Origin of the sequence: Moorena sp. SIO3I8, from assembly GCF_010692325.1 — a bacterium.
Classification (GTDB): domain Bacteria; phylum Cyanobacteriota; class Cyanobacteriia; order Cyanobacteriales; family Coleofasciculaceae; genus Moorena.
Window position 1 is genome coordinate 1 of sequence record NZ_JAAHHW010000023.1, and the last position, 57671, is coordinate 57671.

At 42.8% G+C, this 57671-nt stretch carries 50 protein-coding genes (1 of these 50 running past the window's edge); 25 read left to right on the forward strand and 25 right to left on the reverse strand.

The features are described 5' to 3' along the window. Positions 1-203 (forward strand): hypothetical protein (locus F6K51_RS11545; RefSeq protein ID WP_293020434.1); only part of this gene is annotated, 203 nt, incomplete at its 5' end. A gap of 59 nt (positions 204-262) precedes the next feature. Here the strand turns inward: F6K51_RS11545 and F6K51_RS11550 are convergent. From F6K51_RS11550 to F6K51_RS11560, 3 genes are all read right to left on the reverse strand, one after another. Continuing rightward, positions 263-1027: an FkbM family methyltransferase gene (locus F6K51_RS11550; protein ID WP_293020435.1), complete on the reverse strand. Its 765-nt coding sequence runs from the start codon at positions 1025-1027 to the stop codon at positions 263-265. Between the two features lie 27 nt (positions 1028-1054). Beyond that, complete coding sequence (locus tag F6K51_RS11555; RefSeq protein ID WP_293020436.1) at positions 1055-2026, reverse strand: glycosyltransferase; 972 nt, start codon at positions 2024-2026, stop codon at positions 1055-1057. A gap of 665 nt (positions 2027-2691) precedes the next feature. Beyond that, positions 2692-4380 (reverse strand): capsule biosynthesis protein, encoded by a 1689-nt coding sequence (locus F6K51_RS11560; protein WP_293020437.1) that lies wholly within the window; start codon positions 4378-4380, stop codon positions 2692-2694. Between the two features lie 288 nt (positions 4381-4668). On the opposite strand from F6K51_RS11560, the gene F6K51_RS11565 reads away from it, so the two are divergent. The 6 genes from F6K51_RS11565 (at position 4669) to F6K51_RS11590 (ending at position 13477) form a co-directional block, all read left to right on the forward strand. After that, entirely contained in the window at positions 4669-5475 is an 807-nt protein-coding gene (locus F6K51_RS11565) for an ABC transporter permease (protein ID WP_293020438.1), read from the forward strand. Then, complete coding sequence (locus F6K51_RS11570; RefSeq protein WP_293020439.1) at positions 5476-6225, forward strand: ABC transporter ATP-binding protein; 750 nt, start codon at positions 5476-5478, stop codon at positions 6223-6225. It abuts the gene before it with no gap. Between the two features lie 152 nt (positions 6226-6377). Further along, positions 6378-7349 (forward strand): glycosyltransferase, encoded by a 972-nt coding sequence (locus F6K51_RS11575; RefSeq protein WP_293020440.1) that lies wholly within the window; start codon positions 6378-6380, stop codon positions 7347-7349. A gap of 123 nt (positions 7350-7472) precedes the next feature. Continuing rightward, positions 7473-10811, forward strand: a complete 3339-nt coding sequence (locus F6K51_RS11580; RefSeq protein ID WP_293020441.1) for a glycosyltransferase — start codon at positions 7473-7475, stop codon at positions 10809-10811. 150 nt (positions 10812-10961) lie between these two features. After that, positions 10962-12374: a methyltransferase domain-containing protein gene (locus F6K51_RS11585; protein WP_293020442.1), complete on the forward strand. Its 1413-nt coding sequence runs from the start codon at positions 10962-10964 to the stop codon at positions 12372-12374. A 41-nt stretch (positions 12375-12415) separates the two neighbouring features. Then, a complete protein-coding gene (locus F6K51_RS11590) occupies positions 12416-13477 on the forward strand; it encodes a class I SAM-dependent methyltransferase (RefSeq protein WP_293020443.1) in 1062 nt (353 codons plus the stop codon). Between the two features lie 278 nt (positions 13478-13755). Here F6K51_RS11590 and F6K51_RS11595 read toward each other — a convergent pair whose 3' ends face one another. The 8 genes from F6K51_RS11595 to F6K51_RS11630 form a co-directional block, all read right to left on the reverse strand. After that, complete coding sequence (locus F6K51_RS11595) at positions 13756-14523, reverse strand: hypothetical protein (RefSeq protein ID WP_293020444.1); 768 nt, start codon at positions 14521-14523, stop codon at positions 13756-13758. A 241-nt stretch (positions 14524-14764) separates the two neighbouring features. Beyond that, positions 14765-15019 (reverse strand): glycosyltransferase, encoded by a 255-nt coding sequence (locus F6K51_RS11600; RefSeq protein ID WP_365939947.1) that lies wholly within the window; start codon positions 15017-15019, stop codon positions 14765-14767. Between the two features lie 49 nt (positions 15020-15068). After that, a complete protein-coding gene (locus F6K51_RS11605) occupies positions 15069-15968 on the reverse strand; it encodes a hypothetical protein (protein ID WP_293020445.1) in 900 nt (299 codons plus the stop codon). A gap of 95 nt (positions 15969-16063) precedes the next feature. Continuing rightward, positions 16064-17320, reverse strand: a complete 1257-nt coding sequence (locus F6K51_RS11610; protein ID WP_293020446.1) for a glycosyltransferase family 1 protein — start codon at positions 17318-17320, stop codon at positions 16064-16066. A gap of 73 nt (positions 17321-17393) precedes the next feature. After that, positions 17394-17942 carry a hypothetical protein gene (locus F6K51_RS11615; protein ID WP_293020447.1) on the reverse strand — a complete coding sequence of 183 codons (549 nt, stop codon included), beginning with the start codon at positions 17940-17942 and terminating at the stop codon, positions 17394-17396. A gap of 149 nt (positions 17943-18091) precedes the next feature. After that, positions 18092-19141: an FkbM family methyltransferase gene (locus tag F6K51_RS11620; RefSeq protein ID WP_293020448.1), complete on the reverse strand. Its 1050-nt coding sequence runs from the start codon at positions 19139-19141 to the stop codon at positions 18092-18094. 20 nt (positions 19142-19161) lie between these two features. Further along, positions 19162-19857, reverse strand: coding sequence for a class I SAM-dependent methyltransferase (locus tag F6K51_RS11625; protein ID WP_293020449.1), 696 nt, complete (start codon positions 19855-19857; stop codon positions 19162-19164). A gap of 19 nt (positions 19858-19876) precedes the next feature. Further along, positions 19877-20020 (reverse strand): hypothetical protein, encoded by a 144-nt coding sequence (locus F6K51_RS11630; protein WP_293020450.1) that lies wholly within the window; start codon positions 20018-20020, stop codon positions 19877-19879. A gap of 11 nt (positions 20021-20031) precedes the next feature. Between F6K51_RS11630 and F6K51_RS38400 the strand changes: the two genes are divergently transcribed. From F6K51_RS38400 to F6K51_RS11650, 4 genes are all read left to right on the forward strand, one after another. Then, positions 20032-20352: a DUF2862 domain-containing protein gene (locus F6K51_RS38400; RefSeq protein ID WP_364303448.1), complete on the forward strand. Its 321-nt coding sequence runs from the start codon at positions 20032-20034 to the stop codon at positions 20350-20352. A 42-nt stretch (positions 20353-20394) separates the two neighbouring features. Continuing rightward, entirely contained in the window at positions 20395-21495 is a 1101-nt protein-coding gene (locus F6K51_RS11640; RefSeq protein ID WP_293020451.1) for an ArsA family ATPase, read from the forward strand. A gap of 9 nt (positions 21496-21504) precedes the next feature. Then, positions 21505-22476: a chlorophyll synthase ChlG gene (gene chlG / locus F6K51_RS11645; RefSeq protein WP_293020452.1), complete on the forward strand. Its 972-nt coding sequence runs from the start codon at positions 21505-21507 to the stop codon at positions 22474-22476. A gap of 196 nt (positions 22477-22672) precedes the next feature. Further along, positions 22673-24130, forward strand: coding sequence for a zinc ribbon domain-containing protein (locus tag F6K51_RS11650; protein ID WP_293020453.1), 1458 nt, complete (start codon positions 22673-22675; stop codon positions 24128-24130). A 314-nt stretch (positions 24131-24444) separates the two neighbouring features. On the opposite strand, the gene F6K51_RS11655 is transcribed toward F6K51_RS11650, so the two are convergent. The 3 genes from F6K51_RS11655 to F6K51_RS11665 all read right to left on the reverse strand — a co-directional run bounded on the left by F6K51_RS11655 (position 24445) and on the right by F6K51_RS11665 (position 29278). Beyond that, the gene (locus F6K51_RS11655; RefSeq protein ID WP_293020454.1) at positions 24445-25338 is read right to left on the reverse strand and encodes an SPFH domain-containing protein; all 894 of its coding nucleotides are present in this window, start codon (positions 25336-25338) and stop codon (positions 24445-24447) included. 102 nt (positions 25339-25440) lie between these two features. After that, positions 25441-26622 carry a hormogonium polysaccharide biosynthesis glycosyltransferase HpsP gene (gene hpsP / locus F6K51_RS11660; RefSeq protein ID WP_293020455.1) on the reverse strand — a complete coding sequence of 394 codons (1182 nt, stop codon included), beginning with the start codon at positions 26620-26622 and terminating at the stop codon, positions 25441-25443. A gap of 472 nt (positions 26623-27094) precedes the next feature. After that, positions 27095-29278 carry an ATP-binding domain-containing protein gene (locus F6K51_RS11665; protein ID WP_293020456.1) on the reverse strand — a complete coding sequence of 728 codons (2184 nt, stop codon included), beginning with the start codon at positions 29276-29278 and terminating at the stop codon, positions 27095-27097. A gap of 550 nt (positions 29279-29828) precedes the next feature. Between F6K51_RS11665 and F6K51_RS11670 the strand changes: the two genes are divergently transcribed. The 5 genes from F6K51_RS11670 (at position 29829) to F6K51_RS11690 (ending at position 36718) form a co-directional block, all read left to right on the forward strand. Then, positions 29829-30371 carry a cysteine hydrolase family protein gene (locus tag F6K51_RS11670; protein WP_293020457.1) on the forward strand — a complete coding sequence of 181 codons (543 nt, stop codon included), beginning with the start codon at positions 29829-29831 and terminating at the stop codon, positions 30369-30371. 267 nt (positions 30372-30638) lie between these two features. Further along, the gene (locus tag F6K51_RS11675) at positions 30639-30923 is read left to right on the forward strand and encodes a hypothetical protein (RefSeq protein ID WP_293020458.1); all 285 of its coding nucleotides are present in this window, start codon (positions 30639-30641) and stop codon (positions 30921-30923) included. Between the two features lie 255 nt (positions 30924-31178). Beyond that, the gene (locus F6K51_RS11680; RefSeq protein WP_293020459.1) at positions 31179-31508 is read left to right on the forward strand and encodes a CU044_2847 family protein; all 330 of its coding nucleotides are present in this window, start codon (positions 31179-31181) and stop codon (positions 31506-31508) included. Positions 31509-31521: 13 nt separating this feature from the next. Further along, a complete protein-coding gene (locus F6K51_RS11685; RefSeq protein ID WP_293020460.1) occupies positions 31522-35565 on the forward strand; it encodes a trypsin-like peptidase domain-containing protein in 4044 nt (1347 codons plus the stop codon). Between the two features lie 538 nt (positions 35566-36103). Further along, positions 36104-36718 (forward strand): hypothetical protein, encoded by a 615-nt coding sequence (locus F6K51_RS11690; RefSeq protein WP_293020461.1) that lies wholly within the window; start codon positions 36104-36106, stop codon positions 36716-36718. A 231-nt stretch (positions 36719-36949) separates the two neighbouring features. On the opposite strand, the gene F6K51_RS11695 is transcribed toward F6K51_RS11690, so the two are convergent. Beyond that, positions 36950-38734, reverse strand: coding sequence for a VWA domain-containing protein (locus tag F6K51_RS11695; protein ID WP_293020462.1), 1785 nt, complete (start codon positions 38732-38734; stop codon positions 36950-36952). An 874-nt stretch (positions 38735-39608) separates the two neighbouring features. Between F6K51_RS11695 and F6K51_RS11700 the strand changes: the two genes are divergently transcribed. Together F6K51_RS11700 and F6K51_RS11705 are read left to right on the forward strand one after the other, a co-directional pair. Continuing rightward, positions 39609-40559 (forward strand): DMT family transporter, encoded by a 951-nt coding sequence (locus tag F6K51_RS11700; protein WP_293020463.1) that lies wholly within the window; start codon positions 39609-39611, stop codon positions 40557-40559. 217 nt (positions 40560-40776) lie between these two features. Further along, positions 40777-40989 (forward strand): hypothetical protein, encoded by a 213-nt coding sequence (locus F6K51_RS11705; RefSeq protein WP_293020464.1) that lies wholly within the window; start codon positions 40777-40779, stop codon positions 40987-40989. On the opposite strand, the gene F6K51_RS11710 is transcribed toward F6K51_RS11705, so the two are convergent. The 5 genes from F6K51_RS11710 to F6K51_RS11730 form a co-directional block, all read right to left on the reverse strand. Further along, positions 40937-43096, reverse strand: a complete 2160-nt coding sequence (locus F6K51_RS11710; protein ID WP_293020465.1) for a serine/threonine-protein kinase — start codon at positions 43094-43096, stop codon at positions 40937-40939. The genes F6K51_RS11705 and F6K51_RS11710 overlap by 53 nt on opposite strands. Positions 43097-43297: 201 nt before the next feature. Beyond that, a complete protein-coding gene (locus F6K51_RS11715; RefSeq protein WP_293020467.1) occupies positions 43298-43462 on the reverse strand; it encodes a hypothetical protein in 165 nt (54 codons plus the stop codon). Between the two features lie 639 nt (positions 43463-44101). Beyond that, on the reverse strand, positions 44102-46201 hold the full coding sequence (locus F6K51_RS11720) for an NACHT domain-containing protein (protein ID WP_293020469.1): 2100 nt from the start codon (positions 46199-46201) through the stop codon (positions 44102-44104). A gap of 22 nt (positions 46202-46223) precedes the next feature. Then, positions 46224-46619 carry a hypothetical protein gene (locus F6K51_RS11725; RefSeq protein ID WP_293020471.1) on the reverse strand — a complete coding sequence of 132 codons (396 nt, stop codon included), beginning with the start codon at positions 46617-46619 and terminating at the stop codon, positions 46224-46226. 145 nt (positions 46620-46764) lie between these two features. Continuing rightward, the gene (locus tag F6K51_RS11730; protein ID WP_293020473.1) at positions 46765-46914 is read right to left on the reverse strand and encodes a hypothetical protein; all 150 of its coding nucleotides are present in this window, start codon (positions 46912-46914) and stop codon (positions 46765-46767) included. Between the two features lie 107 nt (positions 46915-47021). On the opposite strand from F6K51_RS11730, the gene F6K51_RS11735 reads away from it, so the two are divergent. After that, positions 47022-47453 carry an alcohol dehydrogenase catalytic domain-containing protein gene (locus F6K51_RS11735; RefSeq protein WP_293020475.1) on the forward strand — a complete coding sequence of 144 codons (432 nt, stop codon included), beginning with the start codon at positions 47022-47024 and terminating at the stop codon, positions 47451-47453. Positions 47454-47880: 427 nt separating this feature from the next. Further along, positions 47881-48453 carry a CAP family protein gene (locus F6K51_RS11740; protein ID WP_293020477.1) on the forward strand — a complete coding sequence of 191 codons (573 nt, stop codon included), beginning with the start codon at positions 47881-47883 and terminating at the stop codon, positions 48451-48453. 89 nt (positions 48454-48542) lie between these two features. On the opposite strand, the gene F6K51_RS11745 is transcribed toward F6K51_RS11740, so the two are convergent. The 4 genes from F6K51_RS11745 to F6K51_RS11760 form a co-directional block, all read right to left on the reverse strand. Next, the gene (locus F6K51_RS11745) at positions 48543-48920 is read right to left on the reverse strand and encodes a hypothetical protein (protein WP_293020479.1); all 378 of its coding nucleotides are present in this window, start codon (positions 48918-48920) and stop codon (positions 48543-48545) included. Between the two features lie 200 nt (positions 48921-49120). Then, positions 49121-49492 (reverse strand): hypothetical protein, encoded by a 372-nt coding sequence (locus F6K51_RS11750; RefSeq protein WP_293020481.1) that lies wholly within the window; start codon positions 49490-49492, stop codon positions 49121-49123. Between the two features lie 110 nt (positions 49493-49602). Beyond that, positions 49603-49752, reverse strand: a complete 150-nt coding sequence (locus tag F6K51_RS11755) for a hypothetical protein (protein ID WP_293020483.1) — start codon at positions 49750-49752, stop codon at positions 49603-49605. A gap of 47 nt (positions 49753-49799) precedes the next feature. Beyond that, entirely contained in the window at positions 49800-50213 is a 414-nt protein-coding gene (locus tag F6K51_RS11760; RefSeq protein WP_293020485.1) for a hypothetical protein, read from the reverse strand. Between the two features lie 557 nt (positions 50214-50770). On the opposite strand from F6K51_RS11760, the gene F6K51_RS11765 reads away from it, so the two are divergent. The 5 genes from F6K51_RS11765 (at position 50771) to F6K51_RS11785 (ending at position 55377) form a co-directional block, all read left to right on the forward strand. Continuing rightward, entirely contained in the window at positions 50771-50926 is a 156-nt protein-coding gene (locus F6K51_RS11765) for a hypothetical protein (protein WP_293020487.1), read from the forward strand. A gap of 57 nt (positions 50927-50983) precedes the next feature. Then, positions 50984-51889 carry an acylneuraminate cytidylyltransferase family protein gene (locus tag F6K51_RS11770; protein WP_293020489.1) on the forward strand — a complete coding sequence of 302 codons (906 nt, stop codon included), beginning with the start codon at positions 50984-50986 and terminating at the stop codon, positions 51887-51889. Between the two features lie 255 nt (positions 51890-52144). After that, positions 52145-52267 (forward strand): hypothetical protein, encoded by a 123-nt coding sequence (locus F6K51_RS11775; RefSeq protein ID WP_293020491.1) that lies wholly within the window; start codon positions 52145-52147, stop codon positions 52265-52267. A 24-nt stretch (positions 52268-52291) separates the two neighbouring features. After that, positions 52292-54217, forward strand: coding sequence for a transketolase C-terminal domain-containing protein (locus F6K51_RS11780; RefSeq protein ID WP_293020493.1), 1926 nt, complete (start codon positions 52292-52294; stop codon positions 54215-54217). A gap of 476 nt (positions 54218-54693) precedes the next feature. Beyond that, complete coding sequence (locus F6K51_RS11785) at positions 54694-55377, forward strand: HAD hydrolase-like protein (RefSeq protein WP_293020495.1); 684 nt, start codon at positions 54694-54696, stop codon at positions 55375-55377. A gap of 122 nt (positions 55378-55499) precedes the next feature. Here the strand turns inward: F6K51_RS11785 and F6K51_RS11790 are convergent, their stop codons facing one another. Further along, positions 55500-57671, reverse strand: the 3' portion of a protein-coding gene (locus tag F6K51_RS11790) for an RNA degradosome polyphosphate kinase (protein WP_293020497.1). 54 nt of this gene lie beyond the right edge of the window; the window shows 2172 of its 2226 coding nt (coding positions 55-2226); its start codon lies beyond the right edge, outside the window — the gene reads right to left on this strand; it ends in the stop codon at positions 55500-55502.

A 57671-nucleotide genomic window follows, 5' to 3' on the forward strand; every position in this document is an offset into this window, starting at 1 on the left:
TTAGGTACCAACAACAACAGAAAGTTTCATGGTTCCTTCACTCCTCACCTTCACTCTTAAAAATTAACGTAAGCATTCAGCTATCAGCATTCAGCGGTCAGTGGTCAGTGGTCAGCAGTCAGTTGTGGCACAGGCTTCCAGCCTGTGACTTAACTCAGATTAAACCAATGCTTACCTGTTTTATTAAAAAGCATCTCAAGTAGCACCATCTGTAGCGCATAAGCTGATAGCTGATAGCTGATAACTGATAGCTTAAACAACCCTAACGGACATACAAACAATGGCAGAATAATGGCTGTCCAGACTTGATAGAATTAATTTGATTTTTAATTCCCGCAAATCTGTAACCCAACTCTACCAAACAGTCATGTACCTCTTCAAACAATGGTTGTTCCTTATACAGAGGAACAAATGACATTTCTACCAGAACACATCGCCCTAGGGAAAATAGCTTTTTTCCTCCCTTAATCACTTTATCTTCAACCCCTTGGACATCAATTTTTATAAAAACATCTCTCTCCAATTGATCAGACTCTAATTCTGACTGTAATAGGTCATCCAGGGGGCAAACCTTTACTTTAATTTCACTTTCTCCTGATGTCTGTGGAAATTCCTTCTTACATAGTTCGCTTATGCGTAACATCGAAGAAGCTGGCCCGTATGAATTCTCATAAAAGAACTCTTCTCCTTCATAATCCGACAAAGCCACATTAAAAATTTTTAGATTAGGAATCTTAGCCGCTTTTCCTTCTAAGTCTGATAGATAAGATGGCAATGGTTCAAATACATAGGTCTGTTTAGCATTGAAGTAACAGGCTAAAAATTCTGCAAAATCGCCATTATTTGAGCCAATATCAATCACCGTCTTAATCGAATAATTTTCACGAACCCATCGCCATAGCTCCCTGCCTGGGTCCGGACTCGCTTCCACAATTTGTTTGTAGTCTGAAAGCCTTAGCAACTTTAAATTCATGGACGCTAACAGACGATTTACCAACCGACTAATTTCCTGTTTCACCGAAGCCATTTATTTATTTATTTACTCCTCGACAACTTAATAAACTAAGTTCATAAACTGGTCTGCTGTTCTAGTTTTGTCCTCATAGAACCTAGTTACTCGTCTCCGGAGATCCCGCTTATATCGATGATAATAAATTCCTTCCCATCGCTGCAAGTAAGCCTCTCGGTCATGGTCTAAAACAGCATTGTTAGTCTGGCGAACCGCTTCATTGCGATCATAATAATGTTCAACATAAGCCCCTGGACAATCTACAATCTCATAATTAAGCTCCCACATCTTTAAACAGAGATCCCCATCAGCTTTATAAAAGATATATCGCTCTTCATCCGCCCAGTCAACTGCTGCTAGCGCTTCTTTTAAGTACATACCATGATTAACAAACAGCTTGCCACCAAGGGTATGTTGTACATAGTATTCTTGATCCTCTGGCCAATTCCGAAAATAGAAAGCTACTCCCCCTATTTTGATGCCAGCTTTTTCCACCTCTTCAAACTTATCCAGCCCTAAATTAACCGCATTTGGTAATAGCAGACAATCATCACTGATCATCAAAATATATTTCCCTTTAGCTGATTTAAAGCCAAGATTCATAAAATACCCCCAACTGCGGCGCTTGAGTGGCTTTCCTTGGAATTCCCCTCGGTTATGTTGGATGATAGTAATAATATCTTTCTGCTGAATTAGCCATTCTAAAGAACCATCCGTTGACCCCCCGTCAATCACAATGATTTCATAGGGAACGCGAATCTGATTATCTCGAACACTTTGAATCGCTTTTTCCAGTAAAGGTCTACGGTTATAACTCCCTATCACCACCGAGACCATGCACGTTTTGTCAGAGCTAATTACCGGTTTAGCTAAAGACTTTAATATCTTCAAACGACTCAATTGTCCTGGATTAGCTAGTCCTGGATTAGCTAGTTGGGTAGGAGACTGAGTCAATGAGCCGTGATAAAACTTTTTGACTTGACGAAAAGGCTTAGCCAGAATTTTGATATAGTTCATAAGGCACTCCTGAACACACCTGTATGGAGCCATCACCAAGCTATTGAGCTTAACCTGATTTGGCCGTTATAGTGTCACCCTCGGGGATAATGATATCAAACTATCCCATTTTTTATGTTATAATAGTAAATCCCTATGGATAGATAAATCTAAAAATTTTTAGATTATCAAAGGGAGCAGGAAGCAGTGCGTAGGGTGCGTTAGGGGCGCGCCTTGCCATCATATTCAACGTCGTAGCCAGTAGCCCCGTAACGCACCACCAAAAGGCTCGCCCTGATTTTCCGCCTCTTCGCGCCTGGTTGGGATAGTCCGTCCGGAAATTGATCACGGGCAAGATGCCCGTTCCACCCCTGATGCCGGATATTGATCACGGGCAAGATGCCCGTTCCACAGATGGCGGAAATTGATCACGGGCAAGATGCCCGTTCCACCCCTGATGCCGGAAATTGATCACGGGCAAGATGCCCGTTCCACAGATGGCGGAAATTGATCACGGGCAAGATGCCCGTTCCACCCCTGATGCCGGAAATTGATCACGGGCAAGATGCCCGTTCCACCCCTGATGCCGGAAATTGATCACGGGCAAGATGCCCGTTCCACCCCTGATGCCGGAAATTGATCACGGGCAAGATGCCCGTTCCACGCCTGATGCCGGTTCCACCAATCTAGACGCGATCAATTCCCAACCGTTCCGCTGGATAGATAAAAGGAGAACCAGACAAGATTCCATCACAGATAATATCCAAACCTGGATCTGCACCAGGAAGTAATTGCTCTAGGCTAGTAATATTCAGCTTCACGTAAGGATTTTCAGATATGGGTTCGGTAAATTGTAGGGGAATCATCCGTCTGAAAAAGAAATGGTAGGCGTACATCCTGGCTCGTTTAAGGGCATTGGCATCCAACCGTTCACCAAGGGGTAGCTGATCCAAGCACTGGAAATACTCCTCTGCGGTAGAGGGATCCATAGTAATTCCCTTATCTCGGATCCAAGCTTCACCACCAACGATCACCGGAATGCCTACACTGGTCAACTCTACTCCAGTTTTTGTCCCATAAATAATCACCGAATCGCACTGCTCCATCGCTGCGTAGGTACTCACAGGACTTTCTGGAGGAATGATGAAAATATTTTTAGGCAATTGAGACCAGACCTTCTTGATTTCTGGCAACAAAGGTTGGCGAGAAGGCAACGTTCCCCGAATCTCTGCCGGATGAATCCGAATCAGCAGTTGTAAGTCAGGACGTTTAGCAAAATACTCAATCGTTTGGAGTACCCACGTTAGCATATTGGGGAAAGCTAAGCCACGATAGTGCAACTGGGCATCCCACATTACATTAGTGAGCATCCCAATCACTGGCTGGTTCAGGTCAAGCCCCATCTCCTCAGCATTTCGGCTAAATTCTTCATCAGGTTTTTCATGAAACCAAATCCAATCCCGAGTGCCCTGCCATCGACTTTTCAAATACTGTAGGATGTCATCTGTCATTGCCTCAGTCCAAGGCATGGTTTCCCAGCCATGGAGAGGCTCACTGAGCATAGTGTGATGATAAGTGTCTCCGTGGCTAAAAATAAAGCAACGCTTACGATAGGCAATAGCCCAGTTAACCACCCGCACTTGGCGTGAGCGACACACCTCACCAATGATGCCATGAGGTAAGTAGATGCCATGATTGAAGCAAGCAGCCTTAAAATTATACTTAGACAGTAGCTTACTGATAGCATACGCAGTCAGCAAAGCCCCTTCAAAATATCGACGCACCACGATTTCACTCTTGGGTTCGTTATCTAGATTCCCACTGGTAAAATAGCGCAACGCCCCAGCATAGGCATGTTCACCTATATTCCAGTTGCCCAGGCAATAGTTTTCAATCTCTGATAGCCGCACATGGGCTGCAATTTGTTTGGCTTCTTGCCTATCAAGCCCAGTGAGCAGTTCACTAAAGACATGGTTCGTCAAATGCAACGGTTGATAAAGATAACCACCGGTTGCGAAACAGTTTTGGCACTTGATCGTTTCTAAATCATAGTTTTCAATCCTTTCTTGAGGTGTATCCAGTTTTTGAAGATTGAGGCAGGCAGGCAGAGAATGGTCACACAGGAGAGTATGAACCTCTGCTCCTCTGAGGGTAAGGGCTACTGCTAGTAGACTTTCTGGTAGTGACAGTGGCGCTAATCCCCCTACGGTAGTTGCCATTAGCACCTGAGGTCCCTGGTGAGACCGTTGCTTGGCTTCTCTCCAGAGGGAGGGGTTAGTTTCGATAACAGGTCGCCAATCTAACAAGTTACTTTGCCCTAGTTGCCAAGAAAGTAAGGGACTTGGCTCTAGTTCGTCAGCACTAGTCAGAGACATATAATCAAGTCAGATACTTACTTCTCAAGGGATTATACCAAGTTCCTACTCGACAAATTTCCCTAAACTATGATAAGAATATACACACCGAAACAGAACGGGTGCGCTCCGGAAGCGAACGCGCCGTAACCAAAAGTGCGGGGTGGGAACACGACAGGGCGAATTTCTTCGCAGTATATGTTATGGTTCTAAAAATGCGCATCTAAGAACCAGTGGGGAGGCTAACTTGAATCCCTATATATATATTCGGTTCTATATCTTCGGTTCTATATCTTCGGTGTATAAATTATGACCTTATCCCTCAAGGCTAACACCGCACGGTGGCAATTCCAGCGCTATTGGGAGTTGCTGTATATATTAACAGAGCGAAATCTGAAGGGACGTTATCGAGGATCGCTTCTGGGAGTATATTGGTCTTTGTTAAATCCTTTGATTATGACAGGACTATATACAGCAATTTTCGGTGCTACCTTTGCCTCCTATTATGACAACTCAACCATTAACTATATTCTGGCTGCTTTTACTGGGTTGCTTGTGACTAACTTTTTCTCCGCTTCAACCAACCAAGCATTAGTCAGTGTAGTTGGCAATGGTGCCCTGTTGAATAAAGTTCGTTTACCAATAAGTGTCTTTCCGGTTTCAACCATTGCTGCTAATGTGTTTCAGTTAGCTGTTGGCAGCTTTCCTCTCCTAGCTATTGTCACGTTGCTTACTTCAAAAAGTGTAGTCAATTTGCTAGCGTTGAGTCTTCCGTTAATCGCCTTAATTTTGGTTAGTATCGGCATCGGGTTTCTCGTCAGTGTTCTCTATGTTTTCTTTAGGGATTTACCTTATTTCTATGAATTAGTATGCTTTGTGATCTGGATTAGCTCTCCAGTATTTTATCCAGCAGCAATTGTCCCAGAGGCGGTTAGACCCTTTTTGTTTTTAAATCCTTTATTGCCGATTATTGAAAGCATTCGACAGATTTCTTTGTCAGGAGGTTTGCCAAATGTAGGGTTAATTGGACACTCATGCCTAAGTGCCATAGTAATTGTATCCTTAGGCTGGACTTGCTTTCGAGTTTGGCAGCCTCACTTCATGGATTTGTTATAGATGACAGAAGAAGTTATTAGACTCGATCGGGTTTCATTGTGGCGAAGAACCCAAGAAGAGTTTTCCTATGACCTCAAAAAAACTATAATATCATTTTTGGAGGGAAAATACCGCAAACCTTCCAGGAATTTAGTCCTTGATGATATTGATCTAGCAGTAAAACCTGGGGAAAAAATCGGCATCATTGGACCGAATGGTTCAGGGAAATCAACCCTACTTAAAGTTATCTGTGGCATATTAAAGCCGACAGGGGGTCAGGTATGGATAAGAGGTGAAATCGCTCCGATGATTGAACTAGGAGCTGGATTCGATCCCGAACTTTCCGTAGTGGATAACATCAAACTCTATGGGGTGATGCTAGGTTTCTCTAAACAAGAGATGAAACAGAGAACCCCATCGATTTTGGAGTTTGCTGAGCTACAAGACTACAAGTTAATGCCAGTGAAGGGATTATCCTCAGGGATGTCAGCGCGGCTAGGCTTTGCCATTGCCACTGATGTACAGCCAGATATTTTAATTTTAGATGAAGTCTTATCCGTAGGGGATCAAAGTTTTAGAATTAAATGCCAGCGACGCATGGAAAGATTTTGGGAGGCTCATGCCACTGTTTTAGTGGTCTCCCATGATTTATCCTTTGTGCGCCATTACTGCAAGCGGGTGATTTGGTTAGACAAAGGCAGGATAAAGTTAGCGGGAGAGAGCAATGAGGTAGTCGATTGTTACTTGAATAGTGTTACCGAAGTGGTTTAACCTTAAAAAAAGTTAAAAGTTTTAAACAAACGTTAAAAGCTTAAGGTAAATGAAAGATGGTAATCTGAGCAGTTGGAATATAGTTAAACCCTATAGTTAAACCTGTAAAACCAGTATTATCACCCTGATAGTGATAATTCCGAGGAGGACGTGTGAGGATTTCAATTATAACTGTATGTAAAAATGCTGAGCGATTTATAGAGCGAGCGATCAAGAGTGTCGTCTCTCAGACCTATGAGGATATAGAGTACATTATTATTGATGGCAACTCCCAAGACAAAACTAAGGAGATTGCTCATAAATATAGTGATCAGATTAGCCGATTTATTAGCGAACCTGATGGCGGTATCTATGAAGCAATGAATAAGGGAGTTAGGTACTCGTCTGGTGAGTTTATTGCTTTTATTAATTCAGATGACTATTATCTTGATAAAAAGGTCATCCAAGATACCGTTAACTTCCTGTTGGCAAATCCCTCCTGTGATTTTTTGTATGGAGACCTAGAGGTTAGAGAGCAATCTGGGTCTACCATTTTAGTGAAACCTCCCTTGCCTGAAGACGTAGCTGATGAACTGATCTGTGGATGTTTGCCTCACCAAGCCAGCTTCTCCAGAGCTAACTTGTTTTTCTCTAAAATAGGGCTTTTCAATGAACGCTACAAAATATCATCGGATTATGAATGGTTTCTGAGGCTAATCCAGAATGAGACTGTGAAATTGTGTTACTATCCTCGGACAATCGCATCCTATTATGCAGGGGGACTTTCTAGTCAGTTAAGAAAATCTCTACCTGAAGCCCATAGTATTCAGAACCAATGCCCAATGTATAAAGATTCCTACTGGTTGAACAGAAGAATCCTAAAATATCAGGAATTCATCATTAACCTCAGAGAATGGCTTCAAAACGCCGAAAACGGTAGAAATACACTAAATTTCAACTATAAAGCCCTTGAAAACAAATATCAAGCCATTGAAACGGAATACCATGCCCTGAAGCTTGAATTAGAGCAAGCCCGGGCGAAAATTGCTCAGATTGCCAAAATTGCTGAGATGGAAAGCGGAATAAATCAGAATGGAAAAAGTGGTAATATCAAACTCAACTTGAAAAATTTGGAACAAGTCTGATTAGGATAGTACCTTAGACTAACAGATTAGACTAACAGGTTAGAAAGACTAACAGGTTAGAGGTTATCTCTTGCCAAAGTTATTGCCAAGTTTTTTTCAGGTTTGTGTGAGGAGCTGTGTCATATGCCAAGTAATAGGTCAAAATCAGAACTAGATTATGTGATTGCTCCTGAGATTAAAGACGATGATTTTTATAAAGCGATTCAGAGGATAGCTCGGGAAGAAGATATCAAGACGGTTCTAGAAATCAGGTCTTCATCCGGTGCGGGAAGCACCGAAGCGTTTGTGAAGGGACTCCGGGAAAACCCGTCTAATCCAGTGTTATTCTGTATGGAGGTTTCACAACCTCGTTTTGCTGAGTTAAAGGAACGCTATCGGCAGGACTCTTTTGTCAAGTGCTACAATATTTCATCAATTTCCCTAGAGCAGTTTCCTAGGGAATATGAGGTTAGGAAATTTTATCATTCCCATCGTAGCCCTCTAAATAATTACCCTCTTGAACAAGTCTTAGGTTTGCTTCGTCAAGATATCGATTATGTTAGGGAAATGGGAACCTCTGGAGATGGGATTGAAACGATTAAGCAAGAAAACCAGATCGAGGATTTTGATCTAGTCTTAATCGACGGCTCCAAGTTCACGGCTCAGGTTGAATTGGATCAGGTTTACGGATCAAAATTTATCCTACTTGATAATATTTGTACCTACAAAAATTATAGTAATCACCATCGGTTATTAAGAGATAAAAACTATAAACTGATTGAGCAAAATGCTTCTGTGCGCAATGGTTACTCCATTTTTGCTAAAGCGGATAGCCCTCATTCAGCTGAAAAGTCAGGTGAAGCCTCAACCCCTCTTCCAATCAATTTTTTTACGATTGTTATCAATGGTGAACCCTTCATTCGCTATCATATTGACGTCTTTAGTAAACTGCCATTCCGATGGCATTGGCACATTATTGAAGGTGTAGCGAAATTGAAGCATGATACTGCCTGGAGTTTAGCTACGGGTGGGTATGTCAGTGATGAAATTCACCATAATGGTCGTAGTATTGATGGCACCACAGAGTATCTCGACCAACTGATGGAACGCTACCCTGACCAGATCACCGTCTATCGCAAACCTGATGGGGTTTTCTGGGAGGGCAAGCGAGAAATGGTGAATGCTCCCCTTGAGAATATCCAACAAGAGTGTCTGTTGTGGCAGGTAGATGTGGATGAGTTGTGGACAACTGAGCAAATCTGTAAAGCCCGACAGATGTTCATCGACCAACCTGACAAGACGGCTGCTTTCTTCTGGTGTTGGTATTTCGTTGGAAAAAATTTAATTGTTAGCAGTCGCAATTGCTATACACAAAACCCCAAACAGGAATGGTTGCGTGTGTGGAGGTTTCAACCGGGAGCTGTCTGGGCAACCCACGAACCCCCAAGGCTAGTCCAACCGTCGTCAACTAATCAGTCAAATCAGTCAGCTAATCATGGGCAAGATGTAGCAAGCATCAATCCATTCCTACATCGAGAAACCGAAGCACAGGGACTGGTCTTTCAACATTTTGCTTATGTAACACCGGAACAATTGCAGTTTAAGGAGAGCTACTACGGCTACCAGAATGCTCTGGCCGAGTGGCAGGGACTACAGCAGCAGTCTGAATTTCCGGTTTTTCTGCGTCAACATTTATCTTGGGTTGAAGATGAAACCCTGGTTGAACCGGCGGATATCTGTGGTATAGTGCCGATTGCTCAGAAGGAGCCTGACGGCGAAAAATGGCAGTTTTTGCAACTGGAAGAATTTCAGCAACAAACTATGAAGATTGAAATACCATTCCCCCAAATTGTGGTTGATGGGGTATTTTTCCAATTTTTTCCTAACTCTGGGATTTCCCAAGTCTGGAAGTCTTTGCTAGAGGAATGGGCAACTAATGGCTTTGCTGACCATGTGATTGTTTTAGACCGGGCTGGAACGGCTCCGAGGATTCCTGGAATTCGCTATCGCCCTATTCGAGCTTACGATTACAACAAAACGGGAGCAGATGCTGACTTGTTGCAGGAAATCTGTGATGAAAAGGGGGCTGATCTATTCATTTCCAGCTACTATACCGCACCCCTATCTACTCCTTCTGTATTTATGGCTTATGACATGATTCCAGAGGTGATTGGTGCCAATCTTAACGAAGCAGGTTGGAAAGAAAAGCATTACGGTATCTTACACGCTTCACGTTATATTACGATCTCTGAAAATACGGCTCGAGATCTGATTAAGTTTTTCCCCCATATTTCCCCGTCCAAGGTAACGGTAGCTCACTGTGGGGTCAAAAAGGTTTTTTCCCCGGCAAGCGATGATGATATCAATGAGTTTAAGACTAAATTCAAGGTGACCAAACCTTACTTACTCTTAGTAGGAGAAAGAACTGGTGTTAATGGCTATAAAAACGCTATCTTTCTGTTCAGAGCATTATCTAAGCTGGTGGATAAGGAAGAGTTTGGGGTAATTTGTGTCGGTGGTAGACCTGAGTTAGAACCTGAGCTAGCTGCCCTGGCAGAAGGGATAACAACGATGGTTCTGCCCCTGAGTGATGAAGAATTAAAAGTAGCGTATTCTGGTGCGATCGCTCTGGTTGTCCCCTCTCTGTACGAAGGGTTCGGATTACCAGTTACCGAAGCAATGGTTTGTGGTTGCCCTGTAATTACCTGTCGTCACTCCTCTCTTCCTGAAGCAGCTGGGGAAGCAGCATTGTATGTGGATCAATCTAATGTTTACGAGCTGATTGATGCGCTCTACAAAGTTCAAAACCCAGAGGTTCGTAACCCGTTGATTGCTGATGGGTTTGAACACGCGAAGAAATTTTCCTGGTCAAAGATGGCCGATACCGTGGTAGAGGTTCTGGTCGAAACTGCCAAGACCATCAAAAATGATGGTACTGGTCTAGGTTCCACCCTTTGGGGAGAATTCAGGAAGTTACAGGCTCAAATCCAAGAACAGCTACCCCCAAGTCCGTCCCCAATTCAAGTTCAGCCAACTCAGCTTCCGTCAGGAGATCTCGAACAGCAATTGATGTACGCAGAGGCTCAACTTCAACAAAAACAGCGGGCACTTCAAGAAGCGGGGTCAACTCTAGCGGCAATGGAGTCCAGTAAATTCTGGAAACTGCGGGTAGGCTGGTTTCGACTAAAACCTCTGTTAGTTCCAGTAGTTAGTCTAATTTTAGGGATCAACTTACTACTGCTATCTACCGCTATGTATGCTGATAGGACTCTAGTAAAACTAACCTCATTCGTTTCTCCTGTCCAAGGAAATCTATTCTTTTCTCTTGGCGGTAGTTTGTTGTCCATTGCACTAATGTTAGGTATGGTGGGCTATCTTGGCTATATGAAGCCTCAGGTTCTCCGCAGGGTCAGAATTGTCATGGGTAGTGGGGGATTAGGGTTGATAGGTTTGACGGTACTACAGAATATTAACCTGTTGTAGATAACTGCCTAGTTTTCCAAGTCTTAATTCTTAAGACCCTTTATTTTTATTCCCTCTCTGGGGACTTAATTAAAAAAAGGCTTTTCAATCCGGACTTGTGATCAGACGTAAGTTCGAGCTAATTTATCAACACCTCCCTACAACAACAAGATGACACAAACGTTAAGACATATCTGTTGGTGTGGAAATACTGAGCTAACTGAATTTTCCCCCGACTACTTGGCGTGCTCTCAATGTGGCACTCTAGTGTCAAAAACTGGTTTGAGGGCTGAGCAGCTCCGTATAAAGGATGATAACCATGACTTCTACGGTAAAGAGTACTGGTTGTCTTATCAGACCGAGCATTATGGTTTTCCTGATATTCGTCAACGAGCCCGTCAAGACTTACCAGAGCGATGCCTCTACTGGCTGCGTACTCTGATGGCTTATAAACTACCGCCAGCCAAAGTGCTTGAGTTAGGTTGTGCTCATGGTGGCTTTGTGGCAATGATGGGCTGGGCAGGTTTTGAGGCTATGGGTCTGGAGCTTAGCCCTTGGGTTGTGGAATTTGCCCAACAGACATTCAATATGCCCATTTTGTCAGGACCGCTCGAGGATCAGCAGCTAGAACCAGAATCTTTTGATGCTATCGTACTCTACGATGTCATGGAGCATCTACCTGATCCAGTGGCTACCATCAGCCATGGGGCATCTCTTCTCAAGGAAGATGGTATTTTCATTGTCCAGATGCCAAATTATGAAGAGGGTAAAACCTATTCAGAGATGGTTGCTCAAAAGGATCATTTTTTAAAGCTAATGCAACCTATTGAGCATATCCATCTTTTGAGTCGGCGAGGGGCTTCGCAATTCTTTAAGAACCTCGGTTTTGAGTTTCTGCAATTTGAACAACAGTTGTTCGACTATGATATGTTTTTCGTAGCTAGTCGGCAGCCTTTTGTTCCCTATACTGATGAGCAAATTAGTTACTATCTGCTCAAGAGTCAATCTGGGCGAATGGTTCAGGCATTACTGGACAAATCCTCTGACTTTAATAAACTCAAATTTCAGTATCAAAACATCCAAGTTCAGTATCAAACTATCGAGACTAGGCGTGCTGAACTTCTGAAGATTATTGAGCAACAGGGTCAAGAGATAGCTTCCTTGCGCTCTCAGGTCAGTGCAACTGTCACAGACCTCCAGCAGACTAAATCACAATTAATCCAAGCCCACTCAGACCTTCAACATACTCAGTCACAATTAAATCAATCAAACTTAGACCTTCAAGATACTCAGTCACAATTAAATCAATCAAACTCAGAAAATGAACAAAATCAATCACAATTAACCCAAATACACTCAGAACTTCAGCATACTCAATCACAATTGGCACAGTCACAGGAAAAAATTCAGCATTTTCAGCAAAATCAATTACAGCAGATTCAGAACCAACTGAACGAAGCTAAGGCTAAGTTGAAGGTAATTAATGTAGAAATTGCGGCCATGAAGACCAGTAAGTTTTGGAAATTGCGATCGCTCTGGTTCAAATTTAAAGGGTTTGTCGGTTTACCTACAGATAACGAATAAAATTTTCAATAATTAACGTCAGCTAAAATAGGAGTTTAATCATGGTTGATCAGCTGCTTGAGCAAGTTGTCAGTGCTAAGGAATCATTCAACAGTTATGAGACGGTAAAAGAAGCTGTTGAAACCATTGATGGTTTCCTAGTTCCTGGCCAAGAAGAGTTCTTATTCAATAAAGTGAAGTCCCTCCCTGAGGATGCTCTTATTGTTGAAGTTGGCTCTTATAAAGGAAGGTCTACGGCAGCTATGGCGTTTGCCTGTGTAGGGACTAATCGCAAGATCTACTGTATTGATCCATGGATAGGGCAATGTCAGGACATACCAGAAAAGAGTGTCTTTGAGGTCTGGAAAGAAAACCTTGATAAATACCAACTGACTCCTTATATCAAATCTTTTCAGGGATATTCTTTAGAAATTCTGAAGCGTTGGGGTGAATTAACTGGAGAAAAGACGATTGACTTTGTTTTTATTGATGGTTCTCATGAATACTTAGATGTGCTGACGGATTTTGGGTTATTATTACCCCTGATGAAAGTTGGAGGATGGATGGCTTTTCATGATGTTGTTGAAACTTGGCCTGGATCCAACTATCTATGGCATGATATTGTCAAATTTCGTCTTACAGACCACGAGTACTCAACGACCCTTGCCTGTGGTCGAGTTAAAACGACTCAAGAACTCTCCAAGGAGTTACAAGAACTTCATGAGTTGCGGACATTGCTAGTTCAATCACAACAGCTTCAAGATAGCGGAATCCTAGAATTGCAAGAAACTCAAACTAAACTTCAACAAACTCAAGAGCAATTACAACAAACTCAAAAGCAATTGCAACAAACTCAAGAGCAATTACAACACGCCAACGCCAAAGTAGAGCTAGGTCAAACTAAACTTCAACAAACTCAAGAGCAATTACAAAATGCCAAAGTACAGCTAGTTCAATCACAACAGCTTCAAGAGAGTAAAATTATAGAACTGCAACAAATTCAAGACGAATTACACCACACCAAACTAGAAGTTGCGGCCATGAAGACAAGTAAGTTTTGGAAAATGCGATCGCTCTGGTTCAAATTTAAAGGGTTTGTCGGTCTCCCTACAGATAACGAATAAAATTTTCGGCGTTGCTTAATGATGGTATAATTTTAATCTCTGTGACCCCCAATCTTGTTGGTCACGGGAGCAGGGGGATTTAAGCAGCAAGAGACTAATGCTTTCAATAACTCATCCTTGAGTTCAGCAACGCCAAATTTTCAAAGATCAACCTTAGGAAAAAACGGAACCTGGTGAAACTATTGACAGTGCAAAGGTTATAAGCCAATGAACTGTCAAAACTGCCAAAGTAATAAGCTTCTAAAATCCTGCTAACAGACCAGGGTCAAGTTTTCGGTCTACTGAATCTGTTTACGAGGAAAACTAACAATTTTTTGATAGTCTAAAGGGTTAAAAAAACGCTCAGGAGTAAAGGGAGGAGAAAAGGCATCATTGACTAAATCTTCACGCACATAAAATCCATTGGCAGAATATAATCCACAACCTACTAACACCATCCCCTTACGGCGAGCTAGCTTCTCGAAAGCTACAAGAGAAGCTCCATAAGCAGTAGACTTACCATCCCAGCGATAATTAGGGTCATAGGGCATGATCCATTCTTGAGGTGGTGCATAGGCAGGATTATGCTCTAAACAAACCACTCTAGGTTGTATAACCGAAATAGCCTCATAAACGTAATAGTCATTACTATCAATATCCACTGAAAGAAAATCAATTTCTCCAGTAATACCACCCCTTTCAATTAAATCATTAATATTTTCGGCGTTAACTACCGCTTCGATAAATTTTAAGCGACCTTCCCCGATGGCATCTTTCTGATTGGCTGGAATAGCTTGTGCATAGTCTGGATAGGATTCTAGCCACAATCCTGTCCATCCCTTTTCTAAAAGATAACGACTATTGTTTTCTTCTCCTGTTTCTGCTCCAAACTCCACAAAAACCTGGGATTTTACACCAATTCTATTAAAAATTTCCTCTATAATGCCGTCTTCATCCGATTGAGAATATATCTTAAATCCAAAATGCTCTAACCTTCGTGGATCATCCCCTGCTTGAATCTTGCGGTCTTGTTGAATTTGTTCTATAACTGAATCCTGTTTATTCATGACTGTATTACCTTAAAACCCAACCAAATTTTTGGTCACTAGTTATCATTGGTTGTATTATACATTAAATGTACCTCACATCAATCTAAATACTACCGTGTTCGGGGTTTGATTAGCAACTGATACTGCTGGCAAACTTATAGCGGTGTCCAGGATTCATGACCTAATTGAGCGATAACCATCCAAAGTCAGTTGAGCAGTCTTTTGCCATGTGAAAAGCTTAGCACGTTGCCGTCCTTTCTCAATCTATAGATGCCCAGAGTTCTGGCTCTTCTACAACTATTTCCATAGTGTTAACTAGTCCATCCACAGAATCTGGCTCAAATAAACTAGCTGCATCTCCTACCAATTCAGACAAGGAAGAGGTTAAGCGGAAGATAACTGGACATTGGCATTCCATTGGCTCTAGGGTGGGCAAACCAAATCCCTCATAGCGGCTGGTATAAATTAGGGCTTGGGCGTTACGATATAGGGTTTTGAGTAATGAATTGAGCAGTCAGAGTTTTAGTTTTTCTATGGAATTACATGCTCAAAAGTGCTTGGATTCAATTATCTTTTTCCAGTATTTGCTTTAAGAATTGCTTTATTTTTCTCCTTACACCCCCCCCGAGTCTCCGGATTATCTTAAAGGGATGAGAGTTGCTTCCCTTATCCAGTAGACTTTCTAGGAAACTTATCGCCCCCGCATATCTACGAGGAAAACTAACAATTTTTTGATAGTCTAAAGGATTAAAAAAGCGCTCAGGAGTAAAGGGAGGAGAAAAGGCATCATTGACTAAATCTTCACGCACATAAAATCCATTGGCAGAATATAATCCACAACCTACTAACACCATCCCCTTACTGCGAGCTAGCTTCTCTAAAGCTACAAGAGAAGCTCCATAAGCACTAGAATTACAATCCCAGCGAAAATTAGGGTCATAGGGCATGATCCATTCTTGAGGCGGTGGATAGGAATGATTATGCTCTAAACAAACAACTCTAGGTTGTATAACCGAAATAGCCTCATAAACGTAATAGTCATTACTATCAATATCCACTGAAAGAAAATCAATTTCTCCAGTAATACCAGCACTTTCAATTAAATCATTAATATTTTCGGCGTTAACTACCGCTTCGATAAATTTTAAGCGACCTTCCCCGATGGCATCTTGATAATTTTCTCTAATAGTTTTTGCATAGTCTGGCAAGGATTCTATCCACAATCCTGTCCATCCCTTTTCTAAAAGATAATGACTATTGTTTTCTCGTCCTGTTTCTGCTCCAAACTCCACAAAAACCTTTGATTTTATCCCAATTCTATTAAAGATTTCTTCTATAATACCGTCTTCATCCGATTGAGAGTGTACCTTAAACCCAAAATGCTCTAACCTTCGTGGATCATCTCCTGCTCGAATCTTTCGGTCTTGTTTAATTTGTTCTATAACTGAATCCTGTTTATTCATGACTGATTACCTCACACCGATCCAAATATTACCGTCTTCGGGGTTTGATTAGCAACTAATACTGCTGACAAACTTATAGCGGTGTCCAGAATTCATCAGCTAATTGAGCGATAGCCATCCAAAGTCCGTTGAGCAGTCTTTTGCCACGTGAAAAGCTTAGCACGTTGCCGTCCTTTCTCAATCATAGATGCCCGGTGTTCTGAGTCTTCTACAACTATCTCCATAGCGTGAACTAGTCCATCCACAGAATCTGGCTCAAATAAACTAGCTGCATCTCCTACCACCTCAGGCAAGGAAGAGGTTAAGCAGCAGATAACTGGACATTGGCATTCCATTGCCTCTAGGGGCGGTAAACCAAATCCTTCATAGCGGCTGGTATAAATTAGGGCTTGGGCGTTACGGTATAGGGTTTTGAGTAGGGTATCATCACCCCTAAGATAGATGAAATTTTGCCGCATATTATGCTCTTCCATAACCTTGAATTCTGATTCCAAAAAATCACAGGAACCCCCAAAACAGACTAATTTGAAATTATCCCGTAATTTAGCACTAGCAGCAAACGCTTTGAGGACTATTTCAAAATTTTTATATTTTGAACGAGTTCCCACATACAGGAAGTAAGGCTGACTACGGCAATCCTTTGGTAATTCACATTCGTTAGCGTCTTTAATTCGACTTGCCCAATAGGTGACTTTAGTTTTTTCCGGATTAACTCCCAATAATTCTACTAAATCGTTTCGGCTATTTTCGGAAGCTACAAAAATTAAATCCGCTTGTTCAACTAGCTGCTGCTTATTTTTAATTAATGACTGAAACTTAGCTTGCCCTGATAAAAATTTTTCCGGAATCATATCATGGATTGTTATTACAAGTTTCTTCGGGTTAACAATCTCGATTAAGTCAGCATCATAGTAGGTAGGATGATAGATATCATACTGTCTACCCAATCTACGGACAAACCATTGAAAGGATAGTTTATTGATAGTGTCATTAATGGAATTAATCTTCGTAAAGTGCAATTTTGGCATCACCCAATATCTGGTGAGTTGAGCGCGATAGTCTGAAATATCATACCCATTGCTCTTGATACCACGATGCCAATGAATTGAGCACTCAGAGTTTGGCGATAACTCTCGCATTAACTCAATAAAAATTCGGGATATACCACCAAATTTCTGGATGGCAAACATTTGATGGTCGTAGAGAATATCCATGGTGAGTTTTGAGTTGTAAACAGTTCCGTAGGGTGCGTTAGGGACGGGCTCACCCTCATTTTCAGCTCCTAGCCAGGGTTGGCACAGCCCGTCCCGTAACGCACCGCTAGTATTGGAACAGCCCGTCCCGTAACGCACCACCGGGTATATATACTAATCCTTGTCTTGATGCACCCGTAAATCAAGGACACGTTTTCTAATTTCCAGAGTTTTATTGTTGAATACGTTCAAACATTACATTGTAAGCATGCTTCCCGTTGGGGTATCTCAGCCTTCCTGTTGCTATTTTAGCATTTTGACATTCCCCCTTACCCTCTAATTTTGTGCCTGAAACATCATTCCAATCTAAAACAAATTGATCGTCTTTATTATAGTTGATTTGAAATCTTACAGGGTTGGGAAACTTATGAGGATAGTTACCACTTGTTACTGATATTTTTTCTAGGTTCTTGTTTCCAGAATATGGATGATCAAGAAGATACACTATACCTGTTACCAATGTATCGTTATTTCTTTCTATTATCTCTAGATTTTCGACTTCTCCCAACTCTAAATGTTTAAGGTCTGTACGATTATATTTTGCTTCAATTCTTGGATTATCGTTGAATAACGATTTGCAATGCCCTTTTGGACAAGTTTGGTTAATAATTGGAATCAAGCATCTGATTTCTGATGTAAAAAGACCGACGACAATACCAACAGCGGCAAGAATCAAGCCTATTGCAGTAGTTGTTTTTTCCCAATTCCATTGATTTAGCATAATTTTATTGAATGTACCTCATAATTATAGTATATAATATATTTCCAGTTTACTAATAATCATCTCTGAAATCAAATAAAAAAGATAGATCACAGTAACCTATTGCCTTTTGCCTTTTGCCTTTTGCCTCTTGGCCTTTGGAAGTATGTTCACAACCGATATCCAAACGCTATATCAGGTTCTTTGAGTTGATTACTATCTTCCTGTGTCTGTAAATTATGATAGACTTTACTCAATTGATGTTCACGCTCTGAGCCAGAAACCATTAGGAATAAATTAGCGCTTGTCGCACTCCCTAACGTTAGTGCTGCTTCTGGAGTTGGTATAGATTTTAGTACTCTTGGGTTAGAATCTACGATCCAGCCCCGGAGGTTTTGATTGTAAAGATTCACAAGAGAGGACATCAATGCTTCCCGTCGCTGCTCATTTAGATTCTTGGCACTCACTTCCATCATGATCACTAGATTTGGTGAGCGCTGAATGGTTTCCATAGCACCATTTAATACCGCAAATTCGTATCCTTCTACATCAATCTTGATAGCATCTATTTGGGATAATCCCAACTCTGGAAGTATGGAGTCTAGACTACGCACTGGAATTCTGAGCTTTTCACGCAAGACAGACCGCTTAGTATCATCCATACCACTAAATGCGGATTCCTGGGTAATATAAAAGTCTGTTTCTCCATCTTCAGCACCGATGCATAGGTCATGGCAAGAAACTAACTGTTGTAAGTGGTTAACTTCTACATTCTGTTGTAAAAGCTGGTAGGCATCTGGGTTAGGTTCAAAGGCATGAACACAACCGCTGGGAGTTAATTTTGTAGCTGATGATACGGCGTAGTAACCAAAGTTTGCTCCTACATCTAGCACAATGGAATTGGCATCCAGCAGACCTAAAAAGAGTTGGGCATCAAAGTATTCTTGGTAATGGCCATAGAAAAAGTCACACCCTAGTCGATCCCCGACATCAACATGGAATGTCAAGCCTGATGGCAAGTTCACTGCTTGGATATCCCGGACCCCTGCTGGATGGAGTTTTTCTCGAAGCGATCGCAAAAACAAGGTGTAGGGTACCGCCAAGTTGGGAAAATCCATCGCCTGAGGCAGAAAATGATGGAATACCTGAAGATAAATCTCCATCTTCTCCAACTCATTTATGGACTCATGGCTAGGTAAATGCTCTTCCTGACTATCCATTAATTCGTAAACTCGTCTAGTTATTGTTTAGCAAAATTATACTTTGGTGTGACAATCTCGGGTGAGGGAACTAAATCACTGACTTGTAAGTCTACTGTAGATGCTAAAAATATTCGGCGTCTTTGGTGCTTGGTCTCCGTTTCCCAGAAATCTTCATGGTCTACATAACCCTGATAGTCGTATAGATATGGAAATCCTGAAACTTGGAGCATTTTCAGCAAGCAGCTTCGGCTAGGAATCATGGCATGGTAGGTTAAGCCCTGGGTTTCATTTTTGCCTTCTTCAACTAGATAGGTAACTGGTTCATTTAAGGGGACATTCATACTTTCAATAAATAACACTTTTTTGGTTAATAACTGCAAATTACGAATGACTTTGAATGGATTTTCTGTATGATAGATCAAGCCGAAGCAAAATACTAAGTCTGCTCCAGCAAATTGAGACATCTGTGGGGTAGATTCAACATCAACCTGATAAAACTTAGCTTCAGTTACCCGTTTACTAGCCTCTTCAACAAGTTCTTGTCTCCCCTCTAAACCAATTACATTTACTCCCCAATTCACCAGCTTTTCAGAAAACCAACCGGGACCACATCCGATGTCAATGCAAGTGGTAAAACTTAATCCTTGATTGATTCTAAGCTGATTGAGAATGTTTTCCGCTACAGCCCAGCGGGCTTGATTAATCGCAATATAGTAAGGTTCATCAAATAACATGGTTATAATTTCGATAAAATTATTGATAACAAACTTGTATAGCAAAGGGAGTAGGGAGTAGGGAGTAGGGAGTAGGGAGTAGTGAACAGAGGCAAGAGGCAGCTACCTCTACCCCCCTCAGACTACCCGCGCAGACTTCCGACACTTCCGACACTTCCGACACTTCCTTAGATTATGGGTATTCAACCGGACTTGATATCAGTCCCAGGGGCAACAGTGGAACTTATGACAGTTTTCCCTGATGCGATCGCGACAGATTCCGGTAAACTGAGGGGTGGTTTATCGTATGATCTAGTAGCAATGAAAATTGGGCAAAAAGTAAAAGTGTTTCGTCTAAGAGACCGGGTAGGCAACAACATCGCAAATAAACTGGGACAAATAGGCACGATCACAGATTATAAAATGACCGATGGCAGTGGAGTGGGCGTAACGGTGAAATTTGAGGACAACAGCTCTACCTGGTTCTTTGAGGATGAATTGAAAATCGTAGACTAGATTTTAATAAACGCGATCGCACCGAGGCACGAGACTTGCACTATGGCACGGATTCTAACATTTCTGGGTAAAGGCGGCACAGGTCGCACTACTGTGGCAATTGCTGCCGCTAAGCAGCTGTCGAGCCTCGGTCAACGAGTGCTACTGGTAGGACAAGACCCAAGTCCTAGCTTTGGACTGCTACTGGGGCTATCCCCAACGTCTGACCCGGTGGAAATAAGTCCTAACCTCCGGGTAGTACAGCTAATGACTACAGTACTACTGGAACGCAGCTGGGAAGATGTCAAAAAGCTAGAGGAGCAATATTTGCGATCGCCTACCCTAAAAAATGTCTATGGTCAAGAACTGGGCATTTTACCGGGGATGGATCATGCTTTAGCCCTCAACGCCCTTCGGGAGTACTACCAAAGCGGTCAGTATGACGCGATCATCTACGATGGCACCTGCTCTCAAGCTACCCTGAGAATGTTGGGAATGCCAGAAATTATCAGTTGGTATAGTCGTAGATTTCGCCAAGTCATGGCAGATTCTGACCTGGGCAAAGCCATTTCCCCCTTTATCCAACCAGTCACTAGCGCCATTCTAAATGTGTCATGGACGAGTGAGGACTTTGCTGGTGAATCAACGAATCAGGCCAACAATATGTTGGAGGATGGAAAAAATGCGATCGCAGATCCCAATCGGGTTGCATCCTATCTGGTCACTACCGATGACCCCGTAGCCATTGCCACAGCCAAGTATCTGTGGGGTAGTGCCCAACAAGTGGGTGTTACTGTCGGTGGTGTGGTGGTAAACCAAACCCCGGTAACCCCAGCAATAGAATCGGAATTTGCCCCTCTAGTCGTTAATACTCTTCCCACTTCCCCACCAGGGGAAGATTGGCAATCCCTGATCGATGCCCTGCCAGATTTTAAACAGGCATCCCAGGCACCCAGACCTATGACTATCGACATTCCTGGTCGCAACGTTCGTTTATTCTTACCAGGTTTTAACAAAAAGCAGGTGAAACTGACCCAATACGGTCCAGAAGTCACCGTTGAAGCGGGGGATCAACGGCATAATATCCTGCTTCCCCCACAACTTAGTGGTCAATCCGTCAAAGGGGCTAAGTTTCAAGATGGCTATTTGATAATTTCATTCTAGGTAGTTGCTATGGCTGAAGAAAATCTAACTGAACAAAGTGCCAAAACCCGTCAGCTACTGGGTATGAAAGGCGCAGCTCCTGGTGAAAGCAACCTATGGAAGATTCGCCTGCAGTTGATGAAGCCAATTACCTGGATACCCCTGATGTGGGGGGTAGTGTGTGGTGCTGCTTCCTCCGGTGGCTACAGTTGGACACTCGAAGACCTTCTGATGGCAGCCGCCTGTATGTTGCTTTCTGGTCCGTTGATGGCAGGGTATACCCAAACCCTGAATGATTTCTATGACCGCGAAATCGACGCCATTAATGAACCTTACCGTCCTATCCCATCAGGAGCCATCTCTATCCCCCAGGTGATCACCCAGATTGTGGTGCTACTCCTAGCAGGTATCGCTCTTAGCTACGGACTCGATGTTTGGGCTGGTCATGAATTTCCGACACTCACCTGTCTTACCCTAGGCGGTGCCTTTCTAGCCTATATCTATTCTGCCCCACCCCTGAAACTGAAAAAAAATGGTTGGCTGGGAAACTATGCTCTCGGTGCCAGCTATATCGCCCTTCCTTGGTGGGCAGGTCATGGCTTATTTGGTCATCTTAACCTGACTATTATGATTCTGACCCTGTTCTACTCCCTGGCAGGGTTAGGTATTGCAGTAGTCAATGATTTCAAGAGTGTGGAAGGCGATCGCGAATTGGGCTTAAAATCCCTACCGGTCATGTTTGGTGTTACCACAGCAGCTTGGATTTGTGTGGTGATGATTGATGTATTTCAAGCAGGGATTGCTGGTTATTTAATCAGCATTCATCAGAACCTCTACGCTGCTATCCTGATCCTATTAATCATCCCCCAAATCACCTTCCAGGATATGTACTTTCTCCGTGACCCCCTGAAAAATGATGTCAAATACCAGGCTAGTGCGCAACCGTTTTTGGTACTAGGGATGCTAGTTGCTGGTTTGGCTTTGGGTCATGGAGCCATTTAAAATAGGGAACAGGGAATAGAGAATAGGGAATAGGGAAAAAATCCTGTGTACCTCAGGTGCGACCCGTGGCGAATTTAATTCGCCTCGCAATTAAACCCTTAAAAATAGGGATAAATCGGTATTTAATACCACAAAATGGATATTGACATTTCCTTAGCGCTAGAGTATAATATAAGTGTAGAACCCAGCTCTAACGATGCCAAGAAAAGAAGGAGTAACAAAAAGGATATCGACTCAAGTCGTCCCTGTGGCAGGGATGACAAAGTCGGTTGAACTTGAATTGCTGCAGGTAATGAAAAAGCTGGGTATCGTCAGGGCTGAGTCCTACAACAAGCTGGGAAGTATTAACCATTGGGGACTAGATTGGAAAAAGGCGTACCCAGAAGTAAGGAGTTTTAGGACTCCCGAATCCCTGGGACTACCTTCAAAACTAATGGAATGGACGGTCAGTGATGTAGCGAAAGCAATCACAGCCCAACAAGCAGCTTGCACTGAGGCAGTTGTCAAAAGGATTTACAAAAGGTTCTCTGGTACATACAACCAAAAGAGAAGAAAAGAGCTTTGTAGACAGCTCAAAACTTTAGCTTTCCTAGAAAATCCTCTACTACACAGGTTCGTCAGGAAGGAATACCAACGTGGGCATTCTTGGGTTAAGAACCAAATAGTCTATCAACAGGGAGGTTATACCTGTAAGCAACTTTCTCGCAACACTTATCAGTTAGAGTTAGCTGGGTTGAGAAGAGGAAAAAGGAACAAGGTAATCGTTAGATCTAACCGAAAACTGAAAGGACAGATTCGGTTGATACATAATCACGTTTTGCAAAGATTTGAGATTCATTTTCTAGTAGACCATGGAACCGTAGAAATACCATCGGAACTCAAGAGTGTAGGAGTAGACAAGGGATACACCGAAGCTTTCTATGATTCGGATGGTCACGCACATGGGAAGGGACTGGGGAAAGAAACTACCAAGAAACAGAAACGAATATGTGCCAAGAATCGCAAGAGAGGGAAACTATGGGCACTTCATAGAAAGCTAGAGGAACTCAATCCATCTAGATCTGCTCGAATACTGAAGAATAATCTTGGTAGAAAGGCGGAAAATAAGCGATATAGGCAAGACCAATCGGAACTTAAAGCCATTATAGGAGCCGCTTCTAAGTCTCTTTTCAATGGTGAATCGTTGAAAGTTTTTGCGGAAGATTTAACACAACCAATAAAAAATAAACGCCAGTCCAAAACCATGTCCCGCAAACTGAATAGTTGGATGAAGGGGGAAATGCGGGACTCCTTACAGAAGTGGGCTAATTGGACTGGGTCAGTTGTCACAGAAGTCCAGCCTAGTTACACGTCGCAAATTGACTCCGTGACCGGAACCCTGTTGGGGGTGCGGAGCGGAGACAGTTTTACCAGATTCAATGGGGTCGTGTTGCAGGCTGACCACAATGCTGCATTGAACATCCTTGCTCGGGGTACGGACTTCGAAATTACTCGGTATATGAACAAGACCGAGGTTCAGGCAGTATTGTTGCGTCGTACCGCGCGTTACTTGAAAGGGATGGGACTTAGTTTGCTTGATGCAGTTGAGCTTGGCTGGCTTGATTGTAAACATAGCAAAACTAAGGCTTTCAAGCAACTCCTCCCCGGGATGTGAGGAACGCCTAGAAAGATGGGTGGGAGGTTCAACTCCAATTACTGCGCTTACCACCCCTTACTCAGGCAACAATACATTGCACCTTGACCGTTTAATCCGGGTTTATCCTGTTTTATTACGGTTTAAGAGTATCCCAGCTGATATAGCAGTCGCCAGGGCAGTTAGGAAATGACAAAAGTCTCAAACCTAAGTAAGCGCAAGAGTTTGACTCTCTTGGTGCGCATTCTGATGGTGATTTTTAATCACCAGGGTCGCACCGCTTCTGACTTCTGACTTCTGACTTCTGCTATAGCTGATCGCTGATTGCTGATAGCTTAGAGTTTAAGACTACCAGTATTGACCACAGGTTGTATATTTTGCTCAGCAGTCAAAACCACTAGCAAATTGTTAATCATTGCTGCTTTTGTTTCCTCGTCTAGCTCAATAATTTGGTGATCGTTCAGCCGCTTGATGGACATTTCCACCATGCTCAAGGCACCTTCGATAATTTCTTGACGAGCTGCTATAATAGCTTGAGCTTGCTGACGCCGTAGCATGACTTGGGCAATTTCTGGAGCGTAGGCTAAATAGGAAATACGACTATCAATCACCTCGACACCTGACACCTCCAAGCGAGCCTGTAATTCTTCCTTGAGAGCTGCTGCAATCTCTTCGGGGCTGCCTCTTAGTGACGCTAGGTTTTCTTGATTAGTATCGTAGGGATAGCGACTGGCTAAACCACGGATAGCGGTCTCACTTTGGATGGCAACAAAATCTACATAGGAATTGACGTCAAATGTGGCTTTGGCTGAGTCTACAACTCGCCAGACAACTACCGCAGCAATCTCAATGGGGTTCCCTTTCGCGTCATTTACCTTCAGCTTCTCACTGTTGAAATTACGCACTCGTAGAGAAACCAGTTGCTTGGAGGCGAAAGGGTTAACCCACCAAAAGCCAGAGGTACGGACACTACCAACGTAGCTGCCTAAAAACACTAGCACTCGGGCTTGGTTAGGCTGCACAGTCAGAAAGCCTTTTACGGCAACCAAGGCTACGATCACTAGACCAATACCAAATAAGTTGTTGGTATAGAGAAATAAGTCGTTGATATTGGAAAACCCGACTAGACCTTTACCTAACCACACACCAAAACTAGCGATCGCAATAATCCCTACCAGAGCAGCAAAACCATTAATTTTAAAGGTAGGAATTTCCTGAATACGTTCCATTTGCATGTATCGTTTGTGTATTGCTCTTTGTTGTTTTAGTTAATTGGCTGATAAGTCTATTTTGCTTGGTTTATCGGGGGTTTGACAGTACCCTTGCGGGTACTAATGACTAATTTGACCGTAAACCTGAATCATTTGTTGTGCGATCGCATTCCAACTATAGTGCTTTAAAGCATACTCCTGAGCCTTGACTCCCCGCAGTTGGCATTCCTCTTTATTTTGCAGGGCTTCCCGTAACTGTCTAGTCAAAGCCTGAACCTCACAAGCACTCACCCATCCTGCTTCAGCATCTTTGACGTTTTCCCAAATATGGACTTGGTCAGAAATCACCACTGCTGTCCCAGCCACCATCGCTTCCGCTACCGCAATCCCAAAGTTTTCGTAGTAAGATGGCAGGACAAATACGTCCGCATCCTTTAACAATGCTGCTTTCAAGTCACCAGTCACGAAACCAGTAATGGTAGTATTTGATGATAGAGTTGAAGCCTTGATCTGGTCTATGATAGTATTTTCATAATTAGGGTCTTGAGGATTAGTTCCCGCCAAGACAAAGTGAAATTGGAGTCCCTCGTTTAATAGCTTTTCTAGAGCTGGAATAAGTAAATCCAATCCCTTTTTTGGGTCAATACGAGACATAAACAACACTAAGGGTTGGTCATGGGGAATCTTCAATTCAGTACGTGCTCTCCCCTGTTGTTGCTGGAGTTGTGGCTGGATTGGCGGCGTTACTCCTAAGGGAATCACGATATCAGGGGATGCTGTCCCAAAACGTTCCGAAATCTTAGCTTCCTGTTGACTGGTAAAGTGTATACCAGCTGCTCCAGCTAAATTCGGTTTCTCCCACAGTGCGGCATAGATGCGCTTTAGCTGTTGTTTCTTCCGCAAATCTGCTGGATCAAGGGTACCTAAGGGACGCAATAGGTAGGGTAATCCCTGTTTTCGGGCGATGGTAGCCGCTGCTGTACTGACTGGGGAAAATAAGGCATGGATATGGGCAAGGTCAAATTCTGAGGCGTGTTGCCATAGCCAGCGTAATAAGCCCAGGGAAAATTTATAGCGGCGAAAGGGAGAGCAACGGAAGTATCTGATCTGATAACCATCCTGTTCTACTGGTTGATCCAGGGGTACATCCAAAGGGGGTTGACCAGCATCCCCATTAGAGTTAGTAGTTAGTACTGTAATTTCTACCCCTTGAGATGCCAGAGCCTGAGATAGTCCCTTTACCATTTGACTCGGACCACCATATACCAGGGAAATCGACGGGACGATTTGTAAAATTCGCATGGGATATTTCTTAATAGCAAGTTGGGTCAAAGATAGCACTATTCCTAATCAACCTTAGGAGCAATCACGAGCTTACGCCATCATTGAGCAACCTTTAGGTAAGCATTCAGCCGTCAGCTAAAAGCTCACGCTACTTGAGGTGCCGTCAGCCTTGTGGCACAGGCTTTGGCCACGCTACGCGAATGGCCACGCTGTGCGAACGACGCGCTTGAGGTAACTCAGCATTATTCCAATGCTTACTTGTTGTCTTGATGCAATAGCGAGTGGGGGAAACCACGGCAGTCGCTCATGGGGGGAACCCCCAAGACCGCGCTGCCTTCCCAAGACCGTAATGGTGCGCTTTCCGTAGGCGAATTAAATTCGCCACGGGTCGCACCTCTGCATCGCTTATTCCAAAGCTGGTAGCTGATAGCTGATAGCTGATAGCTTAAGGATTCCTGTTCCCTATTCGGAAGTTCAACAGTTGTGACGGTTAACCTTCTTCAAGGTCACCAATATCCCGCTTCAGAGGTCGCTTGTAGGTAAAGGTGAAGGTATCGCCACTCTCAATGACCTGGCGGATTTCGCTATACATGGAATAGTCACCCACTCCACTGACACTTGCCCAGCCCCGCGCCCTAGTTAATGCCACAAATAGCTGGTTACGCAAACTGACATCACTCTCTTTCCTGGCAACATTATCAACACCGACCACATACACCATATCCGCTTCATTACCCTTTGCACGGGGCACACGAGATATGGTTACTCCACCATCTTTCCAGAAGCGATCGCGATCAACGTGGGGCCATTGAGGCTTTAGTTCATTCAACTCCAATGCCGTGGGAATATAAATATCAATGTCTTGCTCCATCAAAACAACAGCGACATGATTTTCTAATTCAATTGCTTCGGAAGTGGACCCTAAAGCTAGCACTAAGATTTCTTTACTGGCTTTAAGGTCATCATCAACCAGATTATGCATAATCTTATCTGCCAAAGCACTCATTTCTTCCTGACGAGAGCCATAGGTTTCAAAGTCTAATACTGGTGCGCTCCACAATTCAGGAACGGGATTGGGGGAGTTTTCTTTTGGACGATGGATGGTGATTTGTTGACCGGGAATAAAGTTACCTTTGACTTCATAACCAATTTTTTCCCAATCTTCCTTTCTGGTAATTCCAGTTAGCATGCCCTCAGGACGTAGCAACCCCATTCCGAGCCCATGAGCAGCGGTGAGAATTGAGCCAGGAGTGCGGTAACAGCGCCGCATAACTTCAGATTTTTTAATACCACCGGGGTATTGTGGTCCTTGTGACAAAAGTCGGCTGAGATTTTCACCTAACAGTTCTTTTGTGGTAGGGATTTTTAAGGTGTCTAGGCTTTGAGCTTCGTCATAAGCCCAGATTAAGCGCCGTTGTTCTGGCTGTTCTGGGTTAACGGGTCGTAAGGCTTGATAAGCTAGCCAATAAATTGCTTGTTTGCCCTGGAATTTTAAATAATCTTCAGTAACTAAGTCTTGTCCTTCATCAATTAAAATAGCATCAAAGCAGGGTTCAATGTTGATTTCTTCCGATAGCCGTTTACAAAGTTCTGCTAAACCACGATTGGGCTGTCTTTCCCGAGTATCCCGAGCGGATTTGGGTCTAGCCCCATTTAACTGGCAAATTGTGCTGTATAAACCAGGCTGATCCTTAGCACCCCAAGCATGAAGCACTCGCAGTTTGTGGTTAGTCTTGTGGTCATACTGGATATAGCCATTGCTGAAACGACGCAGCCATCGATCCACTAACCCAATCATTAAGTCGTAGAGGGTGCGACTAAAAAACACTAACCCAATCGTCCAGTCTGGGTGCTTCAAGTGCATATGAGCAGCTTTTTGGCATAGCAGCACTGTTTTTCCTGACCCCGCAATCCCCCGCAGCCGCTGAAACCCAGGAGGGATTTCTTTACCAATGTGTTCCTGCTGCATATCTAATTCGTAGAGTTGTTGGGTGTAAGCGGCTACAACATTAGCGCGCGTTTTGCCTTCGGTAGAGACTAGGCTACGCAGAGGTTTACGGAAAATAGGTGCTCCGCTGATCACGGCTAAAAGTAACTTCCACTGCTGATCATCTATGTCTTCTCCTGGTATCACTGATTCACTTTCTTGAATACACTCTAGGAAGCCAACTTTACCGAGTTGGTCTTGGAAGATAATGGGAGGACAGTCTGGCAGTTGGTCAAAACCGTGGTGTTGCCATTGTTCTTGAGTAATTAGAGGAAGAGCAATCATCGCCCTTCCGGTAACTTTGCGCCAAATAGCAGGTTCGCGATCGCAAAAGGCAAGTATTGCTTTTAACTGATGTTCAGCTTGTTGGTAGGGATGTGCTTCAGTGGTGGAACAGTTTTGGAGTTGCCACTGATCACCATCAATAGTAATGATTTGATCAATGGTGATAGATTGGATTTCAATTACTACTAGACCAAGGTCTTGATCAGTAATTAAAATATCAGGCTCTTTAGAGATTTCCCCTACTTTAGAAAAAATAGGATAGCGCCAGTAGCCAATACAATTGCGTTCTGAAAAAGCACTGCGAGTGGCATCCCACACTCTTTGTTTTCCTGTTTCTTCACTTTCTGTGATCGGTTCAGTGGTAATAAATTTGCGACCCTGATCTGTATCGATAACCGACATTTGGGCTAATTTCCTCTGGTAAGATTTACATCGCTTTTAAGGTGAGGTACACAATTTTAGGGAATAGGGAGTAGGGAGTAGGGAGTAGGGAGTAGGGAATCGGGAATCGGGAATCGGGAATCGGGATAAAATCCTGTGTACCTCATAAGTATGGTAAACGGTAGATTAAATCCGTATTGCTATAGCGCGTTACCATCTCCCCACATCTCCCATACCTCCCACACTTCCCTGTCTTTCCCTACTCCCAGCTCGGAAGCTCCCTCAAACCCAAGAGGAAAGTACTTCACCTAATTGAGAACTGCTATACTGCTTTATACAGTCCTAACCGTAGAGTTCCCAAATTGTCAGCTATGGAATACAGGGTGCAGGGAATTCCAATGAAACGAAAAATAAAAGGTTTAGCCAATCATACAGGATGATAAAAATTTCCAGACCAAAAATAACTTATAAATTCTGTTCGAGAGTTGTAGTACTTAGTCCTATGCTACTACCGGCGGAATGTGGGTTATAATATAAAGGGCTTGAGTAAAAACAGGGGCGGAGAATAGCAATGAAGACAGCTCTGATACTAGTAGATATTCAGAAGGACTACTTTCCTGGTGGTTCTATGGAACTAGTGGGGATGAATTTAGCTAGTCAAAATTATCAACATTTACTAGAGCATTTTCGGTCAAACAAGTTGCCAACGTTTCACATACAGCACTTTTTTGAAGCTGATTCTAATGCAGGCTTCTTTATCCGAGGTACTGAAGGAGTTGAAATCCATGAGAGTATTAAACCCCTTCCTGGTGAAACTGTAATCCCGAAAAATTATCCCAATAGCTTTCGGGAAACTACGTTGCTGGATCAACTCAAACAAGCTGAGATTGAACAGCTAGTTATTTGCGGTGCCATGAGTCACATGTGTATTGATGCTACCACTCGCGCTGCTGCTGATTTGGGTTTTAAGTGTAAGGTAGTTCATGATGCCTGTGCGACTAGAGATCTGGTTTTTGGGAATCAGACTATTATCGCTAAAGACGTACATGGGGCATTTATGAATGCTTTGGGTTTTGCGTATGCTGATGTGATTAGTTTATCGGATTTTTCGTAGGGATTGATCCGAGATAACAACCAGTGCGATTCGTTATTCAAGAATGATAACAATAAGATGAATTGTTTACAGCAAATTTCGCCCCCCTAGCCCCCCAACTTTGGGGGGAAATTGAGTTAAAGTCCCCCAGAATTGGGGGATTTAGGGGGCTTGCCGCTCTCGGTAGTGAGGTCAATTCATCTGAAAACGGCTGTAATCACAAAACATCTTATTCTTATCAAGCCCAATTACTTAAAGAATTAAATCTTATCATTGATTGTTTGACTGATGACCCTAACCCTTAAACTACCACCAGAATTGGAGCAATATCTCTTGCAGGAAGCCAAGCAGCAAGGGATATCCCTCGAAGCTATAACATTACAAGTTTTGGAAAACTCTATTCTGGTAAGGCAAAAGCAAGCTGAAGCGGTTAATCTGCTTCAGTCCTGGATTGATGATGAGGATATTCAAGAGCAGCAAGAAACAGGTCAGTACTTGATCCATGCATTGGATCAGGATCGACTCTCTGAGCGTCAGTTATTCCCAATCGAGATGAAAGGTGTAAGTTGGTGAGGGCAGTCATAGTGTTAGATGCAGGACCGGTCGGTCTGATCACCAATCCCTACTCCCACCTGCCAAGCTCCCTCAAACCCAACACGAAAGTACTTCACCCAATTGAGAACTGCTATACTGCTTTATACCGTTATAAACGGTAGAGTTCCCCAATTGTCAGCTATGGAATACAGGGTGCAGGCAATTCCAGAGAACCATAGATTACTTTTAACCCTTTGAGTCACATCCAGAAACCCCAGCTAGTAGAGGTAAACGGTGAAACCCTTAATTAAATTTCCCCTTGATGGCGACGAATCCATTCTCGTAGAAGTAGAGGAGTTACCAGCAACGGATGTAGATGATGATCTGGTTGCTAACTACCCTGGTCAACAAGTAATTGTTCAAGCTCAAACCTCCTTTGCTGATGCGATGGACAAAATTAAGCCTATCGCTACTAATATTATTCGCAAAGTCCGCGAGCTAAAGGATTCCCCGGATGAAGTGGAGGTAAAATTTGGGGTAAAGATGACCTCTGAAATGGGTGTTGTGATTGCCTCTGCCAGTGTGGAAGGTAACTATGAAATTACCCTGAAGTGGAAAAAGTGAGATGTAGTGGTAGATGACTGTCCAACTCAGAGCTGCGATCGCACGAATTCGTAAAGCTAACGGGAGAGTAGTTGGTGCAGGTTTTCTGGTGTCCGATCAGCATATTCTGACCTGCGCTCATGTGGTTAATGCAGCATTATCGAGACAACCAAGTGTTCCAGATCAGCCCAATCAGGAAATTGATCTAGATTTTCCCCTAGTTGCATCCGGAAACATTCTTAGGGGGAGGGTTGTTCGCTGGATACCAGTTCAACGAAGTTCTGATATTTTACCGAAAACTGGAGCAGACATCGCCTTAGTAGAATTGGAAAGCACTCTGCCAGAAGGCACCCAACCGGTAAGACTGGTTAAAGCAGAGAACCTATGGAAACATCCTTTTCGAGTCTTTGGTTTTCCAGAAGGGCAAGCGGTTGGTGTCTCGACTTATGGCATCATCAGCAATCCCCAAGCTAATGGTCGAGTACAGATAGATGTACACGGGACTTATCCCATAGAGTCAGGATTCAGTGGTTCTCCGGTATGGGATGAGCAGTTAGATGGGGTGGCTGGCATGACTGTAGCGATTGATCCTAAACGACCACAGGTTAGGGCTGCGTTTATTATTCCCACCACTCAGTTGATCAATGCTTGTCCAGAGTTGGAAGAGCAAGCTATTCCTCCTTGTCCCTATCGAGGTTTGTTTCCCTTCCGAGAGCAGGATGCTAAATTTTTCTTTGGACGGGAGCAGTTTACCCAACAGTTAGTTAAAGCGGTACATAAACAGTCCCTAGTGGCGGTGATTGGAGCTTCTGGAAGTGGTAAATCTTCGGTGGTGTTTGCTGGTTTAATTCCTCAGTTACGTTCAGAAGAAGGTTGGTTGATTGAGGGATTTCGTCCAGGGGATCGCCCGTTGCGCAATTTGACAAAGACGTTAGTTGATCTGCGAAAAATCGAGACCATAGATCCACTGGATCAAATTGATCAGATGGTTGAAAAGTTTCAGGAGGGAAAGAGAAAGTTACGGGATGTGATAGAAGACATTCTGGAAAGGAACAACCGCACTCGCCTGTTACTAATAGCAGACCAGTTTGAAGAACTTTATACTCTTTGTAAAGATAAATCAGAACGCCAGATATTTCTAGATCTATTCCTAGAAGCAGTCAATCAGATAGAGAATTTCACCCTGGTTATTACCTTACGGGCTGACTTTTGCGGATATGCCCTTTCTTACCGTCCTTTTGCTGATGCTTTACAGGATGCTGACCGCAAACTTGGGCCAATGAACCGAGAAGAATTGCAAAAGGTAATAGAACAACCTGCTCAATTGCTGGGAGTAAGAATTGAGTCTGGGCTGACGGAACGCATTTTGGAAGCAGTAGAGGATGAACCAGGATATTTGCCGTTGCTAGAGTTTGCCCTGACATTACTGTGGGCAAAACAGCAAAATGGTCAGTTAACTCACCAAGCTTATGAAGACATTGGGGGTGTGGAAAAGGCACTGGCCGAATATGCAGAGCAAGAGTATCAAAATCTCAGTGAGGAAGATAAACAACGGGCGCAACGGGTATTTATTCAGTTGGTGCGTCCAGGGGCAGGAACGGAAGATACTCGAAGATTGGCTACCAGTACTGAAGTTGGACAAAATAACTGGGATTTAGTGACACGGTTGGCTTCTGCTCGTCTGGTAGTTACTAATAAAACAGAGAAGACTGATGAAAAAGAGGAAACTGACCAAGAAACTGTCGAGATTATTCATGAAGCGTTGATTCGGGAATGGGGAACCCTACGAGGTTGGATGGAGGTGAATCGAGAGTTTCGCACTTGGCAGGAAAGACTGAAGGTCAGAATTCAGGAATGGGGGAAAAGTAATAGGGATGATGGAGCATTATTGCGGGGTGTGCCTTTGGGAGAGGCAGAGGAGTGGTTGCAAAAGCGTCTAGCTGAACTTAGCAAAGATCAGCTAGACTTCATCAAGGCTAGCTTAGAGTTAAGGGACAGAGAGCAAAAGGAACGTTATCGCCTAGCTAAAGAAAAAGAAGAACAAATTAAAAAGTTAGAACGGGCACTGACTGAATCTAATGTGCGAGAGCAAACACTAAAATCGCAAAATCTGCTTCCATCCCATCCTGTGGAAAGTTTATTGGAGGCAATGAAGGCAACTAAACTAAGCTGTGAAAAGTTGAATGGAGAAGTTTTGAGTTTAGCTTTCGATAGTTTGTTGTGGGCATTGAGTTTTGTACGTGAATGTAACCGTCTGTACGGACATACAGTAGAGGTCAGTGCAATAGCTGTAAATTCTCAGGTACAGCGAATTGTGAGTAGCAGCTTGGATGGAATGTTATGTTTATGGGATTTGCAAGGAAATCCCATTGGACAACCTTTTCAAGAGCATAAGGTTGCTATTAGGTCTGTTGTCTTTCACCCAAATGGAAAAGTTATTGTTAGTGGTAACGACGATGGAAAGTTAGAACTATGGGATTTGGAAGGGACGTTAATTAAATCATTCCAGGGACATAACAATTGGGTTACTGCCCTTGCCTTTAGCCCCGATGGAAAATTTATTGTCAGTGGTTGCTTTGATAAGACACTACGTTTATGGAATCTACAAGGAAAGCCTATTGGAGCGCCTTTTCTGGGACATGAGGCTCCAATTACATCCGTAACTTTCACTACGAATGGAAAATATATTGTTAGTGGTAGTCGAGATACAACTGTACGTTTGTGGAATTTGCAAGGTAAGTCGATTAAGTTACCGTTTACTGAAGATGATTATGAAGTTAATTCTGTCGCTTTCAATCCCCAAAAAACTCTTATAGCCTGTGGTAATGAAGGGGGACGAATTGTTTTATGGGACTTAGAAGAACTGAAAATAACAAGTTCATTTTCAGCCCACGATCAAAGTATCTGTTCTATTGCGTTTAGTCCTGATGGAAAGTGGATTATCAGTGGGAGTGAGGAATCTACTATTGGTTTGTGGGATTTGCAAGGAAATAGGCTAGCTCTATTAAGAGGTCATCAAGGGAAGGTTACTACAGTCGCATTTAATTCAGAGTCCAACCTTATTTTTAGTGGTAGTGCAGACACAACTGTACGTTTGTGGAGTTTACAAAACCCTTTATACGGAAATCAGTTTCAAATTAAGGGTAATCATCAGAACATGGTTAATTCAGTTACTTTCAATCCTTATAGTAAAAGAATTATTAGTGCAAATAGCGATTGTACGCTTAAAATTTGGGATTTACAGGGAAATTTGATTGAGTCACTAGCAGTTGGAGATAGTACTGAAGTTATCTCAATTGCCTTTAGTCCTGATGGTCAGTGGATGATTACTGGTTGCGCCGATGGTCGTTTAATTCTAAGAACTTCACAAGGCAAATTGATAGAGAAATCTTTTCAAGGACATAAAGATGATGTAACTTCTGTAGCTTTTAGTCCCGATAGTAAGTTAATTGTTAGTGGTGGTGCTGACAAAAGAATCTGCTTATGGGATTTGCAGGGTAACTTGATTAAGCCACCCTTCAGAGGACACAAAGAGATGATTAGCTCCGTTGCCTTTAGCCCTAATGGTGAACAAATCATTAGTGGTGGTTATGATGGTGGGTTGTATTTATGGGATGTGAATGGTGATCAAACCTTTCGACCTTTACAGCAAGAAGGGAGTGGCATTCTTTCGGTGGCTTTCAGTTTGAATGGACAGTGGATTGTCACTGGAAGTATGAATCAATCCTTGCAACTATGGAATTACAAATCTAAGGAAATGTCCTTACTCCAAGGACACAAGGGATGGGTTAGGACTGTTGACTTTAGTCCAGACAGCAAGTTTATTGTCAGCGGTAGTGCAGACTATACACTAAGACTTTGGGACGTCAAAGGTAATGCGATTGGTCCACCATTGGAAGGGCACAAGGACAGAATTAGTTCTGTGTCCTTTAGCCCGGACGGACAATGGATTATCAGTGGTAGCCATGATGGTACATTAAGATTGTGGGAAGGTAATGTTAAAGCTTATATGGATAGGGCTCGTCAAAGACTATCTGGTCATTCTCTGTTATTGGATCAATACGGTTTGACCAGCTAGTTGTTAATTGTTTGATAACCATTCAGGTGATGGGGTTGACAAAAAGTGAAGGATGAGTGGTAGTCTAGAAAGATCGAAATCAAACCGCCAGCTATCCCAAATAGTTTTGAAGCTCTGGAACTGCAGCCCCAATCAGTTCTGGTAGATATCGTGCTGCAACAACCAACTAGCGAATTGAACAACTGATTGGAAAGGTGCTTAAGGGCTTTAGTGGATAAAGCTATTGAACTAAAGCCATTGCACCATTTTAGCTATGCCAGTCCACTAAGCCACTATTTCCGATCTCCATCTTGATGCATTTATACAATGATAACGATTTCAATTTTTTAATTATCAGGAGAAACAGGGTGTTAAGGATCTTGGTAGGTAAGTTCTGTGGTAGAGCAACCTGGTATTGAAAGTTTGCTGCATAACTTTTGGTAGTTAGCCGGATAAGTATATAGATACTTTAAAATCAGCACTCAGCACTCAGCACTCAGCAAGTAGTGCATTAGCTGAATGCTTACATTGTTTTTACAACAATAGGAACTATTGTCTTATGTCTAAGCGATTTGTATTTTGGCAAACTTCTATTATTATAGTTTGTTCAGTCCTGTGTACAGCTACTGATGTTGGCGCTAAAACTGGATTGAATACCCGGTCTCAAACAGAACAGTCAATTTCACCCCCCGTCAAACTTGTCAGAATACCGCGCCATTTAATTAATAATATTGATGAGGTTATTGATGGAATTCGCAAATCCCGTATCTGGGACGATATTGATGATTTCATTCGACGAATTCCCTTTCCTCAAAATACTAGAAACCCAATTCCTAAAAATGATGATTTCTGGGATAAAGTTAAATATGTATTCAAGATAGCAGTGAGCAATCTTAAATATCCTCAACGTCCCTCTAACGTTAGAAATGGTCAGTTGAATCGTATACTCGATAAGGTATATGTAAACCACAATTGTCTGGGTATTCTACCCTGCGGGATTATGCTGGAAAATTTCTTCAAAACAAATTTGGGTGAACCATCTTACCATTCCAGAGGAACAGAGCAAATCATGCGCCTAAATAATTTATTGTCTGAAGGAGTACTCGATCCACACGATTACAATGTTGCCAAAGACGTTCGTGATGATCTAAAGTATGCTATGAACTGGCCATAATACTGAGATGATAACCGGATTATACCTGATCAGGCTCGGGGTTGCTTAATAATGGAATAATTTGAAGAGTTTTGTGGCAAGCGCACGTGTGGAATGGGCATCTTGCCCGTTTTATATCCCGGCGGACTGTCCCAATAAGCCCTTAGGTGGTGCGTTACTTTCGTCTTGGATTAATGGGATCAGGGAGTAGCAAGCCAGCGCTCTTTCCTACTATTCCCGATTCCCTATTCCCTATTCCCTACTCCCTATTTCCTCCGCACTCTCAACCAAATCAATAAACTCAGCTCGATAACCCTCTAAATCTACCCCTTCGGATTCCTTTGCTAATGTTAATGCTTGGTCAAAACTGGCTTTACCTTTGTAAGGAGAATCTCTTAACACCATACCAAAACTGGCAACGGCAGCGGAAAACTTAAAGTTATCGGAAGCATCGTTTAGCTTTACAGCTTTATCAACCAAGGGATAGGTCAGGAGTTGAGAGGTGTTACCGTCAGGATCTTTGTAACGTAACTTGACCTGCATTAATTCTTTGGAATTATTGCTTGAAGCAGCATTGGATTGATATTTCAGAGGGTCAATATCCGGTAATTTGACATTAGTTTTCGCTCCCACAGGAATAATTTCATACAGTGCAGTAACAGTATGACCTGCTCCTAATTCTCCGGCATCTTTAGTATCATCATTAAAGTCTTCATCCTTGATCCGCCGATTTTCATAACCAATCAAACGATACCCTTGGACTTTGGCAGGATTAAATTCTACTTGAATCTTAACATCTTTGGCAATAGTGAGTAGAGTGGCTCCAATTTCGTTAACCAGAACTTTCTTAGCTTCTAACTCGTTATCAAGATAAGCATAATTGCCATTTCCTTTATTAGCAATTTTCTCCATCTTGGAGTCTTGTAAATTACCAGTACCAAATCCTAATACGGTCAGAAAAACTCCTTTTTTTCGCTTCTGTTCAATTAGTTTAACTAATTCGGTATCACTGGAAACTCCGACATTAAAGTCTCCGTCGGTTGCGAGAATAACTCGGTTATTTCCTGATTTAATAAAATTATTCTGGGCGAGTTTATAAGCCAGTTGAATTCCTGCTCCCCCAGCAGTAGACCCCCCGGCATTAAGATTCTCAATAGCTGTTAAGATTTTATCTTTCTGGTTGCCTGGAGTAGGAGGTAAAACCACGCCCGCAGCGCCAGCATAGACGACAATACTAACCTGGTCTTCTTCTCTCAATTCATTGACAAGCATCCGAAAGGCATCTTTGAGCAGGGGAAGCTTATTGGGACTATTCATAGAACCAGAGACATCCAGCAAAAAGACAAGATTGCTGGGAGGCAAATCTTCAATCGCCATCTTTTCCCCTTGGATACCAATGTGAACTAATTGGTGAGTGGGATTCCAAGGAGCTTGAGAAATTTCTGTGGTAATCGAGAAAGGGCGATCGCTTTCTGGTTCGGGATAGTCGTAGTTAAAGTAGTTAATTAATTCTTCGATACGGATGGCATCAGTAGGGGGGAGTTGACCGTTATTAAGGAAACGACGAAGATTGCTGTAGGAGGCGGTATCAACATCAATAGCAAAGGTAGACAGGGGATTATGCTTTACTCTCTGAAAGGCATTCTCATCAATGGGACTATAGTTTTCTCTGTTGCTGACTTCTGGGATAGCTGGCTGTGTTGTCAGTAACGGCATCCGTTTGGCCGCAGGAATTGAGCTACTAGGAACTGCTTTCAAGGCTGCATTTGGGCTACCGGAGAGTGGCATTGAGGCTTGGGGTCTCAAACCTCTGTTAGAGAAATTCTGAATAACACTATCCGCCGACCTCCCGACCTGGGCTGATTCCATAAGTTCTGATTGGCGCTGTCTTTGGTCACGTTCTACGTCTTGCGCTACAGGTAGATTAGAGCTTTTTTCTGATTCTTGGGCTGAACGCTGATTGTGGCAAGCTGTTGTTAGCTGTGCCAAGATAGCAACCATTCCGGAAAGGAGGAATAGTCTAAGTAATTTGTTCATTTGATTTGCCCTCTGTATTGCTTATTCCTAAGCTAGTCCACCACAGAAGGCTGATGGTCTGTGTTGCGGTTTCTGTAACAGTTAATCGGGAATCGGGAATCGGGAATCGGGAATCGGGAAGTTAGAATTTAGAATTTAGAATTTAGAATGGGGAATCGGGAATCGGGAATCGGGAATAGATTAATCGTTTGGTGGGCAGTGCCTAGGAATCCTATGGTCAGCTAATGAATCTGGAGGAAATTACGCTGACCACTGACGGCTGACGGCTGTTCGCGTAGCGTGCGCGTAGCGCATATGCTTACGTTAGGCTCTATATTAAATGGTATTTCCCAGGGTAAACGGATCTAATTTTGTTAATTCATATCCATAGTGTTTTTACCATTAAATAAACACTATATGTATAAAATATATTGTCAACTATCGCCATAAGGCCAGGTTTATTGAAAACTCCCCTGGTTGATTGACAAGATGGGTTTATTCTATGATACTTTTACAGATATAGGAGTGGAAGCAAAGCTTAAGATATCTTCGGCTTCCTGCTCCAAAGCTACCTGATACCTTTCAAGAAAAATACTATGTCTTAAACTGTACTTCTCTTCCTATAAAATTAGATAAACAATGGCTACTTGCCATGGTGTATACTGATGTTGTTAACCTTGATGTTGTTAACCTTTTTTAGAGACGTTATACTAATTAGGAGGTAGACGTCATTTTTTTTGGTTCGCTATTCCCTATATCCTTTTATAGGTTCCGGTAATCCACTTTTCTGGTGATCCGCTATTTACTGTTGTCTAAAATTCAGGATTATCTACCTCAAATCGTTTAAAACAACTGTTTACAACCACTATATAATCCCTAATTAAGGAAGTTGATCATGTCTACTAAAAGTTCTGCAATCTGGGGATCTTCTTCCTTAGCAATTGCCATTTTTGCCCTATCGTCTTCACCAATTCTGACTCGCATAACAGAACATGATATGGGCCCTTATGGAACAATATTTAATCGGTTTTGGATTGCCAGCCTAGCGTTGGGCCTTGGCAAGGTTATCAAACTACTTTGGGATAAGCACAGCGGACGCTTATCTACTACTGATAACACTGATAACAAGGCTTATACTGTAAAGGATTTTTTCTCCTTATTTCTTGTTGCTAGCTTAGATTCAATTTGCCTAGTGACGTGGGCTTGGTCTCTGACAAAAACAAGTGTTGCTAATTCTAATCTTCTCCACAACACCACTCCTATTTTTGCAGCTGTCGGCGGATGGTTACTGTTAAGCCAATCCTTTAATCGTCGCTTCCTAATCGGCATGATGCTGGCTCTAGGAGGAACGTTCTTAATTGGTTTTAACGATTTTCATATCGATCGAGATACATTGATAGGGGACAGCGTTGCATTACTATCTGCCCTTTTCTATGCGGCTACACTTTTGGTAACAGAGAATCTCCGAGTAAAATTTGACACAAGCACAATTTTACTATGGCTTTATACCTTGGGTGGCCTATTGTTGTTACCATTAACATTGCTATTTGAAGATAGACTATTTCCTGCTTCCTTTTCATCATGGTCTGCTGTTATTGGCCTAGGACTTTGTGGCTCTATAATTGGATTGGGTGCATTATTCTATAGTCTCAAACAATTTTCATCTAGCTTTGTCTCTCTCATCCTATTGCTGGAACCCATGATTGCAGCATTATTTGCCTGGCTAATTTTTGCAGAAAAATTGAGTTGGTTAAATGGCTTGACGTTTATAATCGTATTATCTGGGATTTATCTGGCTCAATCAGATGGAGAATTAGATAATATCGGCTCTACCGAAGCTACTTAATATGTAATAGCAAAGGGAACAGCTAGGGGAGCATGTCAAATTTGTAATTAGGTACATAGATCCCCCCTAACCCCCCTTAAAAAAGGGGGGAATTAGATTGAAAAGTCCCCCTTATTAAGGGAAACGGGGGATCTGAATCAGGGATTAACAAAACTGACATGCACCCATCAGCTGGTGGGCAGTGCCTAGCAATTCTATGGTTAGCAAATGAATCTCTGTGAAGCACTGCCCACCCTACTTGCTATTCCTACTGAACCCAGTTAAGATTCATCTTGACACTCCCCGCGCCGAAGCCCCAAACCTCCCACACTTCCCACACTCCCCACACCTCCCTCTCTTTCCCTATTCCCTATTCCCTATTCCCTATTCCCTATTCCCTATTCCCTATTCCCTGTTTCCTGTTCCCTATTCCCTGTTTCCTGTTCCCTAATCTCTGCTTCCAATGCCCGATTTGCCCAATCCCGTGCTTTGATAGCGTCTCGGTAGTTTGGCTGGTAGCGCACTGCTTTATCATAAGCAGCGATCGCTTTTTTATACTGGTTGACTTTAACTAATGCATTGCCTAGGCTATACCAGGCTTGGCTGTAGTCAGGTTTATAGTTAACTGCTTGTTGGTAAGATGCGATCGCATCTTTATATCGTTCCAATTTATAGAAGGTATTGCCTCGACTGTACCAAGCTTGGTAAGGCTTGGATTTTAGTTTAATGGCTTTGTCGTAAGCTTCCAGGGCATCTTCATATCGCTGGACTTGATGGAGTGTCCAACCGCGACTGTACCAGGCTTGATAGGAATTAGGCTGGAGTTTAACGGCTTGCTCAAAGGACCCTAAGGCTTCTTGGTATTTCCGTAATTTATTTAAGGTATTGCCCCAGCTATACCAAGCTTGGTAGAAGTTGGGCTGGAATTGAACGGCTTGCTGATAAGACTTGGCTGCATCTTTATACTTTTGCAAATTGCTCAAGTCATTACCCCGCTGATACCAGGCTTCAGCGGAATTAGGTTTGTAGTCTAAGGCTCGGTCGTAGGATTGTACCGCTGCTTTATATTGACGCAAATTATGTAATGCCCAGCCCCGTCTATACCAAGCTTGGTAAGAATCGGGTTTGAGTTTAAGGGCTTTGTCAAAGGATGCGATCGCATCAAAATAATTCTTGGACTTAACCTGGACATTACCAAGACTGATCCAAGCATCCAAGTCATTGGGCTGGAGTTCCAGGGCGCTATTAAACGCTTTAATTGCTGCGTCATAACGCTTCAACTGCTCCAAGGTTTTACCCCTACCCTTCCAAGCTGCACTATAATCCGGCTCAATTTGAATCGCTTGGTCGTAAGCGTTTAGAGCTTCTTCATAGTACTTTAGTGCAAACAAGGTCTTGCCCTGACCTTGCCAAGCTGGAGCATATTCCCCTCGGATTTCCACAGCTCGATTATAAGCGTTCAGAGCCTGTTCATAGCGCTTCAATTCTAAAAACGTTTCGCCCCGGTTATACCAATCCGTCGCATTAGCTCCCCTGAATGCTTTCACCATAAAAACCGTTGCCGCAAACCCCAATCCAATCACCCCGGTGTACATTAACACTTGGTACCGTTTTAGTCTGAATCGTTGCGGTTTAGGGAGCAGGGGTTGTATAGATGACGCAATTCCCAACACTAAGGTAGCGCCAGTTTTAGTAGTGTTAGTATTTATGTTATTACTACTAGTTTTATTACTAGTTATAGTAGTCAGTGCTTGTAAGGCTAAGGTAGCTGATTGGTAACGCTCTCGGAAATCATAGCACACCATTTTATCTAAACTATCGGCTAATTCAGCACTTACTGATATCTGGTTATGCCAGGTGATTTCCCCTGTATCAGGGTGAAGGGGCAATTGGTGAGGACGTAAACCGGTTAAACCAACAATCCCGATCATCCCGACAGCATAGATATCACTGCTTAATTGCGGGTAACCATTGGCTTGTTCACTCGGTCGATAGCCAGGAGTACCAATAGCAACCGTAAAGCCAGTGTTGCCCCCTTCCAGGATCTGAGTACTCACTTGTTTAACCGCACCGAAGTCAATCAGTACTAATTTGCCATCTGATTTACGCCGAATGATGTTTTGAGGATTGATATCTCGGTGAATAATATGCCGTTGATGAACAAATTCTAAAACTTCCAGGATTTCCTGCAACAGGGAAATCACCTGATGTTCATTGACCTGGGTTCCTGGTACAAGTTCCTGGCTGAGGTCTTCCCCTTCAATCAATTCCTGCACCAGATAGAAGTCTTTATTTTCTTCAAAATACGCAAAAAGCTGGGGAATTTGCTCATTACTTCCCAACTGGTGTAGTATTTTGGCTTCTGTCTCAAACAGTCGCCTAGCGGTCTGCAATGTCAAGGTATCCGTGGCTACTGGCTTGAGCTGCTTAACCACACACTGATTCTCACCAGGCAAGTGTTGGTCTTCAGCTACGAAAGTCTGACCAAATCCACCTTGTCCCAGTTGACGAATAATTTTATAGCGTCCACCGATCGTTTGTCCAAGACCCAAGTTCATCCAAGTTCTATTGCTCCGGGAAATCCTCACCACCTATTCAAGGAGGTAGATCACTAGTGATAGTGCTACCCATGATAATATACAAAATCCTTAAGTGGTGATCAGAACGTTATCGCTACGATAAAATAGGGTGGGCAGTCCAGCCGTGAGATTGATGTGCTTGCCTAGGCTGGTTTTAAGCACTGCCCACCAAAGGATTAATCACAGAAAATAGTAGGCTGGGCAGTGCAGCCGTGAGATTGATGTGTTTGCGATCGCGTAGCGGCTCGTACCGAGCATCGCGTTTTTAGGCACTGCCCACCAAAGTAGTAGGGTGGGCAGTGCCGCCGTTAGATTGATTTGCTTGGGTACACTTGTTTTAGGCACTGCCCACCAATTGCCGAATCTCGTAGAGCGGAATTTTTGGCGTTGCTGATTCTGGGTATGGTTTCGCCCCCCTAGCCCCCCAATTCTGGGGGGAACAAAACTCTTAAAGTCCCCCAAAGTTGGGGGACCAACGGGGGCTTTAATAAAACCAGATAATCGCGCATTCGTTCATTAATTAAGCAACGCCGAATTTTTAGCACAGGAAAATAATTAATTGACCAATAGATAAACTATAGCAATTCTCTATGCCATGAGGTACAAATGGATCCCCCGTTGGTCCCCCTTATCAAGGGGGACTTTGAGCTTGATAAGCGTACCTCATAAATCCTATAAACGCTATAATTTCCAAAATAGGAAGAATAAAAAATGAGTGCAAAGACAATTAAGTGGGATGAAGAATGAAGAATGAAGAATGTATAATTTAGAATTTATAATTTAGAATTTAGAATGTAGAAGGCAGAAGGCAGAAGGCAGAAGGCAGAAGGCAGAAGGCAGAAGGCAGAAGGCAGAAGGCACAAGTCAGAATTCCCAATTCTCAATTCCCAATTCTTAATTCTTAATTCTTAATTCTTAATTCTTAATTCTTAATTCCCAATTCTCAATTCTTAATTCCCAATTCTTAATTCTAAATTCTAAATTCTAAGGCTTCATCTCCGCAAAGTGTTCCATCAGCATCCGATGAATAAAGATGTAGCCGCCTCCTACTTTTTGTAGGAAAATGCGATCAGCGGCATAGTCCAGGAAGCGGGCATAGTTCCAAGGGATGTAATTGTTGAAGTAGAGGACAAGGCGGAGGCTAAAGTGTTGGATGCAGGCTATACCACCATACCATAATGCTCCCATTGACATACCAAGCGTCCAATAATAATCTCTCCGAGTAAATATCAAAACTATCAAACCGATCAATCCTCCAATAATCCCTCCAAGGGCAGTGTTTCTTAGGGAGTATTGGATGCCTTGGTTGGGAATCAACTTTTTTTCTCTCTCAATAGTTACGCTATGTAAACCTCCAAATACATAACCAATTGCTCCACTTATCATTATTATAACCTTCCCACTTTCATCCCAATATTTTGGATATAATAGAACAATTATCCATGAAAATATAAGAGAAATTAGTAGCCCCAAAATTGTCCATTTTATCGATTCTTTCCATGAAAAATTTAAAATTTCAAAGTTTTGAATATCTGTATTAATATTTTTTTTAATACCTCTCATTCCAAACAAAAATCCAAAAAACAATCCTAATGGTAATCCTATTACCCACTTTTTTACTATTAAGTATTTAAAAAAGAAAGCAAAAACTAATTCGCTAGCAATAACACTTGATAATAAATGAAATAATTGGACCTTTTTCAAAGCTCCAAAATACGTATATTGATTATTCTTGCTCCAGAAAAATTTATCAATTAAGCTTATGTTAACTCCAGCAATTAACGCAGAAAATAAGGTAGCATAAAAAATTTCTATTTGGGCAGATTTTATAAGTAATAAAATACCATAAAAAGCGACAAAAAATAATCCACAAATTATTCGAGATAAAAATACGTAAACCCAACGTTGTTTGTTATTTGATAACCAACTAGGTTGGATTTCTTCTATTAATAAAATAGAATGATTTTCAGACAAAGTTATTTTTGCAAGCAAAATTAGCCATTGCTTTACTTGCTCATTATTATATTGTTGATTAGTCTTCCGACGCTTAAACATCTTCTCGATATATGAATCAAAAAGCTGCCTGCGCCGTTCCTCTATTACGTCAGTTTTTGGTAAATATTCAACTGCTACTCCCTGATAAGCTAGAGTCATAATATTGAGCATTAGAGGTGATTGGGCTAACTCTTGTAAGACTGTATCCTTTGCAATTAATGTCCTCAAACCCGTTAAATCAGCCCCGACACTATCCAAGTAATGATAGATTTGTTCTAAACTCAGCAATCTTATATAAACTGCACTCTGAAAATTGAGACGGTTAGAAAGAGCTTGATAGTCTTTCATACGACTACACACTACCAACTCGGCACCATAATCCTGCTGGAATTGGTTCAAAGCAACAATACAGTCGTCTCGATAGTCTGCCTTAACTTCATCCAAACCATCAAGTAATAGTAGTAGTTGCTGTTGACTTACTAAAGCTTGTCCAATCTTCTTGGGAACTTTATATATAGTGTTCAGTTCATCTACTAACCAATCGGCTATCGTCTGACGTTTCTTTGCCCAAGAGGAGAGGTTAAAGACTACGGGAATTAGCTGATTAGTGTCTTGTTCAGCACGATCGATTAAATCCCGGGCAAGTTCCAGTAAGGTTGTGGTTTTTCCTGACCCTGGTTCCCCTAAAATTAGTAGGGTTATTCCTGTCCCAATTTTGTCAAAAATATCAATTACTTGAGTCCCTTCAGGGAGGGGTTGAGGTGAGTTGTCACCGATTTCGATAATTTCGCTCAAAGGATTAGTAATGGCATCGGGTCTCTCCTCTAATCCCAACTCCATCAATACCTGGTTATGGAGGGATTTTTTCAGAACGCCTTTGACCCAATAGTTTTTGACTTTAGCGAGTAATGCCTGACGGTTGCGGTATTCTTGGTGAGTTAGGGTTGGTCGGGGATTGACAACAACATTATAATTATTGATATTACCGCCAATTTGATCAGCATTGACTGTATCAGCACGAACAAAACCACCCTCACACTGGGAATTCCTTAGGTCATTGTTAGAGACTTTTTTGTGCTCTTCAGACATGGGTATCTACCAATACTTCCGGTTACTCAGTTTCTGCCTCAATCCAACCTTTAACCATTTCAATGGGAATACCAATCGGGGCAAACAGCACCTTCAGGGCTTCGATTCCGCCTTCTTTTAGGGCATTACGTAGCCTGGCCTTGAATGTTTGGTTTTGCTTAATTTCTTGTTGAAGCGTTACAGCTAAAGCACTCTGTTTTTCGATTTCCGTTGCATTGGGATAACTCTGGTCTAGTTGCTGCAAAAGCGCCTGAATTTCTGCTGCTGCATTGGCTAGGTTTTGTTTTTGCTCTGGAGCATAATTATTGATCTCGACACCTATCTGATTGGCATCAACATTATTAGCATTTACTAATCCACCATAAATTTGGATTTGTTTAAGGTCATTTGGAGTAGATTTATTAGACTCTTCTGACATGATCTCTCCTGGATTATGAATGGTTTCAGTATAAAAGCTAGGAGGCTGTAATGACTATATTGTTGTGATTAAATAAAATTAATAGGCAAATTACTGGTAAAAATTACGTCGTGAAAGGATGTACTTTACTATCTTTTTATATTACTTACTGGACGTACCAGTCTTGTTGATAGTTCCAGCTGTTATAGCATCTCCCATGACCAATATCTGGTAGAAGAGGAGGATGCGTTCGCGTAGCGTGGCCTACGGCCAATCGCGTAGCGTGGCCCAAAGGCCAATCGCAAAACTCCAGCAACTGTTATCCCTGCCTCACTTCAGGTGCTGGAGGAGTGCAGCAGTATTACACTAAAAACTGCAATACAATCGAATCGGCGGCATTGATCATAAAAGGAAAACCAAGATATGAAAGCCATAGGATATAATCAGGCTGGACCAATCACTGCACCAGACGCGCTGATCGAATTTGAAACCGAAACACCAGAATTAGGGCCACAGGACCTGTTGGTGGAGGTCCGGGGAATTTCGGTCAATCCTGTGGACGTGAAAGTGCGCGCCAAGATGGCACCGGAAAAGGGCACCAAGGTCATTGGCTATGATGCCGCAGGTGTTGTTCGAGAACTTGGCAGCGATGTCAGTAAATTTAAAGTAGGTGATGAAGTCTATTATGCCGGTGATATCACTCGACCGGGCACCAACTCCGAGCTCCATGCCGTTGATGAGCGGATTGTCGGGAAAAAGCCGAAATCCCTGGGTTTTGCGGAAGCAGCGGGTTTTCCACTGACCTCCATTACTGCTTGGGAAATCCTGTTCGACTGCCTCGGGGTCTTTGAATGAATATTCGTAGAGTGGGCAGGATGCCCGCACCAAAAGATCCCCGAACAGGCAAAATGAATGGCGTTGCTGATTCTGGGTATGGTTTCGCCCCCCTAGCCCCCCAGCGAGCAATCCCTCGCTCGGGGGATTTAGGGGGCTTTAATAAAACCAGATGATCGCGGATTCATTCCTTAATTCAGCAACGCCAAAATTGATACTGCTGGCCAAACATTTCTTAACACGCTGAAAGCCTTGATATTCCCTGTAATAGTCGAAAAAATTTTTATAGTTTTGTAACGTAATCAACGGCAGAATCAGTGTTTTGGATGTTAACTTATATTTCCCCAGAAACATCCGACAATGTGGAACTTTATTTGCTGCACAGAGGTCTATTGGTTTGTGACATGAGACATAAAAATTTTTTCCCTACCTAGTCAGGAGTAAGTCCATGAATCGGAAGCAATTCTTGAGGGTTGTTTATGTCGGCTTGGCAACGATAATTCTTTTGGGGATAATCAATAGTAACTCAGTTATGGGGCAAAGAGGAATAAACTTAAGTACATTGCGCAGCACAAGTTTGTCTAAGCACAATACCTATCGGAGCACCCATCATAGTCCTAATATGACCCTGAGTAGTTCTCTCAACAACAGTGCTCAAAGCTGGGCGAATCATCTGGCAAGCAATGGCATTTTCCAACACAGTAAAACCAATGTGGGAGAAAATCTCTTTGTCTCCTATACCACAGCATCGTCTGTAGACACAGCTACCCTCGGGGACCAAGCAGTGACTAATTGGTACCAAGAGGTTTCTGACTATGACTATGCCAATCCAGGGTTTTCTGGAAAGACCGGGCATTTTACTCAGGTGGTATGGAAGAATAGTACCCAATTAGGGTGTGGTGCAGCCCAGGGCGTCAAAACTATTCAAGGTAGACAATATAACGCCTTCTATGTCGTCTGCCAATATGGGCCTGCGGGTAATGTGCTTGGGCAGTTTCCTAATAACGTTATGGCACCTTAGCTTACGGTGACCGTCCCACTATTTTTGCTTAAGCTATCAGCTATCAGCGGTCAGCTGACCGCTGAATCCTGACGGCTGATAGCTTAGATTTACCCTGCTTGAGATTTAGTCAATAATTTCATAATTTCTACAATCTCCCCCTGTCGGTTAGACAGTTGTTCCTGTCGCTGAGAGAGTTGTTCTTGTCGCTCATCTAAGTTCTCCATTAGGCCATACATTCGGGATTGACTTTGAGCTAAATTAGACTGAGAGTTTGCTAAATCGGCCATCACAGAATACAGTCGAGAGCGATCGCGTTTGAACTCATTGACAGTATCGGTTAAGGCTTCGATAGCACGAGCATTAGAATCCGTTCTTTGACGAAGCTCTTCGAGCTGTTGGCTGATCCGTTCAATCTGTTGGTCGATGCGCTCAATAGCAGTTAGTAAACGGTTAAAACGGGTATCAAACTGGTCTGAATTTGTCATTTACTGCAATAGTGTTTAGTGTTTTTTCAAGAGCTATCAGCAGTCAGCGGTCAGCGGTCAGCGGTCAGCTTATTTTCTTCAAAAGCACCAATTGCGCTACGGGCATGCTGCGCGAACAGTAGCACCATCTGTAGGCCATAGGCTGATAGCTGATAGCTGATTACTGATAGCTAAATGCTTAGGCTAGTGGTTCGCGCATCTTAATTAGATTTAGTCAATAACTTCAGAATTTCTACAATCTCACCCTGTCGGTTAGACAGTTGCTCCTGTCCCTGAGAAAGTTGTTCCTGTCGCTCATCTAAATTTTCCATCACGCCATACATTCGGGATTGACTGTCCGCTAAATTAGCCTGAGATTGAAATAAATTAGACTGAGATTGTGCTAAATTAGCCATCACAGAATACAGTTGAGAGCGATCCCGTTTGAACTCATGGACAGTATCGGTTAGAGCTTCGATAGCACGAGCATTAGAATCCGTTCTTTGACGAAGCTGTTCAATCTGTTGGCTGATCTGCTCGATCGCAGTTAGTAAAAGGTTGAAACGGGTATCAAACTGGTCTGAGTTTGTCATTTGCTGCAATAGTGTTTAGTGTTTTCTCAACAGCTATCAGCAGTCAGCGGTCACCAGTCAGCGGTCAGCGGTCAGCGGTCAGCTTATTTTCTTCAAAAGCACCGATTGCGCTACGGGCATGCTGCGCGAATAGTAGCACCATCTGTAGCCCATAGGCTGATAGCTGTTCGCGTAGCGTGGCCAAAGGCCTTTAGCTGATAGCTGTTCGCGTAGCGTGGCCAAAGGCCTTTAACTGATAGCTGTTCGCGTAGCGTGGCCAAAGGCCTTTAGCTGATAGCTAAATGCTTACGCTAGTGGTTCGCGCATCCTAATTAGATTTAGTCAATAACTTCAGAATTTCTACAATCTCCCCCTGTCGGTTAGACAGTTGTTCCTGTCGCTCATCTAAGTTGGCCATCATGCCATACATTCGGGATTGATTTTGAGCTAAATCTGCCATCAAAGAGTATGCTTGAGCGCGATCTCGTTTGAACTCATGGACAGTATTGGTTAGAGCTTCAATGGCACGAGCATTAGAATCGATCCTGTGACCAAGTTGTTCAATCTTTTGGTTGGTCTGCTCGATAGCACGAGCATTGGAATCAGTTCTGTGACCAAGCTGTTCAATCTGTTGGGTGACAGCATCAATCCTGTGACCAAGCTGTTCAATCTGTTGGTTGGTGCGCTCGAAGGCAGTTAGTAAAAGGTTGAAACGGGTATCAAACTGGTCTGAGTTTGTCATTTGCTTTGCTGCAAGATAATGTTTACGATTGCAGTTATCAATTGCTTGAAGTACGTTTTGTATTTTAGGTAATAGGGAACAGGGAATAGGGTCAAAATTATGTGTAAAGCATAAGTATAATTACCGCTATACTTCTGATTCAGGACTTACGCACAGACTCCATTTGTAGGGTGGGCAAGGTTTTGCCCACCCTACAGGTAGCTAGTGCAGATTCTGTTTATTGTGTGATTTTTATGGTGTGATTTGCGATTACAAGCTATGACTGTTAATTTTTACCATTGCTCTATTAGAACGTTTTTTTACTACTTATGATTTACCAGATGATTTACCTTGGCCAAAAGGCCACGCTACGCGAACAAGTTTCTTCCCTTATTAAGGAAGTCATGTGGGATTTACTTCACGGTAGTCAGGGGCAATTATTATGCCCTAATTACTACTCCATAAACCCTAGTAAATTGTACCTAAAATATTTGATTACGGCTACAATAATTATACAAGAATAATATCAATATTGACAAGAATTAAATATATTATTTACTAATAGCTAATTAACTGCAATGGTGATTTATTATAAAACCAAAAATTACTCCTATTTCTTTCCTACTACTCCCGATTCCCGACTCCCGACTCCCGACTCCCGACTCCCGACTCCCGACTCCCGACTCCCGACTCCCGACTCCCGATTCCCGATTCCCTATTCCCTATTTCTGTAAACTATAAAGTGGTGATCAAAAATTTGCCAGCAAGATTATTGTCTAAGATCAGGAAAATTGGTAGATTCTAAAACTCCGACAGTAGTTGCCCTGATTCCAGCCCGAGCTGGTTCCAAACGAGTACCTGGTAAAAATATTCGTCGTTTAAAAGGGCATCCGTTAATTGCTTATACTATTGCTGCTGCAACCCAAAGCCAAGTGTTTTCAGCAGTGATTGTTTCCACTGACTCAGAGGAGGTGGCGGAAATTGCTCGTTACTATAGCGCTGAGGTACCATTTTTGCGATCGCCAGAGTATGCTACCGACAAGTCACCAGATATTGAGTGGATTGATTACACCCTGAGGCATTTGAGTGATCTTGGGCGAGAATTTGATTGCTTCAGCATCCTGCGACCAACCAGTCCTTGTCGCCAACCACAGACCATTCAACGAGCTTGGCAGGCGTTTTTGGCTCAAGCTGATCAAGTAGACTCCTTACGGGCAGTAGAGAAATGCCAACAGCATCCTGGAAAAATGTGGGTACTCAAAGGCAACCTGATGAAACCGTTGCTTGAGCAGAACACCCTTAAATTAGGCAATTCTCAGGTTAACCATAACCTCCAACCCCCCAACCCCCCAACCCCCCAACCCCCCAACCTCCAACCTTGGCCAAAAGGCCACACTACGCGAACAACCCCCCAACCTTCAACCTTCAACCTTGAACCTTCAACCCCCCATACCCCCTGGCATAGTACTCCCTATCAGGCGTTGCCAGAGGTCTATGTGCAAAATGCTAGCTTGGAAATTGCTTGGTCAAGAGTAGTGCTGGAAGAGTATACAATTGCTGGAAAGGTGATTATGCCATTTATTACCCATGATCATGAGGGATTGGATATTAATGACTTGAAAGATTGGTGGTATCTGGAATATTTAATAGAACAGGGAGAAGCTCACTTACCTCTGGTCTCCCAGAAACCAATTTAGTTTTTTCAATTTGGTAGGGAGTAGGGAGTAGGGAGTAGGGAGTAGGGAACAGGGTAAAAATACTGTGTACCTCATTACTATCAGAAACGCTATACTATTAGTTATAGTAGTTTAATTAGGAGTTTGAATTAATAAAAATAATAGCTAAATAATGATTATAATTATTTTGGATTAACTTTAAAAATTAACGTTAAAAATGGCGGATAATCAAATCAGCAAGTAACCAAGGTAAAGATTAAGCTGTAATGTTATCCATTGAAAATTAATATAATAGTATACAGCGTTTTTCCTAACTATCAGGTACACAGGATTTTTTGCCTGTTACCTATTCCCTGCTCCCTACTCCCTACTCCCTGCTCCCTAAAACCCAAAACCTGACCAATAACCAATAACCAATAACCAATGACAAATCTATCTCTAGTCCCGTTTCGGGAGTTTCAACGCCTCAAGGATTTAGACATTACTCCCGAAACTCATACTGAGCTTTTTGCTACCTACTGTCGAATCAATACTTTATATATGATAAAACAGGCGGGTTCAGGGCATATTGGTAGTAGTTTTAGTAGTTTAGATATTGTTTGTTGGCTGTTTTTAAATGAATTACGGGTTAGGAAAACTAACTCTAATCAACCACGGGATATTTATTTTTCCTCTAAAGGTCACGATGTACCAGGTTTGTACTCGGTTTTGATTGGCCATGGTTTGCTGGAGTTTGAGCGTATCCATAGCTTGAGGCGGCTAGATGGACTTCCTGGTCATCCAGATATTTCTATTCCGTTCTTGGAAACCAATACCGGTTCCTTGGGAATGGGGGTTTCTAAGGCTAAGGGGATGATCCTAGCAAATCGCCTGATGGGTCGAGAGGGAAATGTTTATCTCTTAACTGGGGATGGGGAGTTGCAGGAGGGTCAGTTTTGGGAGTCTCTCCAACCAGCAGCAAATCTGGGACTCCATGAAATGACTGTGATTGTGGATCATAATAAAATCCAGTCCGATACTTGGGTGTCCCAAGTGAGTGACTTGGGGGACTTGGAACGGAAGTTTGCGGCCTATGGCTGGTATGTTGACCGCTGTGATGGCAATGATGTCAAGGCTTTAGGGAATGCGATCGCAAAATTGAAAGCAGTCACTAACCAGCCCAAAATCCTGATTGCTGACACCATTAAGGGAAAAGGAATCTCCTTTATGGAACATACGGCCATCAAACCAGAAGACAACCCAGAAGACAACTTATATCGCTTCCATAGTGGCGCACCGGATGATGAAGCCTACACTAAGGGAGTGGCAGAACTAATTGCTGCTGCCAATACCCAGTTGGAACAAATTGGAGCATCCCCCTTAGGGGTAGAGATGCTATCCTATGCCAAACCTGCTGTAGTTGATGGAGCGCAACGACTGGTTAGTGCCTATTCCAAAGCTTTGGTTGCCCAAGCAGAACGGAATCAAGACCTGGTGGTACTCGATGCGGATTTAATGCTCGATTGTGGGTTGATTCCCTTTAAAGACAAATTCCCGAAACGGTTCTTTGAGTGTGGTATTGCCGAACAAGATATGGTATCCCAGGCCGGGGGGATGGCACTGAAAGGGTTACTGCCCATTGTGCATTCCTTTGCTTGTTTCCTATCCACCAGACCCAATGAGCAAATCTATAATAATGCTACCGAACGGACTAAGATTATTTATGTTGGCTCCCTAGCTGGGTTGCTACCTGGTGGTCCTGGTCATTCTCACCAATCGGTAAGGGATATTTCTGCCCTAGGAGCAATACCGAATATGGTGATGATTGAACCAGCTAATGAAGCAGAAGTATCCCTAGCTCTAGACTACTGTTTGCATCGAACTATCAGTAGTTGCTATATAAGGCTAGTCTCGATACCCTGTCAGATTCCCTATCAATTGCCAGAGGATTATCAGTTGGAGTTGGGTCAGGGGATTGCCTTAACTGAGGGGCAAGACGCTATTTTATTTGGTTACGGTCCCGTGCTGCTGCCACAAGCCTATCAAGCTGCCCAGTTATTGGCTCAGAATCACGGTATAACCTTAAAAGTGGTGAATTTACCTTGGCTAAATTTTGTGGATTTAGACTGGTTGGAGCAAATCCTCCAAGGTTACTCCTGGGTGTTTACCCTAGATAACCATTATGTAATAGGAGGACAGGGGGATCGGATTGTAAGTGGTTTGGCAGAATTAGGATTGTCTGGGCAAATACAGGTAAGGCAATTTGGAGTATTTGATATTCCGAAATGCGGTCAAAATCAGGAAGTGCTTCGTGCTCATCGGCTAGATGCTGAAAGTTTAGCATTTGAGATTCATAAAAGTATGATGTAGCCTTGTTATTTAAATTGCGTAAGATTCAGATAAAAAGGGAACAGGGAATAGGGAATAGGGAACAGTATCAAGATATCCGAGTAGTTTTTGATGTTCTCCTAAATTAGGATTAGTTTTCATGATATAATTATAAATTATATAGGATTTCAAGGATGACCTAGGAAGTATAAAGTATAGCGTTGTTTATTAAGAGTTATACCTATAAGGTACACAAATCTTTTTATAGCACTACCCATTAAGATTAGGACATTTGTAAACTCCGAAACCTAGTCCTAGCTTACTTCTGACTTCTGACTTCTGACTTCTGACTTCTAACTTGCGCGTAGCGCTATACCACTTCTGACTTCCCTACTCCCTACTCCCTACTCCCTGCTCCCTAAAATCAAGAATGTACCTAAACTAATTAATAAATGTTATAATAATAACGGCAATTAACTAACAACTATTGCCTCAAGTTCTAGTACCATAGAAGTGTAATGACTACCGTTTTATTTTGGGACATTGACGGCACTTTATTAACCACAAAACGAGCCGGGATATTTGCCCTAGAAGAGGCTGCCAGTGAAGTAATTGGTGAAACGGTTTCACTGACAAATATAGAAACTGCAGGCATGACAGACCCAATAATTGCCGCTAATATTATCAAGCAGTACGGTTTGTCCCCAGAACCTAAATTGGTGGATCAACTACTGAAATACTACGTTAACTACTTGCCTCAAAGTTTGCCCCGCCGAGAAGGATATGTCCTGGAGGGGGTAATCGAAATTCTAGATGCTTTGCACGATCGAACTGATGTGGTTTCCATGTTGCTGACAGGAAATATCGAAGCAGGAGCATTTGCAAAATTAAGCTATTATGGCTTGGCTGATTACTTTAGTGGTGGTGGATTTTCCGATAAAACTGAAACTAGAGTTGATATTGCCCAACAAGCTTTAGCGATCGCATCGGAAAAGTATGGCGCGATTCCATCGGAAAAAACTTACGTGATTGGCGATACTCCCCATGACATTCACTGTGGCAAAGCCATTGGTGCTCGTGTGATTGCAGTTGCCACTGGTAAATATGACCAGGAGTCCCTAGAAGAACATCAGCCCTGGTGGACTATACCATCCTTGCCATCATCAACAGTGTTTATGGAAAAAATTGGCTTGAAAATTTAGAATTAAGAATGCAGAATGTAGAATGTAGAAGGCAGAAGGCATAATTCTAGATTCTAGATTATTAATTCTCAATTCTTAATTCTCAATTCTTAATTCTCAATTCTTAATTCTACATTCTCCCACTATCCCATCCCTGACGATTGCAACGCCATGTCCATCAAAATCTGATGAGCCGATTCTTCTTTAACCCCTTGAGCTGGCTGTCGTTGGATATAGGTGCCATCAGGCTGTAAATCCCAAGCTTGCCGGTTATCTGCTAACATAATTGCCAGGATTTCTTCCAAATCTTTGGTAATCTCTGGGTCTTCCACTGGTGTCACTGCTTCTACCCGTCGATCCAAATTACGACGCATCCAGTCCGCACTGCCAATATAGACTTCCTCTTGACCCTGATTTTGGAAGTAAAAAATCCGTGAGTGTTCTAAAAAACGACCCACGACACTCACCACACGGATATTTTCACTGACTCCTTTAAGACCAGGACGCAGACCACAAATTCCCCGCACAATCAAGTCAATTTTTACACCAGCTTGTGAGGCGTTGTAGAGGGCGGTAATAATCTTGGGGTCTAGTAGGGAATTCATTTTGGCCACAATACGACCTGTTTCTCCGTTGCGGCAATGTTCAATCTCCCGCTGAATCATTTCGATCATGCGATCGCGTAAAGTAAATGGTGCGACCAACAACTTTCGATAAGACTTTTGCCGTGAGTAACCGGTCAAAGAATTAAACAAATCTGTCAAATCTGCTCCTAAATCATCACGACAACTCAATAGTCCTAAATCAGTATATAGTTTGGCAGTCTTAGAATTATAATTCCCCGTCCCAATGTGAACATACCGACGAATTGTATCTCCCTCCCGACGCACCACCAGCACAATTTTAGTGTGAGTTTTTAAACCCACCAAACCATAGACTACATGGACTCCAGCCTGTTCTAACTTCCGTGCCCAGACGATATTATTTTCTTCATCAAAACGAGCCTTTAGTTCTATGAGTACCGACACTTGGTCACCATTTTCTGCTGCTCTAATCAAGGCATCGATAATGGGTGAGTCACCAGATGTGCGATATAAGGTCATTTTGATGGCTAAGACATCTGGATCTTGAGCGGCCTGGGTAATGAAGCGTTCTACCGTTGCGCCAAAGGAATGATAAGGATGGTGTACCAGCAAATCCCTACTGCGAATCACGCTGAAAATATCTTCCACATTCTCTTCCCCTATAGGGAAGCGCAGGCGTCGGGGCACCACTGGTTCCCACACAGGGTCTTTCAATTCTGGCCGTGGCAATGCCATCAACGACATCAAGTCACCCAGTGCCAACAGACCTTCAAATTCATACACATCGGTTTCTTCAAGTTCCAGCTCTCGCATCAGCGTGTGCCTGACTAACTTGGAGGTAGTCACAGGAATTTCCATGCGCACGGCAGAACGTCCAAACCGTCGTTTCCGTAGTTCCTCTTCAATCGCTATCAGCAGGTCATCTGCCTCGTACTCCTCTACTGTCAAATCAGCATTGCGGGTAATGCGGAAGGGATGACACTCCTGAATCTTCATCCCTGGAAACAGAGACTCCAAATTATGGGCAATGATTTGTTCGAGAGGAACACCAGTCCAACTAGTCGTTTTTCCATTCTGTTGTTGCTGCAATTTTTCCGGGAGGGGAACAAAGCGCTTTAAGACTCTAGGAACTTTCACCCGAGCAAACAATTCTGCTCCCGTTTCCGGGTCTTTGACCACTACCGCCAGATTCAGACTGAGATTGGACATGTAAGGAAAGGGATGGCTGGGGTCCACAGCCAGGGGAGTCAGAACTGGAAAAATTTGCTCGGAATAGTAGTTTTCCAGGTAATTCCGCTGTTTCTGGTTCAAGTCCACATAGTCCAGAATGTAAATCCCTGCTTTGGCTAGCAGCGGTCGCAGTTCCTGTTCAAAGTGTTGATGCTGTTGAGTTACCATCGGTAACAAGCGCACTCTGATGGCATCGAGTTGTTCACTGGGTGTCCGACCATCAGGTGTCCGTTTACTAACTTGTGCTAGCACCTGTTGTTTCAAACCAGCCACCCGCACCATAAAGAATTCATCGAGGTTGGAGCTAAAGATGGCCATGAACTTCAGACGCTCTAACAGAGGTGTTCGGGGGTCCGTTGCTTCATGTAATACTCGGTTATTGAACTCCAACCAGCTCAGTTCTCGATTGAAGTAATAGTCAGTGTCACTCAGATTAACCTCAACTGTGGTTTGTTCTGTGGTCTGTTCTGTGGTCTGTTCAAATTCAGGCGTATTCTTTTG

What these genes read in the sequence shown, in the direction of transcription:
- F6K51_RS11550 (WP_293020435.1), bottom strand. Translation starts at nt 1,027, where the DNA reads ATGGCTTCGGTGAAACAGGAAATTAGTCGGTTGGTAAATCGTCTGTTA.
- F6K51_RS11555 (WP_293020436.1), bottom strand. Translation starts at nt 2,026, where the DNA reads ATGAACTATATCAAAATTCTGGCTAAGCCTTTTCGTCAAGTCAAAAAG.
- F6K51_RS11560 (WP_293020437.1), bottom strand. Translation starts at nt 4,380, where the DNA reads ATGTCTCTGACTAGTGCTGACGAACTAGAGCCAAGTCCCTTACTTTCT.
- F6K51_RS11565 (WP_293020438.1), top strand. Translation starts at nt 4,669, where the DNA reads ATGACCTTATCCCTCAAGGCTAACACCGCACGGTGGCAATTCCAGCGC.
- F6K51_RS11570 (WP_293020439.1), top strand. Translation starts at nt 5,476, where the DNA reads ATGACAGAAGAAGTTATTAGACTCGATCGGGTTTCATTGTGGCGAAGA.
- F6K51_RS11580 (WP_293020441.1), top strand. Translation starts at nt 7,473, where the DNA reads ATGCCAAGTAATAGGTCAAAATCAGAACTAGATTATGTGATTGCTCCT.
- F6K51_RS11585 (WP_293020442.1), top strand. Translation starts at nt 10,962, where the DNA reads ATGACACAAACGTTAAGACATATCTGTTGGTGTGGAAATACTGAGCTA.
- F6K51_RS11590 (WP_293020443.1), top strand. Translation starts at nt 12,416, where the DNA reads ATGGTTGATCAGCTGCTTGAGCAAGTTGTCAGTGCTAAGGAATCATTC.
- F6K51_RS11595 (WP_293020444.1), bottom strand. Translation starts at nt 14,523, where the DNA reads ATGAATAAACAGGATTCAGTTATAGAACAAATTCAACAAGACCGCAAG.
- F6K51_RS11605 (WP_293020445.1), bottom strand. Translation starts at nt 15,968, where the DNA reads ATGAATAAACAGGATTCAGTTATAGAACAAATTAAACAAGACCGAAAG.
- F6K51_RS11615 (WP_293020447.1), bottom strand. Translation starts at nt 17,942, where the DNA reads ATGCTAAATCAATGGAATTGGGAAAAAACAACTACTGCAATAGGCTTG.
- F6K51_RS11620 (WP_293020448.1), bottom strand. Translation starts at nt 19,141, where the DNA reads ATGGATAGTCAGGAAGAGCATTTACCTAGCCATGAGTCCATAAATGAG.
- F6K51_RS11625 (WP_293020449.1), bottom strand. Translation starts at nt 19,857, where the DNA reads ATGTTATTTGATGAACCTTACTATATTGCGATTAATCAAGCCCGCTGG.
- F6K51_RS38400 (WP_364303448.1), top strand. Translation starts at nt 20,032, where the DNA reads ATGGGTATTCAACCGGACTTGATATCAGTCCCAGGGGCAACAGTGGAA.
- F6K51_RS11640 (WP_293020451.1), top strand. Translation starts at nt 20,395, where the DNA reads ATGGCACGGATTCTAACATTTCTGGGTAAAGGCGGCACAGGTCGCACT.
- chlG (WP_293020452.1), top strand. Translation starts at nt 21,505, where the DNA reads ATGGCTGAAGAAAATCTAACTGAACAAAGTGCCAAAACCCGTCAGCTA.
- F6K51_RS11650 (WP_293020453.1), top strand. Translation starts at nt 22,673, where the DNA reads ATGCCAAGAAAAGAAGGAGTAACAAAAAGGATATCGACTCAAGTCGTC.
- F6K51_RS11655 (WP_293020454.1), bottom strand. Translation starts at nt 25,338, where the DNA reads ATGGAACGTATTCAGGAAATTCCTACCTTTAAAATTAATGGTTTTGCT.
- hpsP (WP_293020455.1), bottom strand. Translation starts at nt 26,622, where the DNA reads ATGCGAATTTTACAAATCGTCCCGTCGATTTCCCTGGTATATGGTGGT.
- F6K51_RS11665 (WP_293020456.1), bottom strand. Translation starts at nt 29,278, where the DNA reads ATGTCGGTTATCGATACAGATCAGGGTCGCAAATTTATTACCACTGAA.
- F6K51_RS11670 (WP_293020457.1), top strand. Translation starts at nt 29,829, where the DNA reads ATGAAGACAGCTCTGATACTAGTAGATATTCAGAAGGACTACTTTCCT.
- F6K51_RS11675 (WP_293020458.1), top strand. Translation starts at nt 30,639, where the DNA reads ATGACCCTAACCCTTAAACTACCACCAGAATTGGAGCAATATCTCTTG.
- F6K51_RS11685 (WP_293020460.1), top strand. Translation starts at nt 31,522, where the DNA reads ATGACTGTCCAACTCAGAGCTGCGATCGCACGAATTCGTAAAGCTAAC.
- F6K51_RS11690 (WP_293020461.1), top strand. Translation starts at nt 36,104, where the DNA reads ATGTCTAAGCGATTTGTATTTTGGCAAACTTCTATTATTATAGTTTGT.
- F6K51_RS11695 (WP_293020462.1), bottom strand. Translation starts at nt 38,734, where the DNA reads ATGAACAAATTACTTAGACTATTCCTCCTTTCCGGAATGGTTGCTATC.
- F6K51_RS11700 (WP_293020463.1), top strand. Translation starts at nt 39,609, where the DNA reads ATGTCTACTAAAAGTTCTGCAATCTGGGGATCTTCTTCCTTAGCAATT.
- F6K51_RS11710 (WP_293020465.1), bottom strand. Translation starts at nt 43,096, where the DNA reads ATGAACTTGGGTCTTGGACAAACGATCGGTGGACGCTATAAAATTATT.
- F6K51_RS11720 (WP_293020469.1), bottom strand. Translation starts at nt 46,201, where the DNA reads ATGTCTGAAGAGCACAAAAAAGTCTCTAACAATGACCTAAGGAATTCC.
- F6K51_RS11725 (WP_293020471.1), bottom strand. Translation starts at nt 46,619, where the DNA reads ATGTCAGAAGAGTCTAATAAATCTACTCCAAATGACCTTAAACAAATC.
- F6K51_RS11735 (WP_293020475.1), top strand. Translation starts at nt 47,022, where the DNA reads ATGAAAGCCATAGGATATAATCAGGCTGGACCAATCACTGCACCAGAC.
- F6K51_RS11740 (WP_293020477.1), top strand. Translation starts at nt 47,881, where the DNA reads ATGAATCGGAAGCAATTCTTGAGGGTTGTTTATGTCGGCTTGGCAACG.
- F6K51_RS11745 (WP_293020479.1), bottom strand. Translation starts at nt 48,920, where the DNA reads ATGACAAATTCAGACCAGTTTGATACCCGTTTTAACCGTTTACTAACT.
- F6K51_RS11750 (WP_293020481.1), bottom strand. Translation starts at nt 49,492, where the DNA reads ATGACAAACTCAGACCAGTTTGATACCCGTTTCAACCTTTTACTAACT.
- F6K51_RS11760 (WP_293020485.1), bottom strand. Translation starts at nt 50,213, where the DNA reads ATGACAAACTCAGACCAGTTTGATACCCGTTTCAACCTTTTACTAACT.
- F6K51_RS11765 (WP_293020487.1), top strand. Translation starts at nt 50,771, where the DNA reads ATGGTGATTTATTATAAAACCAAAAATTACTCCTATTTCTTTCCTACT.
- F6K51_RS11780 (WP_293020493.1), top strand. Translation starts at nt 52,292, where the DNA reads ATGACAAATCTATCTCTAGTCCCGTTTCGGGAGTTTCAACGCCTCAAG.
- F6K51_RS11785 (WP_293020495.1), top strand. Translation starts at nt 54,694, where the DNA reads ATGACTACCGTTTTATTTTGGGACATTGACGGCACTTTATTAACCACA.